Source organism: Bartonella doshiae NCTC 12862 = ATCC 700133 (assembly GCF_000278155.1).
In the GTDB taxonomy this organism is placed as follows: Bacteria; Pseudomonadota; Alphaproteobacteria; order Rhizobiales; family Rhizobiaceae; genus Bartonella; species Bartonella doshiae.
Window position 1 is genome coordinate 604984 of the sequence record NZ_JH725094.1, and the last position, 57671, is coordinate 662654.

General features: G+C 37.6%; 40 protein-coding genes, 3 tRNA genes, 1 other RNA gene and 2 pseudogenes (1 of these 46 running past the window's edge). 34 read left to right on the forward strand and 12 right to left on the reverse strand.

Annotated elements, in window-relative coordinates; translation table 11 throughout:
• A pseudogene (locus MCS_RS02660) lies at nt 1–2970 on the reverse strand (hypothetical protein); the annotation flags it as partial.
• Between the two features lie 1302 nt (nt 2971–4272).
• Here MCS_RS02660 and rimL point away from each other — a divergent pair.
• The 3 genes and pseudogenes from rimL to MCS_RS08620 all read left to right on the forward strand — a co-directional run.
• Nucleotides 4273–6036, forward strand: coding sequence for a 50S ribosomal protein L7/L12-serine acetyltransferase (gene rimL / locus MCS_RS02665; RefSeq protein WP_004855385.1), 1764 nt, complete (start codon nt 4273–4275; stop codon nt 6034–6036).
• Between the two features lie 239 nt (nt 6037–6275).
• A complete protein-coding gene (locus tag MCS_RS02670) occupies nt 6276–7052 on the forward strand; it encodes a class I SAM-dependent methyltransferase (protein WP_024864171.1) in 777 nt (258 codons plus the stop codon).
• Between the two features lie 140 nt (nt 7053–7192).
• Nucleotides 7193–7470: pseudogene (locus tag MCS_RS08620) on the forward strand (tyrosine-type recombinase/integrase); the annotation flags it as partial.
• A gap of 74 nt (nt 7471–7544) precedes the next feature.
• Here the strand turns inward: MCS_RS08620 and MCS_RS02675 are convergent.
• From MCS_RS02675 to rplU, 5 genes are all read right to left on the reverse strand, one after another.
• A complete protein-coding gene (locus MCS_RS02675; protein WP_004855391.1) occupies nt 7545–8351 on the reverse strand; it encodes a GNAT family N-acetyltransferase in 807 nt (268 codons plus the stop codon).
• Nucleotides 8352–9522: 1171 nt separating this feature from the next.
• Nucleotides 9523–9612, reverse strand: a tRNA-Ser gene (locus MCS_RS02680).
• A gap of 476 nt (nt 9613–10088) precedes the next feature.
• On the reverse strand, nt 10089–12620 hold the full coding sequence (gene ptsP / locus MCS_RS02685) for a phosphoenolpyruvate--protein phosphotransferase (protein WP_004855392.1): 2532 nt from the start codon (nt 12618–12620) through the stop codon (nt 10089–10091).
• 1366 nt (nt 12621–13986) lie between these two features.
• Nucleotides 13987–14256 carry a 50S ribosomal protein L27 gene (rpmA, locus tag MCS_RS02690; protein ID WP_004855393.1) on the reverse strand — a complete coding sequence of 90 codons (270 nt, stop codon included), beginning with the start codon at nt 14254–14256 and terminating at the stop codon, nt 13987–13989.
• Between the two features lie 14 nt (nt 14257–14270).
• On the reverse strand, nt 14271–14750 hold the full coding sequence (rplU, locus tag MCS_RS02695; RefSeq protein WP_004855397.1) for a 50S ribosomal protein L21: 480 nt from the start codon (nt 14748–14750) through the stop codon (nt 14271–14273).
• Between the two features lie 293 nt (nt 14751–15043).
• Between rplU and MCS_RS02700 the strand changes: the two genes are divergently transcribed.
• A tRNA-Ser gene (locus MCS_RS02700) sits at nt 15044–15133 on the forward strand.
• Nucleotides 15134–15167: 34 nt separating this feature from the next.
• Here MCS_RS02700 and pgi read toward each other — a convergent pair.
• From pgi to MCS_RS02715, 3 genes are all read right to left on the reverse strand, one after another.
• Nucleotides 15168–16832 (reverse strand): glucose-6-phosphate isomerase, encoded by a 1665-nt coding sequence (gene pgi, locus MCS_RS02705; RefSeq protein ID WP_004855398.1) that lies wholly within the window; start codon nt 16830–16832, stop codon nt 15168–15170.
• A gap of 194 nt (nt 16833–17026) precedes the next feature.
• Nucleotides 17027–20161, reverse strand: coding sequence for an efflux RND transporter permease subunit (locus tag MCS_RS02710; RefSeq protein ID WP_004855401.1), 3135 nt, complete (start codon nt 20159–20161; stop codon nt 17027–17029).
• On the reverse strand, nt 20161–21294 hold the full coding sequence (locus MCS_RS02715; protein ID WP_004855403.1) for an efflux RND transporter periplasmic adaptor subunit: 1134 nt from the start codon (nt 21292–21294) through the stop codon (nt 20161–20163). The genes MCS_RS02710 and MCS_RS02715 overlap by 1 nt, the downstream gene beginning before the upstream one ends.
• Before the next feature lie 333 nt (nt 21295–21627).
• On the opposite strand from MCS_RS02715, the gene MCS_RS02725 reads away from it, so the two are divergent.
• The 24 genes from MCS_RS02725 (at nt 21628) to truB (ending at nt 47075) form a co-directional block, all read left to right on the forward strand.
• Nucleotides 21628–21704, forward strand: a tRNA-Arg gene (locus MCS_RS02725).
• 490 nt (nt 21705–22194) lie between these two features.
• Entirely contained in the window at nt 22195–23868 is a 1674-nt protein-coding gene (locus tag MCS_RS02730; protein WP_004855406.1) for a formate--tetrahydrofolate ligase, read from the forward strand.
• Between the two features lie 197 nt (nt 23869–24065).
• Nucleotides 24066–24299 (forward strand): 30S ribosomal protein S21, encoded by a 234-nt coding sequence (gene rpsU, locus MCS_RS02735; RefSeq protein ID WP_004855408.1) that lies wholly within the window; start codon nt 24066–24068, stop codon nt 24297–24299.
• Nucleotides 24300–25946: 1647 nt separating this feature from the next.
• Nucleotides 25947–26044: signal recognition particle sRNA small type (ffs, locus tag MCS_RS08050), an RNA gene on the forward strand.
• A gap of 232 nt (nt 26045–26276) precedes the next feature.
• Entirely contained in the window at nt 26277–28199 is a 1923-nt protein-coding gene (locus tag MCS_RS02740; protein WP_004855411.1) for a DNA polymerase III subunit gamma/tau, read from the forward strand.
• Nucleotides 28200–28213: 14 nt separating this feature from the next.
• The gene (locus MCS_RS02745) at nt 28214–28537 is read left to right on the forward strand and encodes a YbaB/EbfC family nucleoid-associated protein (RefSeq protein ID WP_004855414.1); all 324 of its coding nucleotides are present in this window, start codon (nt 28214–28216) and stop codon (nt 28535–28537) included.
• 36 nt (nt 28538–28573) lie between these two features.
• Complete coding sequence (gene recR / locus MCS_RS02750; protein ID WP_004855417.1) at nt 28574–29179, forward strand: recombination mediator RecR; 606 nt, start codon at nt 28574–28576, stop codon at nt 29177–29179.
• Nucleotides 29180–29227: 48 nt separating this feature from the next.
• A complete protein-coding gene (locus MCS_RS02755) occupies nt 29228–30256 on the forward strand; it encodes a YeiH family protein (RefSeq protein WP_004855420.1) in 1029 nt (342 codons plus the stop codon).
• A gap of 89 nt (nt 30257–30345) precedes the next feature.
• Nucleotides 30346–31032 carry a tRNA (adenosine(37)-N6)-threonylcarbamoyltransferase complex dimerization subunit type 1 TsaB gene (tsaB, locus tag MCS_RS02760; RefSeq protein WP_004855424.1) on the forward strand — a complete coding sequence of 229 codons (687 nt, stop codon included), beginning with the start codon at nt 30346–30348 and terminating at the stop codon, nt 31030–31032.
• Nucleotides 31032–31523, forward strand: coding sequence for a ribosomal protein S18-alanine N-acetyltransferase (gene rimI / locus MCS_RS02765; RefSeq protein ID WP_004855426.1), 492 nt, complete (start codon nt 31032–31034; stop codon nt 31521–31523). The genes tsaB and rimI overlap by 1 nt, the downstream gene beginning before the upstream one ends.
• A gap of 34 nt (nt 31524–31557) precedes the next feature.
• Nucleotides 31558–32934 (forward strand): tRNA (N6-isopentenyl adenosine(37)-C2)-methylthiotransferase MiaB, encoded by a 1377-nt coding sequence (gene miaB / locus MCS_RS02770; RefSeq protein ID WP_024864173.1) that lies wholly within the window; start codon nt 31558–31560, stop codon nt 32932–32934.
• A gap of 158 nt (nt 32935–33092) precedes the next feature.
• On the forward strand, nt 33093–34178 hold the full coding sequence (locus MCS_RS02775; RefSeq protein WP_004855431.1) for a PhoH family protein: 1086 nt from the start codon (nt 33093–33095) through the stop codon (nt 34176–34178).
• A 20-nt stretch (nt 34179–34198) separates the two neighbouring features.
• Complete coding sequence (ybeY, locus tag MCS_RS02780) at nt 34199–34675, forward strand: rRNA maturation RNase YbeY (protein ID WP_004855433.1); 477 nt, start codon at nt 34199–34201, stop codon at nt 34673–34675.
• A 98-nt stretch (nt 34676–34773) separates the two neighbouring features.
• Nucleotides 34774–35793: a hemolysin family protein gene (locus tag MCS_RS02785; RefSeq protein WP_004855435.1), complete on the forward strand. Its 1020-nt coding sequence runs from the start codon at nt 34774–34776 to the stop codon at nt 35791–35793.
• The gene (gene lnt, locus MCS_RS02790) at nt 35756–37390 is read left to right on the forward strand and encodes an apolipoprotein N-acyltransferase (RefSeq protein ID WP_024864174.1); all 1635 of its coding nucleotides are present in this window, start codon (nt 35756–35758) and stop codon (nt 37388–37390) included. The genes MCS_RS02785 and lnt overlap by 38 nt, the downstream gene beginning before the upstream one ends.
• 144 nt (nt 37391–37534) lie before the next feature.
• Nucleotides 37535–37948: a helix-turn-helix domain-containing protein gene (locus MCS_RS02795; protein ID WP_004855439.1), complete on the forward strand. Its 414-nt coding sequence runs from the start codon at nt 37535–37537 to the stop codon at nt 37946–37948.
• A 122-nt stretch (nt 37949–38070) separates the two neighbouring features.
• Complete coding sequence (gene metK / locus MCS_RS02800; protein ID WP_004855441.1) at nt 38071–39339, forward strand: methionine adenosyltransferase; 1269 nt, start codon at nt 38071–38073, stop codon at nt 39337–39339.
• Entirely contained in the window at nt 39336–40037 is a 702-nt protein-coding gene (locus MCS_RS02805; protein ID WP_004855443.1) for a tRNA (guanine(46)-N(7))-methyltransferase TrmB, read from the forward strand. The genes metK and MCS_RS02805 overlap by 4 nt, the downstream gene beginning before the upstream one ends.
• A 129-nt stretch (nt 40038–40166) precedes the next feature.
• Complete coding sequence (gene rimP / locus MCS_RS02810; RefSeq protein ID WP_035451968.1) at nt 40167–40817, forward strand: ribosome maturation factor RimP; 651 nt, start codon at nt 40167–40169, stop codon at nt 40815–40817.
• Nucleotides 40818–40867: 50 nt separating this feature from the next.
• Nucleotides 40868–42481, forward strand: coding sequence for a transcription termination factor NusA (nusA, locus tag MCS_RS02815; RefSeq protein WP_004855447.1), 1614 nt, complete (start codon nt 40868–40870; stop codon nt 42479–42481).
• Entirely contained in the window at nt 42482–43117 is a 636-nt protein-coding gene (locus MCS_RS02820) for an RNA-binding protein (protein ID WP_004855449.1), read from the forward strand.
• Entirely contained in the window at nt 43114–45639 is a 2526-nt protein-coding gene (gene infB, locus MCS_RS02825; protein ID WP_004855452.1) for a translation initiation factor IF-2, read from the forward strand. The genes MCS_RS02820 and infB overlap by 4 nt, the downstream gene beginning before the upstream one ends.
• A 59-nt stretch (nt 45640–45698) precedes the next feature.
• Nucleotides 45699–46106, forward strand: coding sequence for a 30S ribosome-binding factor RbfA (rbfA, locus tag MCS_RS02830; protein ID WP_004855453.1), 408 nt, complete (start codon nt 45699–45701; stop codon nt 46104–46106).
• A gap of 3 nt (nt 46107–46109) precedes the next feature.
• Nucleotides 46110–47075 (forward strand): tRNA pseudouridine(55) synthase TruB, encoded by a 966-nt coding sequence (gene truB / locus MCS_RS02835; RefSeq protein WP_004855456.1) that lies wholly within the window; start codon nt 46110–46112, stop codon nt 47073–47075.
• A 31-nt stretch (nt 47076–47106) separates the two neighbouring features.
• Here the strand turns inward: truB and MCS_RS02840 are convergent, their stop codons facing one another.
• Nucleotides 47107–48735 (reverse strand): MFS transporter, encoded by a 1629-nt coding sequence (locus MCS_RS02840; protein WP_004855457.1) that lies wholly within the window; start codon nt 48733–48735, stop codon nt 47107–47109.
• Nucleotides 48736–49054: 319 nt separating this feature from the next.
• Here MCS_RS02840 and rpsO point away from each other — a divergent pair, with 319 nt between their 5' ends.
• The 3 genes from rpsO to MCS_RS02855 all read left to right on the forward strand — a co-directional run bounded on the left by rpsO (nt 49055) and on the right by MCS_RS02855 (nt 52865).
• The gene (rpsO, locus tag MCS_RS02845; RefSeq protein ID WP_004855461.1) at nt 49055–49324 is read left to right on the forward strand and encodes a 30S ribosomal protein S15; all 270 of its coding nucleotides are present in this window, start codon (nt 49055–49057) and stop codon (nt 49322–49324) included.
• Nucleotides 49325–49588: 264 nt separating this feature from the next.
• On the forward strand, nt 49589–51793 hold the full coding sequence (gene pnp / locus MCS_RS02850; RefSeq protein ID WP_004855463.1) for a polyribonucleotide nucleotidyltransferase: 2205 nt from the start codon (nt 49589–49591) through the stop codon (nt 51791–51793).
• Between the two features lie 73 nt (nt 51794–51866).
• Nucleotides 51867–52865 (forward strand): class I SAM-dependent methyltransferase, encoded by a 999-nt coding sequence (locus MCS_RS02855; RefSeq protein WP_004855464.1) that lies wholly within the window; start codon nt 51867–51869, stop codon nt 52863–52865.
• An 18-nt stretch (nt 52866–52883) separates the two neighbouring features.
• On the opposite strand, the gene hslU is transcribed toward MCS_RS02855, so the two are convergent.
• Both hslU and hslV read right to left on the reverse strand, forming a co-directional pair.
• A complete protein-coding gene (gene hslU / locus MCS_RS02860; RefSeq protein WP_004855465.1) occupies nt 52884–54194 on the reverse strand; it encodes an ATP-dependent protease ATPase subunit HslU in 1311 nt (436 codons plus the stop codon).
• On the reverse strand, nt 54195–54776 hold the full coding sequence (gene hslV, locus MCS_RS02865; RefSeq protein ID WP_004855466.1) for an ATP-dependent protease subunit HslV: 582 nt from the start codon (nt 54774–54776) through the stop codon (nt 54195–54197). It lies immediately after the preceding gene.
• A 203-nt stretch (nt 54777–54979) separates the two neighbouring features.
• Here hslV and MCS_RS02870 point away from each other — a divergent pair, with 203 nt between their 5' ends.
• The 3 genes from MCS_RS02870 to MCS_RS02880 form a co-directional block, all read left to right on the forward strand.
• Nucleotides 54980–55969 carry an asparaginase gene (locus tag MCS_RS02870; RefSeq protein WP_004855467.1) on the forward strand — a complete coding sequence of 330 codons (990 nt, stop codon included), beginning with the start codon at nt 54980–54982 and terminating at the stop codon, nt 55967–55969.
• Between the two features lie 109 nt (nt 55970–56078).
• Complete coding sequence (gene coaA / locus MCS_RS02875; RefSeq protein WP_004855469.1) at nt 56079–57077, forward strand: type I pantothenate kinase; 999 nt, start codon at nt 56079–56081, stop codon at nt 57075–57077.
• Between the two features lie 12 nt (nt 57078–57089).
• On the forward strand, nt 57090–57671 hold the 5' end (the start) of the coding sequence (locus MCS_RS02880; RefSeq protein ID WP_004855471.1) for a leucyl aminopeptidase family protein. 792 nt of this gene lie beyond the right edge of the window; only the first 582 of its 1374 coding nucleotides appear in the window; the start codon lies at nt 57090–57092; its stop codon lies off the right edge, out of view.

The following is a 57671-nucleotide window of genomic DNA, read 5'->3' on the forward strand; positions in this document are numbered from 1 at the left end:
TGCTACAGTGTCATTGAGTTGTTTTTTATTAACGGCTTCATCATCATTAACCGCTGCTTTTACACCTGCAATAGTTCGTACTCCATCACTGCCTGTAATATCAATTTTCGTACCACCTGTTTCCTTACCAACGGTGATAGGAGAATTCTCTCCTCCATCCTGCTTGACAAGACTATTTTTTGTAACATTAGTGATTTTATTGTAAATATCTGTGATAGAACTATCGACACCATCAAACGCTTCCGTAACATTATTATATGTTGCATTTTGAACAATAAAATTTGGTTTGACACCATCAATCACATCTGTATTACCACCAAAATATTGTGATACAGTATCAGCATAATCGAAAAGCTGGCTACCATTGATAGCGTCATGCGATTCTGCGGAAATATCTCCATCTTTGACATTACGCAGAGCGACTTGTCCGACAGTTTTTCCACCACCCAAAGTCACACTATTATAATTAACAGAATCGTCACTGTTTTTATCATAGAGAACTGCAAATTTATCCATTTGATTAATAACATTATTATTAATATCTGCTACAGTGTCATTGAGTTGTTTTTTATTAACGGCTTCATCATCATTAACCGCTGCTTTTACACCTGCAATAGTGCGTACTCCATCACTGCCTGTAATATCAATTTTCGTACCACCTGTTTCCTTACCAACGGTGATAGGAAAATTCTTTCCTCCATCCTGCTTAACAAGACTATTTCTTTCTATATTAATGATTTGATTGCTAATTATATCAAAAGTATCGTTTACACCTTCAAAAGCATCAGCAACATTATCATAGGGATTCTTAGTGGAACTACCATCATTGTTGATTTTATAAACGTGGAAAGTAGGACCGTTCCATTCTCCTTTCTCATTAAATCCAGCACCACCACCAAAATAACTAGCAAACACATTGCCCATAGCGTAAAGCTGGGAACCATTTACGGCATCATACGATTCTTCAGAAATATCTCCATCTTTGACATTACGCAGAACGACTTGTCCGTTAGTTTTCCCACCACCCAAAGTCACACTATTATAATTAACAGAATCGTCACCGTTTTTATCATAGAGAACTGCAAATTTATCCATTTGATTAATAACACTATTATTAATATTATTATTAATATCTGTTACAGCGTTATCGAGTTGTGCTTTATTAACCGCATCGGTGTTTGCAGTTCCTGCCATCACTCCTGTAATCTTTTTATTGCCAGCATCAATACCATTAACAGTTATGCTCGGCCCTCCATCAGTAAACATAAAACCATCATCACTCATAGAGGCGTTTCCTGCAGTAACACTCTTTACTGTAATATTATCAGCCAAAGCAAATGTTACATCGTGATCTTCATTTTTTCCGATTTTGATATTCTGTTTACCCTCATCACCAACTGCTTGAAAATTTACTGTATCGTTTGATTTAACAGCCGTAGCATTTCCTTTATTAACAGAAAGTTGCCAAACTTTTTTGCCTGCTTCTTGTACAGCTCTCAGCTGCGCCATATTCACTGCATCGGTATCATCTTCCCCTGCTTCCACTCCTGCAATCTTTTTATTGCCAGCATGAATACCATCCACAGTTATTGATGCCCCACCAGAGAACATAAAACCATCATCACTCATAGAGGCATTGCCTGTAGTGACACTAGACAACTTAAGATTATCACTCAAAGCAAATTTGACTTTTTGCTTATTATCTCCATTTGCCTTTTCAATCGTTAAGTTGTTATTTTTCACTGAAAAATCTACTGTATCACCTGAAGCAACATCTGTAGAATCTCCATCATTAACAGAAATTTTCCAGCCTCCTCCTGCTCCTGCTACGACATCTCTTAAAGCTTTCAGCTGTGCCACATTAACAGCATCGGTATCTTTACTTCCCGCTGCAACATTTGTAATTTGCCGTGTTAATTGTTGATTAGTATTACCAACACTAAAATCACCTGCAGTGCTTTTCCATGCAAGATCATTCTTTTTTGTGAAAGCATTTGTTACAGGATCATAACCAAAAGTATCTTTATCAATACGAGAGACAGATCCTCCACCCACAGCAACACCATCTGTAACACGTACCTGTGCATTTATACCAATTGCAACTGAATGAGCTGTTTCAGCATAAGTATGGGAACCTATAGCAATCGAATTTTTACCTTTCGCTATTACTTTTCTTTCTTGTCCATTATCTGCAGCTTCCCCACCACCTATTGCAATAGCGCCAAGAGCTAGAGCTTCAGCCTTCGAACCTATAGCAACCGTGTAATCCATAGTTGCTTTTGTCAAGGTCCCTAAAGCAACACTGTTTAGACCGGACGCAACTGCAACTCCCCCGATAGCAACTGCAGAGTTACCTGATGCCTCTGTTCCAACACCCATAGCAACACTTGCTCTTCCGCTTGCAAGTGCAGAAACACCAAAAGCTTGCGCCCCTCCAGCCTTTGCAGTCGCGCCTGCACCAAACACCGTTGAATAATTACCCGTCGCGGCAGATCCACAACCGGTAGCAAAAGAATAAACACCATAAGCCTCAGGCATAGCATCAACGATACCATTAGTCGGAGTTCCCATATAACCGCCATCACTGCTTGTTGCTCCATCACCAATCCAATTGACCTGACTAGTGGTAGTACCATAAGGATTGCGACCATAAAATTTTTTATCTTCTATAAATCTATTATATTGCTCTTCCGCAGTTATTCGATTGGTATCTGGTATTCCTTGCTGTTGCTTACCCCCACGTCCAACCACATTATCTACACCGCAGTAATTATCATCACCAGCAAAAACAATACTACCATGGCTACCAAATGGATATATTACATTTGTACCAGTCGTGCTCCTATTTAGATCTCCTGTTATAGAAAGATTCGAAGCATAAACAGGAGATACACTCGATAAGAGTGCAGCCACTGCAGCTCCCAAAGAAACAGCCTTAGCCAAATTTGTTGTTGAATATAATTTTCTCATAACAATCCCTCAAAAAATACTTACATGCAAAAAATAAAGCCCCCAGCTTCATCGCAGCGGACAATAGGAAACCCCTTCGCAAAATCGCCTTTGCGCATCGGAAAACTCAAAAAAAGATAAAAACGCCCATTGATGCTGAGATCTATTGCAGCATCACCATAAATTCTTCAAAAATATATTGGATTTCAAACTAAGATATAGTTCTGTTAATTCAACGAAGACAATAAAAATATATAAAAACTATTATATAATCCTCCCACTTATAAATAATATGATCTGTCTTTCATAAAAACGATATTTAATAAAAGAGTAATTTCTACTTGTTCAAATAAAGCGCATCAATAGAATGGCAATAGTGCAAAGAAATATTTTTTTATTGCGCGGCAAAAATTATTTCTCATAAATACTGAAATACACACTTAATGATGAGATATCCTAAACATACTTTTCTAAAAGATTGTCATTGACCGCTTGATAGCGAAAATGATATTTATTAATTTAGCTTTCATAAAGACATATCAAAAAATGTATTAATCATTCTAATATATCATTTTATTTTATGCTTATTTTTCATAAAAATTATATTTTTTATTACGAATAAGTGATTGTCTTTATATATTTTTTTAATTTAAATGATGATTAAAAATAAGAGAAGAAGGTATGAAAAATTAAGAAACTTTCCTAAAAAACACTATTAGTTACGACTATATATTCGTAATAAAATATTAAGAGATATGCATACGTCTTTTCTGAGACATCTTTGCTTTATATATATTTTCCTCTATTTTTTTGCTCCATGGCAATCAAATTTTACGCTGTTATCATTTATAGATTTATTTGTATTCTACCATTAAAAACTAAAGAGTTTACTTTCTAGATCTCCGAAAAACACAAACGCATTATATTTCCGATATTATAGCTTATAGAAGGATGAATATTTTCAATGATAATAGTTAAATGTTAGCTTCCTTTTGCTTCAATATGCTATTTTATAAATTCATAAGACATGCAAAATATATCGATCTTATCAAAGTAATGCGTATTTTGTTTTAGGAAAGGTAAAAATTTTTCCACGCAAGTGATGTATGCAAGTATCAAATGCCTATAATTGATATTTACACCAAATAATTTCACTTATTTTCAGATGATTTTATACGTGTTACACACGGAGAATATTTTATCACATAAAAAATGCCAATGCATTTATACATATCTTCAATTATATGTATTTTATGAACAATTCCAGATACTTTACAAACCATTCAAATACACCACACAACCATCAGAAATGAATATTTAACTATGATGAAAGATGAAAAAAAAGTTCCTGAATATATTATTCAAACTGCAAAAGAAATTAACAATCAACTAAGTTCTCTCGATTTTCCCTTTTTTCTTTTCGATGCTGACCACGTTCTCAAAAAAGTAAAAATGTTAATGCTGGCATGCAAAAAATCTTTTATCAATATCAATCTTACTGTTTCTCTTCAATCTTGCTTACTTGCAATTTTCTGCAAGCTCTTAGCAGAAGAAGGAGTAAACGCAAAAGTCCGCTCTGCTGATGAGTTTCGAATCGCCTCCGTTACAGGATTCCCCAATAATCGCATCATTTTAAGCGGTTGCTATAAAACTCTTGAAGATCTATCACTTGCAATGGAAAAAGATGCACTTATTCATGTGGGAAGCATTAACGAATTTCATAAACTGAAGATACTCGCCGCAAGTAAAAATAAGCCCTGTGGTGTAAGTATCAAACTCTCTTCTTATAATGAAAAAAAAGATTCCCGTTTTGGAATAACCAAAGAGGAATACATCAAAGATATTTTGCCTTTATTATCCAAATCTGAGACTCTTTATCTTAAAGGTTTTAGTCTCTATATCGATTTTCACTTAGAAAGTTTAGCAAAAACTACAGATGCTCTAAATGACTGGTTTCCCTTTCTTGTTGAACATATGCCACCTTCAGGATATCTTGATATAGATAGCAATTTTCCTATTGGTTCTTTTTTGTCTAATTCTAAACTTGAAATTTCTAATCCAGAAATCTTCTTTCGTACCATTCGTGATGTTTTGAATACCTATGCTCCAGAGATATCTGAAAAATGGAAGCTTACTTTCGAAATGGATATCTGCTTCAACACAGAAAATAGCTATGTCGTAGAAAGAACTTGTTGCAATGATGCGCAAAGTATACAGACTAATCTTAAAAACACTGGAGTTCCTTTCATACATAACAAAGAGCATTCCCTATTATGGTTAGGTAACCATGATACACATCCAAATAATAATGTACAGCTTCCTGCTGATTTGAACTGTTTTGAAAATAAATCCACACATCTACAAGAAAACCATGATTTAAAAGAAGAGAAAAGTTTTTTTATAAAAGACTGTCATCCCTCACAAATACAAGCTCTCCATGCATGGACACATAGAAAACCACCTGTGTACATCTGGCTAAAAGGAAGTCTGCACACCGCACGAATGCCCTCCTTCGTTCTATCCAATATCTCCAAAGACTTATTACTCCAAGAAGAAAGCCTCTACGTAGACGATAATATCCGATTAGAAGCACCATCAAGAAAATTTGCCCCTGCACTTTATGAAATTATTGACTTCAATAAAGAATATTTCAGTGCATTTATGGCATGGCCGCGCTTTGTGAAGCATGAAAATGATACTGTCAACTTTCTGGATTCTTGTTTTATCGCACATCAAAAAGACGAAGAAAAAACCTATGTCATTTTGTTCAATGAAAATCCCGTTGGTTTACTTTCTTTCAACAGTATCGACAGTGTAAATAAAATAGGATATATTGGATACTGGCTTGATAAGAGAGTACAAGGAAATGGTATTATTACACGCGCAATAAAAGCACTTGTTGTGTATTATTCTTCGCATTCTATCATTAATCGTTTTGTCATCAAATGCTCCACTGCTAACCAGAAAAGTAATGCTGTTGCAAAACGTTGTAGTTTTGTACTTGAAGGAACTCTTAGACAAGCTGAATATTTAAATGGAGCTTTTCACGACCAAAATATTTATAGCTGGATTCCATCTGATCACTAATACGCTATACTCTATAAATTACATATATCTGTCGTGCAAATTTTTTACCCCTAAAAATTGTTGCTATAAATCACTGCCATAAATATCAGTAAACATAAGAATTTTTCTGCAAAAGCTTGTGCTTATTTGATTTGTGTTCTTGGCATATCTTCTATAATTACTGTGAGAATGCCGTAATAACTTTATATTAAAGGATTTATTTTAATATGATGTTAGCAATTTTAAAAGGATAATACCCTATTATACAAAGCGTTCAAAAACAAATTGAAAAATTTGATGGATTGGCTGATGATTATGATTGCTATCGTCCGCGTTATCCCCTCACCTTATTTAAAACCATGCTGCTTCCTTTAAAGGACAAAAAGCATTTGTCCATCGTGGATGTGGGGGCTGGGACAGGCATTGCATTAGAAGGGATTGTCAAACTTCTTGGAAACGAACACCAATATCATGCTATCGATATATCAACAGACATGATTAAGCAGGGGCAAAGAAAGTTTCCTACTGTGCATTGGTATCAAGGCCAAGCCGAAAGCGTATTGCCCCAAATCGGCGAGGTTGATCTTGTCATTGCGGCGCAAGCGTTTCAGTGGATGGATCGCCCTAAGTTGCTTTGCGCTGTCTCATCCCAACTCCGAACCAATGGTGTAATGGCAGTCATTCAAAACAATCGCGATTTTAATCATAACAAATTTCTAGCCGCTTATGAAACATTGTTAGAGGAAATGAGCCCTAATTATTCACGTTATTACCGTAATTTCGATTTTTTACAGGAAATGAGTGATGGCTTGGGGGTAAATCCAGAAAAGGTTGCTTTACATACGCGCAATTGGACGATGACAATCCCATCCGAAGCCTTTATTGGAATGAGCCGCTCCTCAACTCAAGCCCAACGCGCCATTGCTATTCACCAAGAAGAATATTTTCAACAATTGATTGCATTGATAAGGCAATATGAAGTGCAGGGAAGTTTGGAGCTTTTATATCAAAGTGAACTCTACATGCATGCAAAATAATCTTATATCTATTGCTTCACCACTTTTCGAAGCACCAGAGCAGGAAATGTGCGGAAAATGCACGGCATTATTAAAATAATAAATTTATGTTCTTTTTTACACTAACTTACGAAATGTAGTGAGGTAGTTCGGATTTACTGAAAAACATTAAAGATAATATTATCCATATCAAAATAGATGTTTTTCTTTCCATTTTTCCTAAATTAGCAGAAATTCTTAAAACTACTCCTATTGAAGATGAAACATTCATTTGCGGAAAAAGTAGCAATCAGCTCATCAAAGAAAGTTTTGGCAATCTGTTTCATGAAGCATGTAATGCAGAGGATATTAAAAAATGGACACACAACTTAAGAAAATTAAGAGCAACACGTGCTGCTAATACGGGACTACGATTTTACAAATGAACGTACTTTTGGAATGAATAGAAGATAAAGTAGCATTATTTTATGAAATAACAATCGATAGAAAACGATTAGAAAAAAGAATTGATAGCTAAATTATCATGTGTTTATTGGAATAAACTTTGAATTCACCAAAGTTTATAAAACCCAATTCTTTATAAATACCAATTCCCTCGTTAGATGCTTGCATACCAATAACATGACATTTCTTTCTTTTTAAATGCTCAATAGCAATTTTTGTCATTAATGTCCCAACACCTCTTTTCTGAAAATCTGGATTGGTGACAATATCATACACTCCACCAACTCCATCTGCTTTAATACAAAAACATATTGCTACAGGATTATTATTCATATAACCAACAAGCATCTCTACATCAGAGTCTTTTTTATAACAACGGCCTATTGTTTCATAAAATATAACCGCTTCTTCATCAAAAGGCTCGAATACTGATGCCATAACATTTCCGTAATCTCTAAAATCTTGAAGAGATTCAACTTCCTTGATTTTGAAGTTATCCGGCACAGAAGTAACATGTGAGTCTATATTTTGTGCTAAAGCTGCCATTCCTACCTCTGTTTCAACATGCTCTAAACCCATAGATAAGAGAACTTCATCAACTTTATAATGAGACGAATGCGGTCCAACCCACCAAGCTAAAGGCAATTTTTGTGCATTAAAGGAATCGATTATAGATTTTGCTTGGTCTACAGGTATAGTTTCTTGTAAATTTTTAGCAGAGACAATATTGAATGTATCTGAAGCAAATGTTGAATTAACAGAAGCTCCATTTGGAAAATCAACAACCTTCATTTTAGGGCATAATTTCGGTAAAAAACGTACCTTTGAAAAAAAGTTATTCTCTAACGATAAGTCAATTTTTGATTTGTTTAACATTTGTTCTCTTTGTAATTGCTCATCATTTCTAATTGATCTTATTAATCCTCATAAGCCCTATCTCACCTATAGAAGATAGGTATGTACCACCACAAGGTACTGACAACATATCACTTATTTGCATACCACGAAGTTTCTTATTATCAAGGATACTAGGGTAGCTCAAAAATTGCTCTTCAAAACCTAACGCGTCGATCTCGAAAATTGTTGTTTTATCATTTTTTGCAACTTCTTCATTTATTGTATGCTGTAGAGCCTCAATATCTATTGCTTCGTCTTCTTAAAATTTAACATAAGCTTCACCAAAAAAGGAATGACCTTTAATTGCTTTTAGTTTTGAATTCAGTATTGCTACGATATTACTAAGCAAATGACCTGCAATATGGTAAAGAGCATTTATTAACCTCCTCTCTTTGTCAAGAATGCCGTACACTTTTTGAGCTGCTAGTGTTTTAGTTGTTATGGATTCTTAATGCTTGATTTCATCGCTATGCTCTGCAACGTAGATGACATTAACCTCAAAATGGTCGTTTTTATAACACCATAATCTGAAGACTAACCACCACCTTGCGAATAAAAGACTGTTTTATCAAGGATAATAAAGATGCCTTTATCATCTTTTCCTGCTTATTGAATCAAACCTTCAAAATGAAACTGGTATGTATCTTATAGGTATAATGTTTTAGTAGTCATATATTTACCATTAATTTGTTGTTACATATCAGTATTATCATTGCAAAACAAAGGACAGGTATAACTATAATCATAAAATAAGAATATCCAGACTTATTTATACTAATATTGTCCTGCTATTATCATAAAGTTAAATAGTTACCTAATTTCGAATCCCTATTGCTATTCCGGTTTTTGTTCTCTAAAAAATGAGGAGTCAAAAAAGCCTCGTCGCTCAAAACCCAGGTCAATTAAGAGTTTTAGGACATGCATACCTTCTTCAACCACAGTACTCGCATATATCGAAGAAGGAGAGGGTAAAAATGGAGATTTTAGAGGTAAAATGGTGCAATTGGAGAAAGTGAAGTACGAGTCTCGATCGTCACCACGACCTCTGAAAGAATATGGCAAATCAAGTATTTACTGAATTGCTCCGTCACCTGGGATTCCCCGCAATAACGGCTTCTGGTGACATTGAAAAAATTATCCTTAAAAAATGTGGCGGAGAGAGAGGGATTCGAACCCTCGATATGGTTTCCCATATACACGCGTTCCAGGCGTGCGCCTTCAACCACTCGGCCACCTCTCCAGTGGTTCGCACTATACCCAGAAAGAAATAACGTGCAAGCTTAAACTCTATATTCAAAATACAAAAAACAACTTCATTTACCAAAATAAGATAAGATATCTCTTGAATAACAAGCACATCCTCTTCCTTTAAGAAGTAATTTTTTCCGTGGATAGATACAAAATGAGATAACAGGTTTATTATAAATTAGAAATTTTAATATTTATTGACACTGCTCTTTGTATGCAAACACAATAATTTCCAAATTAATCTGCACACCATGCAGCTTCAAAAATAAAATGATTAATGCCACCGTCAATGTATTCTCAATAATTGCATTCTATAATGAGCAAACCACAAGATAACATTAATCTCGCTCCTCCATAAAACGTGTTTTACGAGAATGATAAATTTCATTCCAATAAAAATGATTTCAATGTAATTGCTCTAACCAAATTGCAGAATTAACACACGCCCTCCTTGCTTAAAATTACTCGTCATTTTATATCACCGCTCAAAGCCCGTACGGCTCGCGCTGTTTCACACTGTAATGCTTTTTCTGCCAAAATTTTCATATCTTCAAAACTATGGGATTGCAAACAAGCTTTTACTGAAGAAATATCACAAGGTATCACAGAAAGTTCATTAATCCCTAGTCCAGTCAAAATCATCGCCGCAAAAGGATCTCCAGCCATACCACCACAAACACTCACCCAACACTCATGTTTTGCTGCTCCCTTAATCGTTTGGGAAATCATACGTAATACAGCCGGATCAAGGTTATCTGCTTCAGACACAAGATAAGGATTTTTCCGATCAACCGCCATTGTATATTGCGTTAAATCATTGGTTCCAATGGAAAAGAAATCAACATACGCGCTCAAAACATCTGCCATAATCGCAGCCGCTGGAACTTCAATCATAATACCAAATTTTAATTTTGGTGCACCAATATCGTTACGAATTTCTTCTGCAATTTTCTTCATAGAAAAAATTTCTGAAACAGACATGATCATTGGAAACAATAGCCATAAATCTCCACCCTCTTTTGCAGCTCGATATAAAGCACGTAACTGAGGAACCAAAAGATCACGACGACGTAACAGAAGCCGCGTTCCCCTAACACCTAAAAAAGGATTATTCTCTTTAGACAAATGTAAGTGTGTAACCTGTTTATCACCACCGATATCAAGTGCACGAATAATTAGTGGCTTATCCCCCACGTCTGCAATCATAGCGCGATATATATCAAATTGCGCATTTTCATCTGGAACACGCGGACTATCTAAAAACAAAAATTCTGTACGCATAAGCCCAACACCTTCAGCTCCCAAATCAAGCGCAATGGGTATCTGGCTTGCGTAATTAACATTAGCCATAATGCGAATTTTTTGGCCATCTGTCGTTTGCACTGGTAATCTACTCACATATATCTCATTGCTACGCTTTTGCGCGACAATACTTATCTGTCTTTGAGCATCTTCAATATCTTCAGAACTAGGATCAAAATAAATGAACCCGTTATCGCCATCAATAATAGCCTGAATATTACCATCAACTGCTAAAATATCAGTACCCGCAGCAACAACCATTGGAATACCAAGAGTGCGCGCTAGAATAGCTGTATGAGACAGTGGTCCACCCCATGCTGTTACCAATCCTTGCACTTTTGTACAATCAAGCTGAGCTGCATCAGAAGGAGATAAATCATCTGTAACAAGAATAACACCACGTGGAATATCATCTAAAAAGAATGAACTATACGATGGATTGATTTCACTTAGAACACGGCGGCCAACATCAACCAAGTTCACAGCACGCGCAGCTAACAAAGGATTATCTATCTTAGACAACATATTAGTAAATTGTCGAACGGCACTGTCCCAAGACCATGCAACACCATGACCTTCTGCTATAAAACGACAGGCTTGAGCTATCAGATTTTCATCTTCAAGCAAAACCATTTGTGCAGAAAAAATTGCAGCAGCATCTGCCCCCATACGCTCTGTGATATCATCAATAACTAATGCCATTTTATGTTTTGTTTTTGTAAGAGCATTTTCAAGACATGCCACACCAACTGCAAAATCAATTGGCTGATCTATTATGGAAATAGCATTCTGCCTTAAAACAAAAACCCTACCAAGCCCTAACCCTGGACTTGCTCCAATACCAGAAATACTTTTTTGCCCTAAACGCGGATGCCAACTATGAAAAATCTTCGTTTGTGCTTCCATTTCTTTCATCACAAATTTTTCACTTATACTCACTTCCTTTGCTACAGAAATTGCATCCTTAAGCAGTTGCACACCTCCTACAGCATCTGTCGAAAAAATGAGAACATCCCCATTTTTGGCTCCTAGTTGCAATAAACCAACTAAATTTTTCATTTCAACGGTATACTGACCATGGCGAACTCTAATAGAATTTTGTGCTTTTTTTGCAAAGTCAACCCAAAGAGAAGCTGGCCGCGCATGAAGACCACTTGGATAATCTAAAGTCCATTCCTGACGTACTGAAAGATCACCTTTAAAACTTCTCTCTGTCTTCACATTCTGACCAAACAAAGTTGTAACAATTTGTTGTTTATCCGCAGTCGTAGAAAGTGCCTCAAGCCGTTCCTTATCAAATAAAAGACACGTCAGTTTTTTACAAATCTCTATGTAGCGATCTGGACGAGCTGCAATAGCTATAACCAAACGTGCTTTATTTCCATCACGCCACTCAACACCCGCAGGAATCTGTACTACAGCAACAGCATCTCTGATAATTAAATCACGATTTTCAACCATTCCATGAGGAATTGCTATACCATTCCCAAACCAAGTATTCGTTATCGCCTCACGTTTGAGCATGCTTGTTAGATAACATTTCTCAACAGCACCGACCTGTACAAGCAATTCAGCAGCAGCATGAATTGCATCATTCTTATGATCAAAAGCGGCTGCAAGTTGTACAGATCTTATAGACAAGATTTCTATGTCATTAGAATCTGCATTCATTGCTTCTGCCTCCTTACCTTTCATCATAAATTTAAACTGCCTCGCATTTGTACATAAATATCTCTGATAAATTTCGTTTCAAAGCCGCATTTCCTAGAATACAAAAATAAACAACTTCACAATGTGATCCATAAAACGATTGGATATCTTGCCCACAGAGTTACTCAAATCATCAAGGTAAATCTGACTCTCTACCATCTTCTCAATAGAAAAATGCCTAGTTTTTTTCGCCAAACCAATTTAAAAATTCTTTAAAAAACGCTTTCATTATCTCAAAATATTCACTCGTCATTATTCCTCAGATAGAAAGTAAAATATTCAAATACTCTGTAACTTAAGATGGATATTTTGAAACCTAGAGCTCCCAAGCAACAACTCGCTTTTATCCGTCTCTGATTCATTAAATGACTACAGACGTTACATGCTTCTTCCTTCCTTAAAATTCTATACAGCTAAAGGAGGTACAACACAAAATCTTAAAGACAATCCTTAATCACACTTGAAGAATTTCTTCTCCTAAATAAATATTGCAATCACACAATGCTCTTTAAGCTCTATGTCCACACGCTCTAAAATATGTATAGAAAAAACAATTCTTCAAATAGCTAAAAAAGCTCCATAAATGATCTTAATTTCCAGGTGTTTCTACGAGCAAGACAACTAAAGTTACAGAATGTAAAGACCTTGCTTTAAATCAACTTTTGCTCACACGTCGGTAAATTTTAACACTCAAAATAACTAATTTAGAAAAATACTTCTAAAGAAGCTGATTGCACACCGGTTATTTCAATATCTTAAAATCAATATCTTCAAACTAAGTCCCCTTCATAGCATAACTTCACTCTAGGTTTACTGAATAGCCCTTCAATGCATAGCACTCTTAAAGCGCATCTTATCAATACTTTTGCATCCCCATTTACACATCGCTTCTCTTTTCAAAAGTTATCTCAATTAATACACATTAGCAATAAAAGCATATACGACTGCTATGAATACCAAATATGCCTAGATATCCCCACTAAAACAACCGCAAAAACCCTTATTAAATTTTCTTATAATCTGCCGAAAACAAATTTGCTGGTTCCTTCTCGCGTATTAGAAGAGAACAACCTACCCTTGTTATTATACATTAAATTATCGGCACATTCCATCATTACATTACTCTCTTCAGCATACATAAAACATTACATCAATTTCTTAGTTATTTGAGGAATAACAATCCACCAACTAGCCTTTTTCCTTTTCCGCATAATCCCCTTACACTTAATCCACAATGTATAATACCACTTATGAAAAAAGGGAAAGATGGCATTCCATCTTTCCCTTTTAATACTAAGAATTTTATGATCAAAGCTCTATGAACTCAGATATCTTGGCATAAGAATATTAAAAATTACTTCACTGCCTCTACCATAGAAATAACTGAGACATATGAACGGTTACTTGCTTTCTTACAAAAAGAAACCTTCCCATCTGATAACGCAAAAAGAGTATGATCTTTCCCGATACCGACATTGTCGCCCGGGTGCCAACGCGTACCACGCTGGCGAACAATAATATTTCCAGCAATAACAGCTTCACCACCAAATTTCTTAACGCCAAGACGTTTTGATTCTGAATCGCGACCATTACGCGAGGAACCACCAGCTTTTTTATGTGCCATGGACGTTCTCTCCTTTAATCTTCTTTACTATTTGACGCTTCAGCCGCTTTCTTCTGTGATGTAGCCTTTTTTTCAGCAGTTTTTTTGGCCGTTTTCTGAACAGAAACAGCAGCTTTTGTTTCTTTTAATACAGCCACATCCTTTTCATTCGACTTTGTAGCTGCTTTTTTAGGTTTTAAACCACCCGTTAAAACTTCTAAAATGCGAAGTACTGTCACTTCTTGACGATGACCACGTGTGCGTTTTGAATTTTGACGACGGCGCTTCTTAAATGCGATAACCTTACGCGCACGTGCCTGCTCCACAATCTCAGCAGTAACCAAAGCACCAGCAACGACAGGCGTACCAACAATTGCATTTTCTTCTTGCCCAACCATCAATACGTCATTGAATTCAACAATATCACCAGCATTTCCAATAATTTTTTCAATTTTCACAACTTGGTTAGCAACAACGCGGTACTGCTTACCACCAGTTTTAATGACTGCGAACATTCTTTACCCTTTCGTTCAATCCAGCTCTTATTTAATCTCCATCTTACCAATAAGAGAAAATAGGCTGCTTTTTATCAGTCGTCACAAATTAAAAGAAGGATAGAAAACACCTTCTCAAACAAAAATATGCGCAGATTGCTCCACGCTTCTATTCTTAGCTTATATGACGGAATTTCCGTCCTCTGTCAATAAAATCTCAAAAAAAAGCAAAAAAGGGTTGTACTAAAAGTAATTGAAGATTATCTACCCGCTATATGCTCAAGTCATGCAAAAATTTTATGGTACTTTCATATGGAGAGATGGCTGAGTGGTTGAAAGCACCGCACTCGAAATGCGGCATAGGGGTAACTCTATCGGGGGTTCAAATCCCTCTCTCTCCGCCAAAGTATCAACTAAAGTGGATACTTCATAATATCTCTACTCCATGCGCCGTGCATCAATATGTGCTAAAAGCCCTAAGGTAGAACTATCACGATTACCCGTTTCGTTGTCTCCACGAATAATACATAGTAATTCATCTGCTAATTCTTTACCAAGTTCAACGCCCCATTGATCAAATGAATTAATATTCATCAAAGTACCTTCAACAAAAATACGATGCTCATAAAGTGCAATAAGACGACCGAGAGTAAAAGGAGTTAATAAATCCTGAACGAGTGTAATACTAGGACGATTTCCCCCAAAACTTTTATGAAGCGCTAAATGATCTACTTCACGCTCATCAATACCACTCTTCACAAGAATATGTCGAGCATCTTCAATACTACGTCCCTTCATAAGAGCTTTTGACTGTGCCAAACAATTTGCTACCAACATATCATACATAGAACGTAAATTTTGTTCATGCCCTTTTATAAATAAAATAAACTCTACTGGAATAACGTCTGTTCCTTGATGCAGAAGTTGAAAAAAAGCATGTTGACTATTTGTTCCTGAATCACCCCAAACAATCGGACCACTTGAAAAAGTTAATGGTTTTCCATTCAAAGAAACTTGCTTACCATTGGATTCCATATCAAGCTGTTGTAAATAAGCCGGAAAGCGCGCTAAACGTTGTGCATAAGGAATGATAGCGCGCGATGCATAACCACAAATAACACGATGCCAAAATCCTAAAAGGGCAAATCGAATAGGAATATTTTCATACAAAGGCGCAGTTTTAAAATGTTGGTCCATCTGCCGAGCACCATCAAGAAATTGGCGAAAATTTCGTCCCCCTATCGCCAACATAACAACAAGACCAATAGCTGACCAAATCGAATAGCGTCCTCCAACCCAATCCCAAAAGCGAAAAATTCTTGAAGAATCTATGCCAAATTCTGCTACTTTATCAAGCGCACTCGAAACAGCAACAAAATGCCTACAAACAGCCTTTTCCCCTAAATGCGCAAGAATCCATTGGCGTGCAATGTGCGCATTGGCCATTGTTTCAGCCGTTGTAAAAGTTTTAGAAGCAATGACAAAAAGTGTTGTTGCCGGACTCAAAACAGACAGAGTATCAGAAATATCTGCACTATCAGCATTAGAAACAAAATGACATTGTGGACCATCATGATAAGGCTTTAAAGCACTTGTAACCATTGCTGGTCCAAGATCAGAACCACCAATGCCAATATTCACAATATCGATAATTCTCTTACCACTGCTGCCCTTATAGCTACCATTGCGGACCATTTCAGAAAATCTTTCCATATCGTTAAGAACATCTTGAATATCCCTAACAAGATCATGATCACCCAACATGAAAACTTCGTCAGCAGCTAAACGTAATGCAATATGAAGAACTGAACGCTTTTCTGTTATATTAATGGCCTTACCCGAAAACATTGCCTCACGTCTGCCTAACACATCTGCTGCAACAGCTAAGTCATCTAGGAGTTGCAACGTTTTAAATGTTACGCCACATTTCGAAAAATCAAAAAGGAGATCATCAAGCCTTAAAGAAAAATGGGAAAAACGCTGCTTATCTTCTGCAAAATGCCGACGAATATCATAGACTCTATCCTTTGTGGCATGTCTCCTTAAAGCTTTCAAAGCTCCCTCAAAGGCTTTTTCGTTTCGAATGGACAAACTATCTACCATGATCTTTATCTCACACGGTTATTGACAATAAAATCTATGCAAAAAATAAAAAAACAGTGAGTTACTTCTTTATTCCAATCAATTTTTACCGAGCACATACAAAATGAAACACTGCAAAAGTTAAAAGGTAAAATTTGAAAACGACATTTTTAAAACAAAGGTCAAAAAACTGTAAAACTCCGCTACCAGATAGATCATCTGACTTGGCTTAATTCTTTTGCTAAACGTAAATTTTCTTCTGCTTTTGATGTTATAAAACGTCCAAGTAAAAGATAAACAACAGGTGTTACATAGAGAGTAACGAGTGTTGCCAACCCTAAACCGCCGACAATAACCCAACCTAAGGCTATACGGGCTTCTGCACCAGCACCTTTTGCTAAAACCAAAGGAAGTCCTCCTAAAATAGCACAAATCATCGTCATACAAACCGGACGAAGACGAATATTAGCCGCTTCTTCTATAGCTTCACGTATGCCTTTCCCTTGATCACGCAACTGATCAGCAAATTCAACAATAAGAATACCATTTTTAGCCATAATGCCAATTAATAGAATTAAACCAATTTGACTATAAATATTAAGGCTAACACCACTTAAAAGCATTGCAATTACCGCGCAACCAAGCCCTAAAGGGACAGTTGCCATGATAATAAAACCTGAAATAAAACTTTCAAATTGCGCTGCCAGAACTAACAGAATAACAATAAGGGCAATTCCAAAAACAACTATAAAATTGGAATTTGTTTCATTGAGCGTCGCAGCTTCTCCCAAAGGAACAATATAATTTCCTTCCGACAGGAGAGGAGACGCAACTTCTTGCACAATCTTATAAGCTTTTCCTAAAGTAAGATCTGGAGAAAAATTTGTGCTTAAAACAGCAGCATTCATGCGTTCTTCCCTTTTTAATTGAGGTGCAATCGCTTTTTCATGCAAATCTGCAATAACAGATAAAGGAACATATTTATTTTCTTTTGTTCTTAAAAAAATATTTTCCAAATCAGTGGGATTGTTGATAGCATCCTTACGCGATGTAAGCTTCACTTCATAAGAATGATCATCGACATGAATGAAACCTATTTTTTTTCCATCCAATACTGTTTGTAATACATCACTGACGTTCGTGATACTAATCCCTAAATCAGAGGCTTTTTCTCTATTAATTTTAATAAAAAATTGCGGTTGTGTAGCATCAACAGAAAGTCGTGGACGAATAAACCGTGAATCCGTTTGCAAAACATTAACAATCTTATCTGCAATTGACTGTAACTTTGTATAATTGTTTCCAAGAATTGCAAATTGTAATCCTTGTCCAGTTCCTGAAGTTCCTAAAGAATTACCTTGTGCAAGAAATACAAACACTGCCGGAAATGATTTAAGCTTTGCATTAATATCTTTTGCAATTTCTTGTTGGCTACGCGCGCGCTTATTCCAAGGAGAAAATAATAAAACCAAAAAAGCTGTATTAGGTGAACCACCAATTCCTGCAATAGAATAACTGTTAGCAACTTCACCAGAATCATAAAACGGTTTTAAGCTTGCTGTAATTTGCTCAACTTGTTCATTTAGATATTGTGTTGAAATTCCCTGTGGCCCATTAATCACCAAAAGAACAACCCCTCTATCTTCTTCTGGTGTTAGTTCTTGTTGCAATTTCATAAAGCCCCCAGTACAGAACGCAAAAAAAACAAGCGAAGCAAAAACAACAGTCCAAGGACGTTCTAAACATTTATGTAAATAATAAGCATAATTTTCACTGAAGAATGCTCCTAATTTATACAAAACAACAAAACGATGTCTCTCTTCTCTATTCCTTTCAATCCGTTCTTTTAAAAAACGAGAAGCAAGCATAGGACAAAGCGTTAAAGCAACAATGGCAGAAAGTAGGACAGAAATTGCTAAAACAAACCCAAATTCTCTAAAAAGCCCACCAACTTGTCCAGGAAGAAAAGAAATTGGCACAAAAACAGCTACCAATGTCAATGTCGTTGCTACAACAGCAAAAAACACTTCTCGCGTTCCTAAAACCGCCGCAGACCGTATACCTAATCCCATATTTCGCCAACGAACAATATTTTCAAGTACGACAATTGCATCATCCACGACAAGTCCCGTTGCTAAAACAAGCCCTAAAAACGTGAAAATATTCAATGAAAATCCTATAAGATAAATCGCCGCAATTGTTCCGATCAAAGCGATTGGAATAGACAAAATAGGAACAAACGTTACACGAATATCTTTCAAAAAAAGAAAAATAACAAGAATAACACTTAGTATAGCAATAAATAGTGCAACCTCAACTTCATGAAGAGCACTTTTAATAAAGATCGCATCATCATTAATAATCTGCACATTTACAGAAGAAGGAAGAACGGTTTTAAGATGATTCAGAACCTCTCTAACACCTGTAGAAATATTAAGACTGTTAGATTGTGCTTTGCGTACAATTCCTAACCCGATCCCTGTCTCTCCATTGATGCGAAGAATAACCTTTTCTATATCAGGCGAAAAGGAAACATTTGCCACATCACCAACGCGTACATGAGGCTTTATCCTCACTTGTTCAAAAGCTTCTGGTGTTGTCAAACGTGCAGTTGCACGTACAACTAAAGCCTGTTTGGAATTGCGTAATGATCCCACAGGTGCATCGGTAGTCATATCAGAAAGAACACGAGAAATATCTGCTACTGTTAATCCATAACTAGCGAGTTTTGCTTGATCAATATCAATTTGAAAAATCTTCGTACGCGCACTATCAACTTGCACATCACCAATACCATCAACAGAAGAAAGCGCATCAATAATTTGATCATCTACAATCGTTGTTAAATCATCGATATTCATCGTTGACGAAGTTACAACAATATACATCATCGCAGATGCATCTGCATCCGCTTTAATTATGAGAGGAGGATCAGCATCTTTAGGTAGAGAACGCGCAATACGAGAAAGAACTTCACGAATATCAGATGCAGCAACATTCAAATCAACACCAACATTGAACTTAATCTGTACACGAGAACGCCCAAAAGAAGACGTTGATGATATCGTTTTGACTCCTGCAATGCGTGATACCGCATCTTCTATAATTTTTGTAACTTCACGATCAATGGTTTCTGCCGATGCGCCAGAAAAAATCGTCGTAACTGTCGTTACTGGAATATCTACATTTGGCAATTCACGTACATCAACATTCATCCATGCTGCAAAACCTGCAATCACAATAAGAGCGTTCAAAACAAAGGTGAAAACTGGCCTCCTAATAAATAATGCAATTATACCACCTTGCTCCGGCTGTACCGTAAGCTGTTCCATCTTAAATTCTTGACTCATTATATATCCCGTCCATTTTCCCCTGGTAATTGCTGTAGTTGGGTATTTGAGCCATGAAAAATAACCCTACTTCCTGGATACAACATCTGTACTCCCTGGATAACGACTTGATCACCATCTTCCAGAGATGCTTTCACAAACACCTGATTTTCTTTATGCTTAATAATTGATACTGGAATATATTCTGCTTTACCCTTTCTTACACGCCAAACAAAGGATTCTCTATTATTCCATTGAATGGCTAGAGGATTAACAGCAGGGAAAGAGTTACCATAGAATTGAAATACGACAGAAAAAGACATACCAGACAAAAGCGTATCTTTTTCATTTTCGATTTCAACTTGAACATGAAGTGTCCGGCTTTCCGAATTTATAACATTATCAACCGCATAAATACGACCAACAAAAACTTTATCTGACTGTGCCGTTAATGTTACTGTTACTTCATCCCCTTTATGAATTCGCAACGCATATCGTTCAGGAACCCATGTATCAACCAAAATATGTTCTCTATTCTCAATACGACCAATTATAGTATTAGGGGTTACAGCATTACCCTCATTAATCGGTAAAATTCCCACAATCCCACTAATCTGTGCACGAATTGTTCGCCGATCAAGATCTAAATCTGCACTACGCAAAACTAAATTTGCATTATCCAATTCTAAGCGTGCAGTAATTTCTTGAACTTCTGTTGCTGTATTGCTGGCGCGCAATTTAAGAACACGTGAAAGTGTTAATGCACTGTTATCACGTTGTATTTTTGCTTTTGCAACCGCTATTTCTTCCTTTTTAGAATCAAGCGTTGCAATTACATCTCCCGCTTGCACTTTGGCACCCGCTGATACAAAAATCTTGTCAACAATACCTGAAGATAAAGGAGTTAACTCCACCGCAGCGAATGCCCGCCCACTCCCAAGAGCATTCAACTTATCATAAAAATCTTGTACTTTTACAAAATCAACAACAACATTCGTTGGTGGATGTTCTATTGGCGCCTTTGAAATATGATGCGATGCTGTCCTATTTACTATAGGAATTAATTGTTTTGAACTCTGTTTTCCGGCCCAATAAGCAATTATGACAACGACAATGAAAAACACCTGCCGAAAGATCTTTTTTGAAAACCCCATACATCTACCCTTACTATTAATTTATCTGAAACAGCTTTAACAGTAATATTCTGGTAGCGCACTTACCCCCACCGCAAAAACATATCTCACTGTTTTCTGACTATCTTTCGTGGATTAAAACGTCAAGTTAACTATCATCCATCTTGGTTTAGACCATTAAAACAAAAAAGAAATATGCAAAAATCCAACTGAAACTGGAAATATACTGTAACCTTTTTTAAAATGTACCACACATAAAGAGATAAATTTTGTATTTCCACTAAGTTTCACTTGCAATTCCTTGATGAAACGATTAGGAACCCCTTGTCGTATGACATAAAAATTAAAAGATGCGCACCCGTAGCTCAGCTGGATAGAGCACCAGACTACGAATCTGGGGGTCAGGAGTTCGAATCTCTTCGGGTGCGCCATCATAAAAATTCCGTTTTTTCAAGGAGTTTTAAAAGGGTAAGGTTTTTCTTGTGCTATATTCTGTAGTGGATTTTTCATGCTATCAGATAGTATATTTTTTTCTTCTTATTGCGAATCGGGACTTCTTTTGAAATCTTTTAGCAATACAAGGTAGTTAACGCGTTTTCATAACACTAAAGAAGCATTTTTGAATATCTCTTTTTCCTCATCACAAGCATTAAAATGCAAAACAAAGTATGCTGCAAATCTTCACCATTAACCCCTTCCCTCAGAGTCCATAACACTTTTCTTAGTCGCTATGTAAAAACCTCATCAATAAACCGTTGGGAAGAATAAAAAATGCAATATTCTTATCCCACTTTTTAGTATCTCCTCTTGCACAGGAAGTGATCGGTCTTTATGCTATCTTAACATATTTTTACATACTATAGATTCTTTTGCCTTATTACAGAATATATTTACAAAAGCTAAATTTAAAGAATTTTTCCTATGCCTAAAACAGATATTGAAATTGCTCGTTCTGCTCAAAAGCAACACATTACAGAAATTGCGCAAAAAATTGGTATTGCACATGAAAACCTCATTCCTTATGGGCATGATAAAGCAAAAATTTCCTCTGCATATATAAAATCGCTCAACAAAAACCCAGATGGGAAACTTATTCTTGTCACTGCTATCAATCCCACTCCTGCTGGAGAAGGAAAAACAACAACAACCATCGGGCTAAATGATGCACTTAATTTTATTGGAAAAAAGACTATAGCCGCCTTGAGGGAACCATCCTTAGGCCCCTGTTTTGGCATAAAAGGTGGTGCTGCTGGAGGCGGTTATTCTCAAGTTGTACCAATGGATGACCTTAATTTACATTTTACAGGCGATTTTCACGCCATTACGGCTGCTCATAATCTTCTTGCTGCCATGATAGATAACCATATCTACTGGGGAAACACTCTGAATATTGATCCACGCCGCATTATTTGGAAACGAGTCCTTGATATGAATGACCGTGCATTGCGTGATATCGTTATTTCATTAGGTGGAGTAACCAATGGTTTTCCACGTCAAACAGGCTTTGATATTACTGTTGCATCGGAAATCATGGCTATTTTTTGTCTCGCTGAAAACCTAGAAAACCTTACTCAAAGACTCAAAAAAATTATTGTTGCCTATCGTTATGATAAAACACCTGTTACAGTTGCTGATCTTAATGCAGAAGGTGCTATGGCTGTTCTTCTCAAAGACGCTATGCAACCTAATCTTGTACAAACAATCGAAAATAACCCTGTTCTTGTTCATGGAGGACCTTTTGCCAACATTGCTCATGGCTGTAATTCAGTTATAGCAACAAAAACTGCTTTAAAGCTTGCCAATTATGTTGTTACAGAAGCAGGATTTGGAGCCGATCTTGGAGCAGAAAAATTCTTCGATATTAAATGTCGACAAGCAGGTATTGTACCAGATGCTACAGTAATTGTCGCAACAATTCGCGCATTAAAAATGAATGGTGGCATAGACAAAAATAATCTGACAATTGAAAATGTCGCCGCTTTACAAAAGGGTGCAGAAAATCTTTTACGACACATTAAAAATATGGAACTCTACGGTATTCCTTGTGTTGTTGCTATCAATCATTTTGATAGCGATAGTGAAGCTGAAATAAGTACATTACAAAAAATAGTTGGAACAACTGGGCACAAAGCTATTCTCTGTAAACATTGGAAACAAGGCGGAAAAGGTGCCATAGAACTTGCACAAGAACTTGTTACTTTGACTGAAAAAAAAGGTACGCATTTTCAATTTTTGTACCAAGACAATCTTTCACTCATTCAAAAAATTAATTGTATTATAACAAACATTTATGGTGGACGCGGTGCTATCATTGCAGATCATATTCTCAAACAGCTTGAACGCTGGGAAAAGGAGGGTTATGGTGCATACCCTATTTGTATGGCAAAAACACCCTACTCTTTTTCTTCTGATCCTACTCAATATGGAGCTCCTGTTGATTTTGAAATTCCTGTACGAGAAGTTCGCCTCTTAACAGGAGCAAGATTTATTGTCGCCATTTGCGGAGACGTCATGACTATGCCCGGCCTACCGCACCATCCTATTGCCGAGAAAATTCATCTTGATAAGAATAATGATATTCAAGGTCTTTCATAAACTTATACCTATCAACGCGTCATAATAATAGAAGGTTATTTATAACAAAAAGAATAGAATTTTTAAAAAGCAATATAGACAAACATGTTATTTATATGATATGGATTCTCTAGTATATGTCTCTTTTAGGCTATACGTCTAAATGGGATTTTGTTTTTTCCTATCATTTATGACACTGAAAAAAAGCAGGATAAATAGTGCAAGTACTCGTTCGTGATAATAATGTTGATCAAGCGCTGCGCGCGCTGAAGAAAAAGATGCAGCGTGAAGGCATCTTCCGTGAAATGAAAATGCGTGGCTATTATGAAAAGCCATCGGAGAAACGTGCGCGCGAGAAAGCTGAAGCTGTCCGTCGTACACGTAAACTTGCTCGTAAGCGCGCGCAAAGAGAAGGTCTTATTAGTAACAGTCGAACTAGTGTTGTAAAGTAGTTCGATCTTACTAAAAAAGCGTGCTTCCATTGGTATGTTATAAGATCTTGTCGGCAATTTAGCAGACAGAATACCTCTAATAGCGGGAGTATATGTATTCTTGTTTTTGTGTAATCTTGTACGTTATGCTTTTTCTTCATGTTGATTGTTTATCGTATTTCTTGTATTGGCGTGGGAATGTGCCCTTTCCTGATAAGAAGAGATAATTTTATTGTGCTCTTAGTACAAAGCTGCAAAAATAATGAATTAGTTATTACCCTCTTAAAAGCATGCGTTGCAATGATGAACGTTAAGCATAAGATATTTTGCTATTGTTTCTCAATGCAATTGTTCTTTTGTTCTTTGCGCGTAACATGTGATAATTTTTATCTGGTGTAAAACATGCTATTTTCCAAAACGACTAATCACATCAAATAGTAAAATGCAAATTACTGTTGCATTTTACTAATACCTTCTATCAAAAACGCACAGCTTTTCCTCTAACTGTTTAAAACAAGCTGTAAAACTCTATGATTTTTTATGTTTCATAATAATTTCAATACTAATACATGCTCATCTCATGAAGCTTATTCTGCCCTTTTAGCGTATTGTAATTCCTCCAATAAGAGTTATTACTTTTTATAACCAAATAGATAAAGATTATAATGCACCTTGGCTCTAAAAACCGCAACTTAGATCTGTGAATACTATACTCACACCACTATACGCCCATTTTAATGGTCTCATCGTATCATTGTGCTGCTTATTTACAATTTTTCCTCAAAAGAATATCTTGACTCACTCCCAATACCATTTCTTGAAAAGACCTATACATCTATCATGTAAGATTCCCAAAAATAATTCTTCACACTTATAAAGTAATAAACTCACCTACAACCTTTATTGCTCCATCCCCAATATTGTATATGCTTTTGCATTTACCGCATTCATAATGTGTTCATCTTTTCCAAAGCTGATTTTCCATACATACGCTGATGCTTTATGAAATCCTATCATTAAACAGTTTTGCATTTTATATTAATAAACAAAAGTATTTTCACAATAAAACAATATTTTTCTTGCCAAATACTCCATCTCTCACGCAAAGAGAACAAAATTACACAAATAACAAATATATTCTAGAAATGCTGCAACAACTATCAGCATTTTTCTTCCTAATTTTATTCTAGTTATATTGATACTTATCTCTTAACTAAATTTCAAATCTCTTTCCTTCTAGCGCTCAAAAAGAGACTAATTGCATTTTATCTCTAACTGTTAAAAATTTATCACTCATTTAAAATAGGAGAGTATGAAATACCTAGTGGTTTTCAGAATTTCTCTATTTTCTACAATTTCCTAATTTTAAATTGCTGATCGCTTGTCCTATCAAATCACCTAAGACGTATAATCAGGAAAAATTACGTCTTTCAATAATTCTTTTCTAATCAACATTTTTTAAATCCAATTATTACATTAAACAAAGCAAACACTTTGTATCTAGAAAATTAATATGAAAGAAATATTATTTCAATGAAACTGTTGCATCCCTATTGTATTCATGAAAAGAAGCATAAAATTAAGTTCAAAAGGAAAATTTCGATCATTCTTTTCATATTTCTCGTTTCTTGGCTTGATTTTTCATTCTAAATAGACAATATGACCCTGGGAGGTTGGTGATGGACGAACTGCTTGCCAACTGGGTCAGGTCTGGAAAGAAGCAGCCCTAACGAGTTCTGGTACGGGTCATTGTACCAGCCTCCTATTTTGCTGTATAAAACATATTTTTGTCGTTTTTTAGCATCACACTTTCAGTTTTTTAGTAAGATTTTGCATATTATTAAGTAAAGGGATTGTTATTGTTTTTAAGAAAATGATTTTATTTCTTAAAGAAATAAATTGATTGAGAAAAAATCCTTTTATATTAGAGTATGATGTTGGTCTGTACTTCTGTATTACTAAGATCGACGCAAAAGAGTTTCAAAGTTGGAATTATTAATGAAAAGTATGCCGAGAGAAACGGCCTATCGTGTTCTTGCTCGTAAATATCGGCCTCAAAATTTTTCTGACCTCATTGGTCAAGAAGCTATGGTGCGCACTCTCACGAATGCCTTTGAAACAGGACGTATTGCACAAGCATGGATGCTCACGGGAATTCGGGGAGTAGGAAAGACAACAACAGCACGTATTCTTGCACGCGCCCTCAACTATAAAACAAAAGATATTGATAAGCCAACAACTGTATTGGATACAATTGGTGAACATTGCACGGAAATCATTGAAGGACGTCATATCGATGTTATAGAAATGGATGCTGCTTCGCACACAGGGATTGATGATATCCGTGAAATTATTGAGCAAATACGTTACCGCCCCGTTTCTGCACGCTATAAAATATACATTATTGATGAAGTGCATATGCTCTCAACACAAGCATTTAATGGCTTATTAAAAACACTAGAGGAGCCACCACCACACGTAAAATTCATCTTTGCTACAACAGAAATTCGCAAAGTTCCTATTACAATCCTATCACGTTGCCAGCGTTTTGACTTACGGCGTATCGAATCAACGACTTTGAGCACGCATTTACGAAAAATCGCACAACATGAAAAGGTAGAAGTAGAAGATCAAGCACTTTCTATGATCGCCCGCGCCGCAGAAGGTTCTGTACGTGATGCACTCTCTATTTTTGATCAAGCAATTGCCCATAGTAATGGCAATGTCAGTGCCGTTACAGTACGCGCAATGCTAGGATTAGCAGATCAAGCACGTATTATTGATCTTTTTGAATTTATCATGAAAGGAAATATTATAGATGCATTGGATGAATTTCGAAGTCAATATGAGGCTGGAGCTGATCCTCTTACTATATTGACAGAATTAGCTGATTTCAATCATCTGGTCACACGTTTACGTTTTACACCAAAGATAGCGGAAGATCTCTCACTTACCGAAGATGAACGATTAAGAAGTTTAGATTTTTCACAAAAACTCTCCATCCCCGTCTTATCGCGAAATTGGCAAATGTTACTCAAAGGTCTACAGGAGGTGAATCAAACCACACGTCCACTTCAAGCGGCCGAAATGTTGCTCATTCGCCTTACACACGCTTCTGATCTACCAACTCTTGATGAGGCTTTAAAAAAGCTTACGCAAGAAAAAGCACCTCTCACAATTGTTCAAAATTCTTCTCATCAAGAATCCAAGCACGAAAATAATACAGTAGAAGAAGCTGAGACATATGCTCATTCTTCCTCACACGTTTCAAACAGGTCACCAAACCAATCTGACATCAAAACATCCTTTGAAAATCAATTAGATCACTCCTTACAATCAGAAGGCTTACTTAAAGCTCAAACTCCTGAAAGTATTAGCGCCTCTAGCACAACAGAAGTTCTTGAAGCCCCTTACTCTTCTACTCTTTCCGAAAAAAATACAAATTTATCACACTCTCCTATGCAAACAGCAAAAGAAATCACCGAGCAAAAAAACATCGTTATTAATTCTTTGCACGATATTATTAAACTCGCTGAACAGCATAATGAAATCTCTTTTAAACTGCTTGTGAAGGAATTTGTTCATCCTGTTGCCTTTGAACCAGGACATATTACTCTGAGACTTGCTGAAAATGCTCCGCGTTCACTTGCTCGGACTATAGAAAAAACGCTCTCTCAATGGACCGGGAAACGTTGGACTATCAACTTTGTCAAAGAAGGAGGAGGACCAACTCTGCAAGAAGAAAGTGTCACTGTCCAAAAGACCCTTTTTTCTCATGCACAAGAAGATCCCGATATTGTAAAAATTCTCAATCATTTTCCAGAAGCAAAAATTGTCGATATTCGTTTAAATAAACAAGAAAATGATCTTGATTTACTCCCCAATACCATTAAAGATGAGGGTAGTATCAATGATGAATGAGGATCCCCTTTCCTATGCGCGATATGATGAATATGATGAAAAAAGCCAAAGAAATGCAAGCAAAAATGCAGAAAATTCAAGAAGAAATGGCTAATTTGCAAGAGATTGGTATTGCTGGTGGTGGGCTCGTTAGCATTACATTAAACGGCCAAAATATCATAACGGCAATTAAAATTGATCCTTCACTTCTTAAACCTGAAGAAGCTGAAATCCTTGAAGATCTTATTATGGCAGCCTACAATGAAGCCAAAACAAAAATTGAAATGGCTATGACAGCAAAAACCCAAAACATGACAGCAGGATTACCGCTCCCTCCGGGTTTTAAACTCCCGTTTTAATGAACCAAATTTTACTTAATCCCTCGGAATAAGAGTATGTCTAAACATGTTTCAGGACCTGAGATCGAACGTCTCATTCAGCTTTTAGCACGAATCCCAGGTCTCGGCCCACGTTCGGCTCGCCGTGCAGCTCTACACCTTATTAAAAAAAAAGAAGCATTACTGGAACCCTTAGGAGCAGCAATACAAACAGCCGTAGACAAAGTCTGCATTTGTTCTACCTGTGGAAATGTCGATACAACTGATCCTTGTTCAATTTGTACAGATCCTCGCCGCGATGATACAACAATAATTGTTGTTGAAGATATTGCTGATCTCTGGGCTCTTGAACGGGCAAGAACTTTAGCAGCACGTTATCATGTTTTAGGTGGACGGCTTTCACCATTAGATGGGATGGGACCTGATGAACTTAACATTGCCTCTTTAATACAGCGCGTTGTACAAAATCCAATTACAGAAATTATTCTCGCTGTTAATGCCACCGTGGAAGGGCAAACAACAGCTCACTATATCACTGATCAGCTTTCTAATTTTTCCGTTAAAATTACTCGACTTGCCCACGGAGTTCCTATAGGAGGCGAACTTGATTATCTTGATGATGGAACTTTAGCAGCGGCCTTACAAGCAAGAACAAACCTTTAAAGCTTTCTTTTTTTGCTTATAATATCTTTTATGCAGGGGAAATTTAAAATGATCAAAAAAAGTCTTTCGCTTCTAAATGATTTTCTTCCTGGTATCCTAGTATGTTTGCTTATATCAGCCTTAGCCTATGGCTTAGAAGTCGTAGAAAGACAGCTTTTTGTAGAAGCATGGCTTGAAAGTCTTGTTTTGGCAATTCTCTTAGGGTCTATTACCCGTAGTTGTTTTGCTTTGCCAACATATTTTCAAAAAGGCATAACCTTTTGTGCAAAAACACTTCTTGAAGTTGCTATTGTTCTTCTAGGAGCAAGTATTAGCATTCACGCAGTTCTTTCAACCGGCTGGAGTTTACTTTTTAGCATCATATTCGTTATATTTATAACTATTATCCTTAGTTTTATTATTGGCCGACTTTTCGGACTTACTTCGCATTTAGCAATGCTAGTTGCCTGTGGAAATGCTATTTGTGGCAATTCAGCTATTGTCGCCGTCGCACCTGCTATCAAAGCAAAACATGAAGAGGTAGCCGCATCAATCGCTTTTACTGCTCTTTTGGGGATTCTTATTATTTTATTCCTACCTTTTTTACATCCGATTCTAAGCTTGTCATTTAGTCAATATGGAGTACTCGCTGGCATGGTTGTCTATGCTGTTCCTCAAGTTTTGGCGGCAACTGCATCCGTATCTTTTATGAGTGTCCAAATTGCAACAGTTGTCAAATTGGTTCGGGTTTTAATGTTAGGTCCCCTTATATTTGCTCTGTCCATTATCTATCATCGTTCAGCCCAAACACGCTTGCGTTGGCATACTCTTGTACCATGGTTTATCATAGGTTTTATTATAATGATGCTTGTCCGTTCAAGCGAGCTTATTCCTGAAACAGCTATATACCCAATCAAGCTGATTGCCCAGGTATTAACTATTATTTCAATGGCAGCATTAGGATTAGGCGTTGATATCCGTTCACTAAAAAAAGCAGGATGGCGCGTTATTTCAGCTTCAACCTGCTCCATACTTATCCTGGGAGCTTGCAGTCTTATCATGATACAATTAAATGATTTAAATCATATAACATTTTAAAAAATGTACTCTAAAAATATCAATGAACCAATAAAATACAAAATCCATTAAGACTTTTGTTTGTTACATTATTTAACTAGAATATTCCTATGCTTATACTTGCTATAGACACTGCTTCAATCTATTGTGCTGTTGCACTCGTTCATAATCGATCTGTTCTTGCACGCGTTAGCGAACGCATGAACAAAGGACACGCTGAAAAACTCATCGGATACATTGCACAAGTCACTGATCAAGCCAACATTACTCTTAATCAAGTACATCGTATTGCTGTCAACATTGGGCCTGGATCATTTACTGGTGTACGTGTTGGTGTTTCAACAGCAAGAGCTTTAGCACTCGCGCTAGAAATACCAGCTGTTGGTATAAGCGCGCTTGAAGCATTAGCAGCGCAAGCAACTGATGAAAATACAGCATCAGCAATCACTGTTGTCATTGAAGCCGGTAAAGGTATGTTCTACCATCAAAACTTCAACAAAGATCTTTCACCTTTAAGTGCACCTCGCTTAAAGACAATTGAAAATATTATTGAAGATTTACCGCAACAAACGAAACTAACCGGTCCAGCAGCTAATATCATTGCTCTGCATATTGAAAATAATAATAAGATAAACAAAAAAATCATCCTAGATCCAATCTTATGCGAAGCTGCTGATATTGTAAGCTATGCTTACCTTTCTGCCAGCAAACAAACACACGACCACCCTAGTCCACTCTATTTACGTAATGCTGACGCAAAACAACAAACCGGTTTTGCCTTACCACGAAAAAAATAATGGCCAAACTTTCCTTGACAAAAGAAAACTTTCGGATTGCTCCGCTACAAGCTGATGATAGTATTCTACTTCATAAAATTCATAAACTTTGTTTTGTTCATGCTTGGAAAAAACAAGTTTTTGATAATTTTTTAACAGATCACTCTATTTTCGGATATAAAGCCTCTCCCATTGTTCAACCTGATAAAATTCTAGGCTTTTGTCTATGCCGTCTCATTCTTGATGAAGCAGAAATTATTACAATTGCTGTCCACCCTCATTACCATCGACAAGGAGTTGGTACCTTGCTTATCGATAATATACTTCTCCATCTTCAGCATCAACGCGCTATAAAATTATTCCTAGAAGTAGAAGAAACAAATCTTTCTGCCTTAAGCCTTTATCAACGTTTTGAATTTCAAAAAATTGCTAAACGCTTAGCCTACTATCCATCGAAAAACAGCCGCACAGATGCAATCGTTATGCAAAAAACTTTTAAGCAAATAGATTGAGATTTACGCAAAAAACATTTAGACATGCGCTATGATGAATAAAGCAAACCCTAAAAACACCTCTCCTGTTGTACCTAAAAAGGTTTTTATCAAAACCTACGGCTGTCAAATGAATGTTTATGACAGCCAACGCATGACTGACAGTCTAAATTCACAAGGTTATGTTACAACACAAACACCAAATGATGCTGACCTTATTCTTGTTAATACCTGCCATATTCGTGAAAAAGCAGCAGAAAAACTCTATTCTGATCTTGGTCGTTTGCGCGTGATGCGTCAAGAACGAGCACCTGACAAGCCCCTGATGATTGGTGTAACCGGTTGTGTTGCACAGGCCGAGGGAAATGAAATCTTACGCCGTGCTCCAACAGTGGATCTCGTCATTGGTCCACAAATGTATCATCGTTTGCCGGACTTGTTAGAACAAGCCAAGCAGGGGAAAAAAATCGTCGAAACAGACTATGCTGTTGAAGATAAATTTGCTCATTTGCCGGCTCTCAATAAACGTGCCGTAAGAAATAGGGGTGTTAGCGCATTTTTAACAGTACAAGAAGGCTGCGATAAGTTTTGCACTTTTTGTGTTGTTCCATACACACGGGGTGCCGAAATATCGCGTTCTGTCGAGCAAATCACCGAAGAAGCGCGCCAACTTATAGAAGCTGGAGTCAAAGAAATTACGCTCCTTGGACAAAATGTAAATGCTTGGCACGGGCAAAATGCTCATGGTAAAACTTGGCGTCTTGGTGATCTTCTCCATCATCTTGCCAAACTGGATGGTTTAAAGCGCTTGCGTTACACAACTAGCCATCCACGTGATATGGATGATAGTCTTATTGCTGCACATCGAGATCTCGATATATTGATGCCTTACTTACATCTTCCTGTCCAGTCGGGTTCGGACAGAATCTTAAAAGCAATGAACCGTCAACACAAAAGTATTCATTATCTTCATCTCATTGAAAAAATTCGTACCGCACGGCCTGATATTGCTTTTTCAGGCGATTTTATTGTAGGTTTTCCAGGAGAAACAGACGAAGATTTTAAAGACACTATCAAACTTATTCAACAGGTAAAGTACAGTTCAGCCTATTCCTTCAAATATTCACCTCGACCAGGAACTGTTGGGGCAACAATGAAAAATCATGTTGACGAAGCGGTAAAAGATGCCCGTCTTCAACATTTACAAATTCTTCTCCTTGAACAGCAACAAGCGTTTTTACGCTCTAAAGTTGGTGAAACAACCGATATTCTGATTGAAAAAGCTGGACGTTACGCGGGGCAAATGATAGGGCGCTCGCCTTGGCTTTTACCCGTTGTTGTGGATACAAAAGCCTCTACAGGCACCGTGATGACAATTCACATTAAAAATGTAAGCTCAAATAGTTTTGTTGGCGAAACAGCAAATATATAACCGCCCTCATCGCTTATTCAAAATACAAAATTTATAGAACTCTTTTATTTTTGAAGAAAGTCATTACATTTAAGGTTCATGCTTTTATAAAAAATAGATTGTTTTTATGAAGTTTATTCGAAAAAATATTCAGCATTTAGTGGATAGAGGAGAATAGGTTGAAAGCTTCAACCGCAAAATTAAAACGTATTAAAGAAAAAATAAGTTCTTGCCCTGAATACACAGATGTCTCAGGAAAAGCAAGTGTAGCAGATGTTCACCATGTTGTTTTAATTTTTGAAAACAATCGATATGCACAAACAGTTTTTGGTAAATTTAATGAAAATCTTGCTTATATTGAACAAAAACTTGGCATTAACATTCATCCACTTGGGAATGAAGTTTCTATTCATGGAAACGCTGCTGCTACAAAACGCACGCAATATGTATTGCAACAACTTTATGAACAAGCCAAAACACATCAAGAGCTAACATTATCAGATACAGAAGACGCAATTGCCATGGCAACTTTTCCACAAGAACAGCAAGAAACCCTAACAACAAAACACATACCAGCGCGATTGAAGACTCATAAAAAAACAATCCATGCCAGAACTCCAACACAAAATGTCTACATACGTGCAATGGAATCTACAGAACTTGTTTTTGCTATAGGGCCAGCAGGAACAGGAAAAACATATCTCGCTGTTGCTCATGCTGCAATGCTCTTAGAGCGTGGTATCATTGAACGAATTATCCTCTCACGTCCTGCCGTTGAAGCTGGGGAACATCTTGGCTTTCTTCCTGGTGATCTTAAAGAAAAGGTCGATCCCTATTTACGTCCACTTTATGACGCTCTCTATGATATGATGCCTGTCGAAAAAGTAGAGCGCATTTTAGCTTCTGGCGTCATTGAAATTGCTCCTCTTGCTTTCATGCGTGGGAGAACACTTCCCCATGCTGCTATCATTCTTGATGAAGCGCAAAACACCACACCTATGCAAATGAAAATGTTCCTCACACGTCTTGGAGAAGGAGCACGTATGATCGTCACTGGTGATGTAAGCCAAATTGATTTGCCTGCCGGACAAAAATCGGGTTTAATCGAAGCAATCCGTATTCTTTCAAACATAGAAAATATTGCAATTATTCATTTTGATGAAAAAGATGTTATACGCCATCCTCTTGTTGCCGAGATTGTTCGTGCTTATGATTATGATTCTAGTGTACAAAATAAAAAAATACCTCCCTCTCGCGACGCATAAAAGAATGAATTCTATTTGTCATGATTACTATTGATATAACTCTGGAAAGCACTGGGTGGAATGATGAAAAAATGCTCTATACTCTCACCGAAAAAGCATTAACAACTACAATGCATCATGTTTCATTGGGAAATGTTGTAAGTGAAGTCAGCTTGCTTTTTACAGATGATCAACATATGGCACAGATCAATGCGCAATGGCGTAATAAAAATAAACCCACCAATGTATTATCTTTTCCTGCTTTTCCTATTAAAGCTGGGGATCCTCCTGGACCTATGCTTGGTGATATCATCATTGCACGAGAAACTGTTGCACTTGAAGCAAAGCAAGAGGGAAAATTATTTCAAGATCATTTGACGCATATGATTGTCCATGGCGCTCTCCACCTTCTTGGTTATAACCATGAAACAGATGATGAAGCATACCAAATGGAAGAGCTTGAAAGAGAAATCCTTCAAAAGCTTTCCATAAAAGATCCCTATACTGAATTATCTTAAAATGATAAAATAATTTTTAAAAATCACTATCACAAATATCCAATTTAAAGCGTTTTATGTCTCCGTTATAAAAAGAAGGTTTAAAAGATTTTAGAATCATGGCAAACAAAGCGAATGCACAAAATAACAATCAAGCATCTTCTGATATTGAAGAACATCCCCCACAGCGAACAAATCATCCAGAAAAATACTCCCTGATAAATCATCTGTTTTCATTTTTACGGGGACGCAATTCTACGTCACTGCGCGACGACCTTACTGTTGCACTCATCGCTGATAATGAAAAAGATACTGCTCTTTTTTCACCTGAAGAACGTACTATGCTGCACAATATCTTACGCTTGCGCGAAGCGCGTGTTGATGATGTCATGATTCCACGTTCTGAGATAGCAGCGTTGGAAATAAACACTCCTCTAGGGGAGGCTCTTAAATATTTTGCGAAAATTGGTCATTCGCGTATACCTGTTTATGTTGAAACCTTAGATGATCCAAGAGGAATGGTTCATATCCGTGATATCCTTAATTATATAACACGCTTTATTACACAGTCAGTGCAAAACGTGCAAACATCCGATTTGCTGCAGTTAAGTCATACAGATTTACATACCCCAATCGGTAACTTAGACTTGGTTCGGTCAGTCCTCTTTGTTCCTAGTTCCATGCTGGCAAGTAAATTGCTAACACGAATGCAAACGACACGAACACAAATGGCTTTGGTAATTGATGAACATGGTGGCACAGACGGTTTAGTTTCTATGGAAGATATTGTTGAATTAGTTGTTGGTGACATCGAAGATGAACATGATAATGTTGACAATGCTATCGTGCGTGAGCCTAATAATAGATGGCTCGTTGATGCACGAACCGAACTAGAAGATGTGGAAAAAGCTCTTGGTCCTCATTTTGTCGTAGGAGAATATGGTGATGAAGTTGATACTATTGGTGGTTTAATTGTTTCCATTCTTGATCGTATTCCTGCAAAAGGTGAAATCGTTGAGGCCATACCTGGCTATCGATTCCGTATTTTAGAAGCTGATAAACGTCGAATTAAGCGATTGCGCATTTTTCGTATCCCAGAAAATGAGAATTTTGAGAAAAATGCCATCCCTAAAGAATAATCGAGCGTTTTTAAATAACTTCATACTTTTTTTATTTTCTGTTACCGGTTGGAAACGGCAAGCGTGGGTATTTCTATGTGGAGCATTAACATCGTTTGCACTTCCACCGTTTTATTTGACTCCTCTCTGCTTTTTTACTTTCCCTGTCTTCACTGTTTTACTTGATGCAATAAAAACCATAGAAAACAAGAAAAAACGTCTTCTCACTTATGCTCTAAGCTGTGGAACCTTCGGTTTTAGTTATTTTATTTGCAGCCTTTGGTGGTTAAGCAATGCCTTATTAACAGACCCTGCTACTTTTGGTTGGGCGGTACCATTTGCTATTTTGTGTCCTCCTATCTATCTCTCCCTTTATTGGTTTTTTGCTGGTTTTATTATTGGTTTGTTATGGACACAAGGAATAGCACGCTTCTTTGTACTAGCTTTTGGGCTAGGATTAGCAGAATGGTTGCGGGCACTTTTATTCACAGGTTTTCCTTGGAATGCTCTTGGTTATACAGCTATGCCAACTCCAATATTCATGCAATCAGATGTAATTGTAGGACTTTACGGAATGAATATTCTAGTTGTTTTAGCCTACAGTTTGCCTACCGTTTTATTAACAAAAGAAAAAAAGAAACCTGCACTTTTTCTTTGCGCATCCCTTATATTGGTCCACAGCGGTTTTGGATTTTATCGCCTCAATACTGCACCCAATATAGCTGATTATCAAAAAAACAGTCATTGGGTACGCATTGTACAACCTTCTATTCAGCAAAACGTAAAATTAGACAATACAACACGAGAAGCTCTCTTTACGATGCACATGAATCTCAGTCTAATACCAAAAGCAGAAACTATTCCAGAACCTGACTTTATCATATGGCCCGAAGCATCCATTCCCTACCTCCTTTTTGATAACTCTAACATCACAATGCGCATTGCTTCTCTATTAAAACCCAATCAATGGGCTATTATTGGTGCTATGCGAGCTAGCAAAGATGCCTCTGACCTACAAACAAAATATTTTAATACAATTGCAGTCATTAACGCCAAAGGTCATATTCTAAACACTTCTGACAAACTGCACCTAGTGCCTTTTGGAGAATATCTTCCTTATCAGGATTTATTTAAAAAAATTGGATTACATGCCCTTGCTGATAATATTGGTGGGTATAGTGCTGCTACTGCACGCAAAACTGTCGTGATGCCAAATGGATTTTCTTATCTTCCTCTTATCTGTTATGAAGCAATATTCCCCAATGAAATGTCTTTTCAAGGTTCTCCTCCTCAAGCAATTATTAATGTGACAAATGATGCATGGTTTGGAGTAACACCTGGCCCGTATCAACATCTTCAACAAGCACAACTCCGCGCTGTGGAATTAGGAATCCCGCTCATACGAGCAGCGAATAATGGAATATCAGCTGTCATTGATTCTTATGGACGAATCATTGTAGCTCTCCAACAAAATGCTGTTGGTATTATTGATTCACCGATTCCATCATCAGTCAGCCCTTTATGGGGCAATGAATACAGGATATTCTCTACTTTTATCTTGTTTATTCTTATGCTACTGTGTCGTTTCGGTTTTGGTTATACAAAACAGCTTAAATGATTGAATGCCCATGTATGTATCATGTTGTGCATATCAGTAACATTGGGAAAAGTGTTACATATTATCTTAATTGTATGGTAAACTGACTTCACGTAAATTTGATGTTGGTTTAGAAGTAAAGTGCTGGAAATAAAGAGTTATATTATGACCGAAACTAGAAAAAAACCAGATCCCATAGATATTTATGTTGGAACCCGTATTCGTTTACGTCGTAACATTTTAGGACTTACTCAGGAAAAGCTAGGTGAAAAACTAGGTATTACTTTTCAACAAATCCAAAAATATGAAAAAGGTACAAATCGTATTGGTGCAAGTCGCCTTCAAGCGATGGCGGAAATTATGGATGTCCCTGTATCTTATTTTTTTGATAAAGGCATTAATACGCAACATGAAGAAGGGTTTGCTGAAAACGATAGTAATTTTATGGATTTTTGCTCCAGTAGTGAGGGAATTCAACTCATGCGTGCTTTCACAAATATATCTGATGCCAAAGTGCGTCGAAAAATTATTGATTTAGCAAAAGCTCTTTCTGAGGAAGATTTGACAAACAAACTATAAAAATACCCTTTCTTTTATTCATTCATAAATCAGCATTGTCGATTTGCTGTAAAATTGGCAAATAGAAGCAATTTTAAGAGACGATCAATAAAAGTATTAGTTTTCTTTTTGAAGGAGTTCCTATGCCGCATCAAGATTATCTTTTTACAAGTGAGTCGGTATCAGAAGGACATCCTGATAAAATTTGTGACCGTATTTCTGATGAAATCGTTGACATGATCTATAGGGAAGCGCAAAAAACTGGCACTAACCCTTGGTTGATACGAATTGCTTGTGAAACTTTAGTCAGTGTGAACCGCGTTATTATTGCTGGTGAAGTACGTGTTCCTGATACACTCTTAAAAAGAAATAAAAATAAAGAGTTTATCTACGATGAAAGAGGATTTCCATGCATTAATCCTTCTCCTTTTCGTGCAGTAGCACGCCGTGCTATTCGTGAAATTGGCTATAAACAAGTAGGATTCCATTGGAAAACTGTTAAAATTGATGTTCTTTTGCGTCCTCAATCAGCAGATATTGCACGAGGAGTTGATTGCGCTATAGATAGGCACGGTGAAGAAGGGGCTGGAGATCAAGGTATCATGTTTGGGTATGCTTGCCGTGAAACATCAGATCTCATGCCTGCGCCGATTTATTATGCCCATAAAATTTTAAAACTTCTTGCCGAAGCGCGCCATAAAGAAGAAGGAGAAACGGGAAAATTAGGACCAGATGCAAAAAGTCAAATAACAATACGGTATAAAAATGGAAAACCTATAGAGGTTACATCTATTGTTCTTTCGACACAGCATTTAGATGAAAGTTGGGATTCAAATAAAGTACGCAAAGTGGTTGAGCCTTATATTCGTCAAGCTTTGCATGATATTCCTATTTCTGATCAATGCAGTTGGTACATTAATCCAACAGGAAAATTTGTTATTGGTGGTCCTCAATGTGATGCAGGACTTACAGGACGCAAAATCATTGTTGATACTTATGGAGGTGCAGCCCCCCATGGTGGAGGGGCTTTTTCAGGTAAAGATACAACAAAAGTCGATCGTTCTGCCGCTTATGCCGCTCGCTATCTGGCTAAAAACATAGTAGCAGCTGATTTAGCAGACCGATGCACCATTCAACTCTCTTATGCCATTGGTGTTGCACAACCCTTATCCATTTATCTTAATCTCCATGGAACAGGAAAAGTCGATGAAAATATTCTCGAAGCTGCAATTCGCAAAATAATGGATCTTTCACCATCAGGTATTCGAAAACATCTTGATCTCAACAAACCTATTTACACCAAAACAGCTGCTTATGGACATTTTGGACGTAAACCTAAAGATGATGGTTCGTTTTCATGGGAAAAAACCGATCTCGTTAAAAAGCTTCAAACGATGATTAAAGCATCATGATTGACCATAACACACGGATGAGTAAAGCTTTTTTCGGTCGTCGACAAGGAAAACGTCTCAGTAACAGTCAGCTTACACGTATAAAAATGTTTCTCCCAATTCTGAACATTAATCTAAATAGTCCTGCACCTTTAGATCTTACCTCCTTGTTTTCCAGAAAAGTAAAAGACGTCCGTCTTGAAATTGGCTTTGGTGGAGGTGAGCATTTGCTTTATGAAATGAAACATTTTCCACAAACTGGGTTTATTGGTGTAGAACCCTTTATCAATGGTATGGCAAAAATGTTGATGTCTTTTGAACAGCACAAAGAACACCAAAATCATCTCCGCCTTTACAATGATGATGCCACACGCCTCCTTGATTGGTTACCTAATGCATCCCTTGATGGAATAGATCTCTTTTATCCTGATCCGTGGCCTAAAAAAAAGCATTGGAAAAGGCGCTTCATAAATGTAAAAAATCTTAACCGTTTTGCTCGCGTTCTTAAAACAGGTAAAAAATTACGCTTTGCCAGCGATATAGACAGCTATATAAATTGGACTTTATACCATTGTATACAGCATGACAATTTTGAATGGAAAGCTGAAAATCCTGCAGATTGGAAAAATCCTTATCCACTATGGACAAGCACCCGTTATGAAACAAAAGCTTTACGTGAAGGGCGAGAACCTGTTTATCTTACTTTTATAAAAAAATAAAATGATGCAATGCTTTTCTTATAAACAACTTGAAAAATTTTAATTTTAAGAGTATCACTAGCTAAATTCTTGGTCTTATGATGAGGAGTGGGCTGTATGGACCCGCTCCTTTTTAGTGTCGTAATATTGATGAAAGCAGCTTGGATAAGGTGTATGAGCGAAACTGAAAAAATAAATGATCTTGATGAACCACGTCTGTTTGAAGAAAATGGCGTTGAAGCACAGGTTGCTGCACATATCATACCTTTACTTAAACCTTTAGGTTTTCGCTTGGTGCGCATAAAGCTTCTTGGTTTAAATGGTTTAACACTTCAGATTATGGTTGAACGCGCTGATGGCTCCATGACAATAGAAGATTGTGAAATTGTTAGTCGAACTATTTCTCCTCTTCTTGATGTCCAAAATGTTATTGAACGTAAATATCATTTGGAAGTCTCATCTCCTGGAATTGATCGCCCCTTAGTAAGAAAATCTGATTTTTTTTATTGGCAAGGGCATATTGCAAAAATTGAAACCAACGTAATAATTGATGGGCGTAGAAAATTTCGTGGGACACTTGCAAATATCACACAAGATGGCTTTACTTTAAATACTGATAAGGCTGCCTATGGAGAAAATGTGTATATTCCTATTCTCTTTGAGAATATCGTCGATGCGCACTTGGTGCTTACCGATGAACTTATTCGTGATACGTTTAAAAAAAATAAAGATTTAAATCAACAATCAATTCCTGAAGATATTCCTAACGTCTCAAAAGAGGCACTTAATTACAAAAAATAAATATCACTAGGATCAACGCCCATCGTGTGGCACAAAGAAGGAGAGAAGCGATGGCTACAAGCGCTAACAGGCTTGAAATTCTGCAAATTGCAGATGCTGTTGCACGTGAAAAATCAATTGACCGTGAAATTGTCATTTCTGCGATGGCCGATGCTATTCAAAAGGCAGCACGTTCTCGTTATGGTCAAGAAACCAATATCCGTGCTGAAATTAATACTAAAACAGGTGAAATTAAGTTACAGCGTCTACTGAAAATTGTTGATGTTGTTGAAGATTATACAACTGAAATCACTTTATCCGATGCACTTAAGCGCCAAGCGGACGCAAAAATTGGTGAATTCTTCTACGATCTTTTGCCTCCCATGGATTTTGGACGCATAGCAGCACAATCTGCTAAACAGGTTATTGTACAAAAAGTACGTGATGCAGAACGTGACCAACAATACGAAGAATTTAAAAATAAAATTGGAGAAATTATTTCTGGCACAGTAAAACGCGTAGAATATGGCAATGTTATCGTTGATCTCGGACGCGGTGAAGCTATTGTGCGCCGTGATGAATTAATTCCTCGTGAATCCTTTCGTTATGGAGATCGTATTCGCGCCTTTGTCAATGATGTGCACCGTGAACAACGAGGTCCACAAATTTTTCTTTCACGCACACATCCCCAATTTATGGTAAAACTTTTTACTATGGAAGTGCCAGAAATCTATGACGGTATTATAGAAATTAAATCTGTTGCCCGCGATCCAGGCTCACGTGCTAAAATTGCTGTTGTTTCGCGTGATGGTTCCATTGATCCTGTTGGCGCATGTGTTGGGATGCGAGGGAGTCGTGTTCAAGCTGTCGTTGCAGAATTGCAAGGAGAAAAAATTGATATTATTCCTTGGTCACCTGATGCTGCAACATTTATTGTCAATGCGCTACAACCTGCTGAAGTTTCCAAAGTCGTTCTCGATGAAGATGCAGAACGTATCGAGGTTGTTGTTCCTGATGACCAGCTCAGCCTTGCTATTGGACGACGTGGACAAAATGTCCGTTTAGCTTCGCAATTAACAGGATGGAACATTGATATCTTAACGGAGCAGGAAGAATCTGAAAATCGTCAAAAAGAATTTGCCGAACGCAGTAAATTGTTTATGGAATGCTTAGATGTTGACGAAATGATTGGGCAAGTTATGGCATCAGAAGGGTTTTCTTCTATTGAAGAAATTGCCTATATTGCTCTCGAAGAAATTGCTTCCATTGATGGTTTTGATCATGAAACTGCAGCGGAGATCCAAAGTCGTGCGCGCGAATATCTAGAAAACAAAGAAAAAGAACTTGATGAAACACGTAAAAAACTCGGTGTTTCTGATGAATTGCGTGCACTTCCTGGAATGACAAATGCTATGCTGGTTGCTATTGGTGAAGATGGCGTGAAAACAATGGAGGATTTTGCGGGCTATGCAATTGACGATTTAGCTGGCTGGAAAGAGCGTAAAGACGGGCAAGTACAGAACTTTTCTGGTATTCTAACCCCTTTTGATATCACACGTGCTGATGCAGAAGCTATGGTTTTAGCTGCACGTGTACAAGCAGGTTGGATAAACCAAGCTGATCTTATTACAGAAAATTCTGTAGACGATAAAACAACAGATGATTTGAATGTGGATACACTTTAAATGAATGAACGGACCTGCATTGTGACAAGAAAAAATGTTTCAGCAAACACGCTGATCCGTTTTGTTATTGGTCCCAATAATCAAATTGTTCCTGATCTTAAATCCAATTTGCCTGGACGTGGCGTATGGGTTTCCGCTCATCGCTCTGCCATTGAAAAAGCAATCAAACAAAAAGCTTTTCATAAAAGTTTTAAAACAGATGTTGAGGTCGCACCAGATCTAGCGCATATTGTAGATACACTCCTGCTGAAAGCTGCTCTTGGAAGTCTTTCCATGGCGCGGAAAGCAGGTGCCGTTGTCACGGGAGCAACCAAAGTTGATACTGCTATCCGCTCTGGTCAAGCCATTCTCGTACTTCACGCTAAAGGAGCTACAGAAGATGGGAAACGAAAAATTGCACAAGCAATCTATACAGTACAACAACAAACAAAGCAGGATATAAAAACCATATCTTTATTTACAAGTAATGAAATGAGTATGGCTTTTGGATCTAACCTTGTAGTGCATGCCGCCTTATTAAATGCAAAAGCTACAAAAGGATTTCTCAAAACGATACATAAACTGATTGCCTATCGTGACGACAAGCACAGTAAGCCTGGTGAGATGACGGTACAAGCCGTGAAGGAAATACAATGAGTGAAAATAATAACGATAAGATAACAGTTAAAAGGACATTGACTTTAAAGCGGTCTGTTCTGGAAACAAGTACGGTCAAACAAAATTTTAGCCATGGCCGTACAAAAGCTGTAGTCGTCGAAACCAAGCGACGTAAAATTGCGCGTCCTGATGAAAAAGCTGAAATACAACAGCCGATTACAAAACCACATGTCGCTTCTCAACGCTCTAAACCGCGATTTGAGGAAACAAAGCCAAATGAACCTGTCGCTAAAAATAATCTCTCATCTGCTGAAATGGAAGCGAGACTTCGCGCTTTAGAGGAAGCGCATATACAAGAAAAAATAATGCGTGAACAAGCTGAAGAACAAGTAAGACGTGATAAAGAGCGTGAAGAAAGTTTACGGCAAGAAATTCAAAAAACAGAGGTACATCAAGAGGAAGAAGAAAGTCCACCTGTACAAGATATTTCTCTGCCCTCTGCTCATCCCCTTATAGAACCGATAGATATCCCTATCACACCTAAAAATTCACCTGTAATTGAAAAACGAAAAGCAGATGAAAATAAAGAAGATGAAAGACATAGTAGACGATCTGGCTCTGTTAAATCAGAAGTTCGTGCACCTAAAATTGTGAAAGGTTCTGATGAACGGCGTCGTGGAAAACTTACCCTTCATAGTGCTCTAGACGAAGAAGGTAGCGCACGTGGACGCTCAATGGCTGCAATGCGTCGCAGACAGGAAAAATTTAAACGTGCACAAAACCAAGAACCAAGAGAAAAAATTTCTCGCGAAGTTATTCTTCCTGAAACCATCACCATTCAAGAACTCGCACAGCGTATGACTGAACGCTCTGTTGATGTGATTAAATTTCTGATGAAACAAGGACAAATGATGAAGCCTGGCGATATTATCGATGCAGATGTTGCCGAACTTATCGCCGTTGAATTTGGTCACACCGTTAAACGCGTACTAGAATCTGATGTAGAAGAAGGCATTTTTAATATCAGTGATAATCCTCAAGAAATGCAATCACGTCCACCAGTGGTAACAATTATGGGCCATGTCGACCACGGAAAAACTTCTCTGCTCGATGCTATTCGAAAAGCAAATGTTGTTTCTGGTGAAGCAGGTGGTATTACACAACATATTGGGGCCTACCAAGTAGAGCAAAATGGTCAAAAAATCACTTTTATTGATACACCAGGACATGCTGCCTTCACCGCTATGCGCGCTCGTGGAGCACGTGTCACGGATATCGCCGTTCTAGTTGTAGCTGCTGATGATAGTGTCATGCCACAAACAATTGAATCAATCAATCATGCCAAAGCAGCTGGTGTACCTATTATTGTTGCAATCAATAAAATTGATAAACCAGCTGCTGATGCGCAAAAAGTACGTACAGAACTTCTGCAACATGAAGTATTTGTTGAAACCATGGGAGGAGAAACCCTGGAAGTCGAAGTTTCTGCTAAAACCGGTCATAATCTTGATAAACTTCTAGAGGCCATTCTCCTTCAAGCTGAAATTCTTGATCTGAAAGCAGATCCAAAACGAACCGCAGAAGGTGTTGTCATTGAAGCTAAACTGGACCGAGGACGTGGATCTGTTGCAACAGTACTTGTTCAAAAGGGAACGTTGTATCCTTCTGATATTATCGTTGCCGGCAATGAATGGGGGCGCGTGCGCGCCTTAATTGACGACCATGGTCGTCATATTAAAGAAGCAGTTCCCTCCACACCTATTGAGATTTTGGGGATGCAAGGAACACCACAAGCTGGTGATCGTTTTGCTGTTGTCACACATGAAGCAAAGGCACGAGAAATTTCTGAATATCGTCAGCGATTAGCACGCGATAAAGCTGTAGCACGGCAAACTGGTGCTCGCGGTTCTCTTGAACAAATGATGACCAAACTACAAACCACTGGTGTGAAAGAATTTCCTCTTATTATTAAAGGAGATGTTCAGGGATCAATTGAAGCAATTGCTTCAGCATTAGAAAAACTAGGGAATGAAGAAGTACGTGCACGCATTGTGCATTCTGGTGCTGGAGGTATCACTGAAAGTGATATTTCTCTTGCTGAAGCTTCTAACTCTGCTGTAATTGGCTTTAATGTTCGCGCCAATAAACAAGCGCGTGATTCCGCCAAAACACAAGGAATTGAAATTCGCTATTATAACATCATTTACGATCTTGTTGACGATATAAAAGCTGCCATGTCAGGTTTACTTTCACCAGAACAACGTGAAACTTTCCTTGGTAATGCTGAAATTCTGGAAGTCTTTAACATTACAAAAATCGGAAAAGTTGCCGGATGTCGCGTTACGGAAGGTAAAATAGAACGCGGAGCTGGTGTTCGCCTTATCCGTGACAATATTGTTATTCACGAAGGAAAACTTAAAACACTTAAGCGCTTTAAGGATGAAGTCAACGAAGTTCAAAGTGGTCAAGAATGTGGAATAGCATTCGAAAACTATGAAGACATGCGCGCAGGAGACGTCATTGAAACCTTCCGCATTGAGCATATTAATCGCACATTATAAAATAATCCAATAACTTTATTCTCTGAAAAATGAGAAATTGTGACAAGGGTGAAATTTCGATGAAAAATGCAGGTCCATCACAACGGCAACTCAGAGTAGGAGAACAAGTTCGCCATGCAGTAGCTCATATACTACAGCGTGGTATTTTACTTGATGATCTCTTGAAAAATATAGTGATTTCTGTCTCTGAAGTGCGCATGTCGCCAGATTTGAAAATTGCCACCTGCTTTGTTTCTCCGCTCAATACTCTTCCTGATGCTTCTCGTATTAATGTTGTAAATGTTCTCAATAAACATAGCCGTTTTATTCGTGGAGAAATAAGTCGCGCGTTGCGACAAATGAAATATATGCCTGAACTGCGCTTTCGACTTGATAGCAGTTTTGATAATTTTTCAAAAATTGATGCTTTGCTTCGCTCACCTGAAGTCGCGCGCGATCTTCACCCTAATGATGAACTTGAGGAATAAAGCATGGCACTGCAACGCAAAAAAAAAGGCCGTTCTGTTTCTGGCTGGGTGATATTTGATAAACCAAAGGGAATGAGATCAACAGAAGCTGTCTCGCAAATAAAATGGCTCTTTAATGCGCAAAAAGCAGGTCATGCTGGTACACTTGATCCTCTTGCATCTGGATTACTGCCAATTGCATTAGGTGAAGCAACCAAAACTGTTCCCTATGTTATGAGCGGTACAAAAACTTACCGTTTTCATATAGCTTGGGGAGAAGAGCGCTCAACAGATGATCTAGAAGGTGAAATAACTCAAACATCTTCTAAACGACCCACACAAGAAGAAATACTTGCCCTTCTCCCTCAATATACAGGTGTTATTTCGCAAATGCCTCCACAATTTTCGGCAATTAAAATTGCCGGTAACCGCGCCTATGATCTAGCGCGTGAAGGTGAAGTCATTAAGATTCCGCCACGCCAAGTAAAAATAGAAACTTTCAAATTAATAGAAACTCCTACCAAAGAGTGTGCTGTCTTTGAAATAACATGTGGAAAAGGAACCTATGTACGCTCCTTAGCACGTGATATGGGGCGTGATCTTGGTTGTTATGGGCATATTGCTGATTTAAGACGTACTGCAGTAGAACCTTTTTGTGAAGACGATCTTATTACATGGGATGCGCTAAAAGCAGTCATGCCACCAAAAAACACAACAAATGAAAATGAAATTTCTTTTAAAAGAAATTTCACAGCACTTGATGAAGTCTTAATTGAAACGAGTACCGCAGTAAAATATCTCTCTCGTTATATTCTTAATGAATCCCAGGCCCAGCGAGTCATGATGGGGAATTCAGTACTCTTACATAATCACAATGCCCCTCTTCTTCTTGATGAAGAAGAGATTTGTACCATCTATAAAAATAAACTTCTTGCTATAGGAACTCTTGACAAAAACCTTTTCAAACCAAAGCGGATTTTTACAACTTAATTCATCTTTGCTTAAAGCGAATCTGTCACCTTTAAGGCAACTGATCAGCAGGAGGCTTTAAATGCATCTCCTTGGCATGCGGTATTGTCTGCCGCTCAATCATGCGATGTACTCTTATCCCGTTTGGCATGCGATTTAAGTTACGCAGAAGTTTATTTACCTCTGCATCTGCTTTTGTACGACGATGATTATGACGTAAATAATCTACCCATGTTGGCATATGATACGCTTCTGTCCAATATTCAGGCCTTTCAAGATCACGTAAAAGAACCCATTGACGAGCGCCATCACGTAAACGAATATGGCGACGACGCGTCATCACTTTGAGAAATTCTTCGAGATCGTTTTCATGAATTTGATAATCAATCATAATCATGATTGGACCACTTTGTGCTTTTAAGTCCAGTAAAAGCTCCGGTTCTCTAAAATGATCAAGCGGATCCAAGTCTATCTGAGGAATTTCCTGAATTTTAAACTTTATCCCTGCAAGAGCTCCAAAAATCAAAAATAGAGAGCAAATACTTAAAGCAACCGTTGGAGAATAACCATCAGCAAACGCTCCCCAGATTGCACTTCCAATAGCCATTCCTCCGTAAGATGCTGTTTGATAAAGTGCTAAAGCACGTGCAACAACCCAACGTGGTGTAGAAAGTTGTACAGATGTATTAAACAATGATAACGCTAAAACCCAACATAAACCCGCTGGAAATAAGGCAAGATGGCTAATAATCAACGAACGACTCATTGCCAAAAAAAAGCAAGAAAAGGCAAAACCAACAAATGCACTTACAATAATAGTCTCTGAACGAAAGTAACACCGTATAGATGAATTAATCATACCAGCTATCATCGCTCCTAGACCAAAACAACCGAGCAATGTACCATAAAGAAATGCACTGCCCCCAAGAACTTTGTGTACAACAATTGGCAAAAGTGCTAAAATTGAAATTGCTCCAATACCAAAAAGGAACGCTCTAACCATAATACTGAGAAGATTAGGCGACATAGCAACATAACGCAAACCATCAGAGACTGCGCCTAAAAGCTTCTCTCGTGGCAGTGTATTGCTTTTATAGTCAGATTTCCATAGAAATAATGCACCAATTAAAGGAATATAACTGATCGCATTAAACAAAAAAGCTGTAGCTACACCTAAAGTAGCAATGATGGCACCACCAATAGCCGGACCAATACTTCTCATCAAATTAAAGCCAACGCTATTCAGACTAACAGCAGCAGGAATATTTTCCCTGCGGACAATATCGCCTATTGTTGCTTGCCAAGAAGGATTATAAAAGGCGGTTCCGCACCCAATCAAAAATGTAAAGCATAATAAAAGCCAAGGTGTAAGAAACCCCATATAGGATAGGATAGCCAAACTCATTGATATAACCATCATTATAATCTGCGCATACAACATAATTTGACGCCGATTAAAATTGTCAGCCAATGCTCCTGCCATGAGAGAAAACATAACCAGTGGTAATGTTGTAGCACTTTGGACAAGCCCAACCATGGAATGCGATGAACTGATCAATGCCATTAACCAGCCTGCTCCTACAGCTTGTATAAGCCCACCTAAATTGGAAATGAGAGTGGTCGACCATAAATTTCGAAATACCGAATTACGAAAAAGTCCTAATGTTGAAACGGTCTGCATCTTTTGCCTCCAAATCGGCATTCTATCGCTTCTATTATCATACACACACTATGCGAAACGGAAATTTTTGTATCAAAAAGATGCATAATTCTTTAAAAATTTTTCATAAAATATTATTAACATCAATATTTCGGAATAAAACTCTCTTTTGAGAATATATGCAATATGTTTTCAAGGGCTAGCATTTTAACCTTCTTTCCTATATAAGTGCTGAAGCAAATAGAGTCTCCGTCTCTTCTTGTTTTTTCGCAGACCCTTGCTGAACGACATCTCGGCTATGGGTGACTTTTGTTTCTTCATTTTTTGAAAGGATAATACGATGTCGATTACAGCTGAACGTAAAAAAGCTCTTGTTGCAGAATACGCAAATAAAGCCGGTGATACGGGATCACCAGAAGTACAAGTTGCTGTGCTTTCTGAACGTATTTCTAATTTGACCAATCATTTTAAATTTCACAAAAAGGATAACCATTCCCGCCGTGGTCTTTTGAAGATGGTGTCTCAACGTCGCCGCCTTCTTGATTACCTTAAAGGAATTGACCAAGATCGTTATCAAACACTTATTAAGAAATTAGGTTTGCGTCGCTAACTAAAAGGAAAATAAGTGGATGATCTTCCTAAAAAATTCATCCACCTATTTCAGCTTGCTGTTTTTAGTTAAAACTTTACAAATGGATACGTAACTATCATGAGGCAAAATTGCTATGTGCTTTGCGTTTAAATTGCGATTTATTTTTCTCTTCTCGCACAAAAGCTGAAGTGTCTTGTTGTTCTGTCCATAGCTTTAAAATATGCTACATAAAATCGGAATGTAATCACTTGAGATGTGAACACTGGCTATTAAGGATGAAAAATGTTCAAAACGCATAAGATAGAAATTGAATGGGCTGGTCGGCCACTCACCATCGAGACAGGAAAGATAGCACGGCAAGCTGATGGTGCAGTTATTGCTACCTACGGTGAAACCATTGTTTTAGCAACCGTTGTATCGGCAAAAAGCCCAAAACCAGACCAGGATTTTTTTCCACTTACCGTTAATTATCAAGAAAAATCTTATGCTGTTGGTAAAATACCCGGTGGCTACTTTAAACGTGAAAACCGACCAACCGAAAGTGAAACACTGATTTCACGTTTGATTGATCGTCCAATTCGTCCCCTCTTTGCTGATGGTTATAAAAATGATACCCAAGTAATTGTTTCCGTTATACAGCATGATCTTGAAAATAATCCTGATATCCTTGCGATGATTGCATCTTCTGCCGCATTAACTCTTTCGGGGATTCCTTTCATGGGCCCGATTGCTGGCGCCCGTGTCGGCTACTGTAACGGACAATACATTCTCAATCCTAACATCGATGAAATGCCTGAGTCAAAACTAGATCTTGTTGTTGCTGGAACAGAAAGCGCCGTGTTGATGGTTGAATCAGAAGCTCATGAATTACCTGAAGATATCATGTTAGGTGCAGTTATGTTTGGACATAAAGGTCTTCAACCAGTTATTGATGCCATCATCAAGCTTGCTGAAGTCGCTGCAAAAGATCCACGAGATTTTGTACCGGAAGATCTTTCGGATCTCGAAAAATCTATGTTGGAAATGGCTGAACAGAACATACGAAAAGCCTATACAATTACTGATAAACAAGAACGTTATGCCGCAATTGATGCTCTTAAAACAGAAATTATCAATAAATTTATGCCGGAAACGGAAGAGGACTGCAAATTTACTGCAGATCAAATTGCAACTGTTTTCAAAAAGTTACAAGCAAAAATTGTTCGCTGGAATATTCTTGATACGGGAAAACGTATTGATGGACGCGACCTTTCAACAGTACGTCCAATCCAATCAGAAGTTGGTATTTTACCACGAACACACGGATCTGCGCTCTTTACCCGTGGAGAAACACAGGCAATTGTTGTGGCAACACTTGGAACCGGTGAAGATGAGCAATATATAGACTCCTTAACAGGTATGTATAAGGAAACATTCCTCCTCCATTACAATTTTCCTCCGTTTTCCGTAGGAGAAACAGGGCGCCTCGGTTCTCCTGGTCGTCGCGAAATTGGGCATGGAAAACTGGCATGGCGTGCTCTTCATCCTATGTTACCAACTAAAGAAGCTTTTCCTTATACCATTCGTGCTGTTTCAGAAATCACAGAATCCAATGGTTCTTCTTCAATGGCAACAGTTTGTGGAACTTCACTTGCTCTGATGGATGCTGGTGTTCCTCTCGCACGTCCCGTCGCAGGTATTGCCATGGGCTTGATTAAAGAAAGTGAACGCTTTGCTATTTTATCCGATATTTTAGGTGATGAAGATCATCTTGGAGATATGGATTTTAAAGTAGCAGGAACAGAGAATGGTATTACTGCTCTGCAAATGGATATCAAAATTGATGGTATTACCGAAGAGATTATGAAGATCGCACTTGAGCAAGCCAAAGGTGGTCGAATCCATATTCTCAATCAAATGGCCAAAGCTTTAACCAGTGCACGTACTGAACTCAGCGAATTTTCTCCACGCATTGAAGTTATGAACATTTCTGTTGATAAAATTCGCGATGTTATCGGCTCTGGTGGAAAAGTAATTCGAGAAATCGTTGAACAAACTGGAGCAAAAATCAATATTGAAGATGATGGTACAATTAAAATTGCTTCTGCTGATGCTAAAACCATTGAGGCAGCAAAACGCTGGATTCATTCGATTGTTGATGAACCTGAAGTGGGTGTTATTTATCAAGGAACAGTTGTAAAAACTGCAGAATTCGGTGCATTTGTAAACTTCTTTGGCTCACGCGATGGGCTTGTTCATATCTCTCAACTCGCATCAGAACGCGTCACCAAAACAACAGATGTTGTTAAAGAAGGTGATAAAGTTTGGGTGAAATTAATGGGCTTTGATGAGCGTGGCAAAGTTCGGTTATCGATGAAAATTGTAAATCAACAAACAGGTAAAGAAATTATATGCGATGAGCCAATAAAAACAGAAAAAGAAAAGTGCGCTGATGAAAGAAATAAATCTGAAAATAAGCGCCATCATCGTAAGAAAAGAGAAGAGTAACTTTTCCTGCTTATATCATGAATAAAATGCCGTCCCAATATTGGAATGGCATTTTTCTTTAAAAGAGCGAGATGTGTTATTATTTTTACCTTTTGAAAGTCACAAACTTCCATATCCAAATCCGAACCAATATTGGCTAGGTTTTGGTTTGACGGAAATTCCCGCTCCCAAATGGATACAAAACTTAGAAGTTATAACACCTTGGCGACAAGATTTTTTAAAATTTGCCAAAGCTCAATTGCGTTGCTCTCCTCAAATAAGTCGTACTTTCACCTATGATGGTGCGCTTTTACACTTAAGCAAATACCGCGGTTTCAACCAAAATTGTTTTCTTGATTTATTAGAACGTGTTAAACCTGGTGGATGGATTGTTATTGCTGGAGAAAAAACTGCTGGTGCTGCTTCAATGATGAAATGGGTCAAAACAATTGTTCCCATTACCGATAAGCTGTCCAAAAATCATGGACTTGTATTCTGGCTTCAAGCTCCACAACATATAGATAAACAGAATATTGCGCATTTACGCTCACCACCACTCAGTTTTGAAAATGAATTTCAAACAACTTCTGGTATGTTTTCACATGGTCGTATTGATCCAGGGTCTGCTGCGCTTGCACTGCATATGTGCAAAGTTATTACTGGAAAAACCGCTGATTTTGGTGCTGGATGGGGCTTTCTTTCTTACGTTGCACTTAAAAAAAGTGAAGAACTCACCGCTCTTGATCTCTATGAAGCGGACTACAACGCTTTAGAAGCAGCAAAACAACACCTCAAACACATTACTACTTCTTTTCCGATTCATTTTTATTGGCATGACCTTGTAAATGAACCTATCACAAATTTGTATGACACAATCATTTCAAATCCACCATTTCACACGCAACAAATCACAGATGTCTCATTAGGACAGCAGTTTATTATAAATGCTGCTAAATCTCTAAGGCCAAGCGGCAAACTGCTTCTTGTTGCTAACCGCCACTTGCCCTATGAGACATTGTTAAAAAATATTTTCCGCACGATCTTGATACATGAAGAAACCCGTGGCTTCAAGGTTATCGAAGCACGCCGTTAAATGAAAACATATAAACCCTTAAAGAATGAAACGTGAAAGATCGACATCAGCAGCAAGATCACCTATAGATTTTCTGACATAGGCAGCATCAACCTTAAATGATGTTCCAGCTTTATCAGGCGCAGTAAAAGAAATTTCATCCAAAACACGTTCCATCACTGTTTGCAAACGACGTGCTCCTATGTTTTCAATCCTTGCGTTTAAATCCACGGCAATATCTGCTAAAGCGTCAATTGCATCATCTGTAATTTCTAAATGAACCTCTTCCGTTGCCATTAAAGCAATATATTGCTTAATCAAACTGGCTTCAGGTTCAGTTAGAATGCGTCGTAGATCTTCCCGTGTTAAAGCATTGAGCTCTACACGGATTGGCAAACGACCTTGAAGCTCTGGCAATAAATCAGAAGGCTTGGAAACATGAAATGCACCTGAAGCAATAAAAAGGATATGATCTGTTTTGATTTGCCCATATTTTGTGGCAATTGTCGTTCCTTCAACCAAAGGCAAAAGATCCCTTTGAACGCCCTCACGTGAAATAGCAGCACCTGCTCCACCATCTCGGGTTGCAATTTTATCAATCTCATCGATAAAAACAATTCCATCATTTTCCGTAACACGAAGCGCTTCTTGAACAATTTGATCCTGATCGAGAAGTTTTTCAGATTCATCATCAATGAGTGGCTTAAAAGCATCCTTTACTGTAGTTTTGCGGATCTTCGTACGATTTCCCATTTTGCCAAAAATATCTGACAAATTCATAATACCCATTTGCGCACCAGGCATACCAGGAATATCAAAAGTTGAAGCACCATTGCTGTTATTATCGGCAACTTCAATTTCTATTTCTTTTTCATCCAATTCACCTTCACGCAATTTTTTACGAAAACTATCACGGGTCGCAGGACTTGCTGTCTTACCAACAAGGGCATCTAAAATGCGCTCTTCAGCATTCATATGTGCCTTTACTTTCACCTCATCCCGTTTTTTTTCACGTACAAGAGAAATAGCAATCTCAACAAGATCACGAATAATTTGTTCAACATCACGCCCCACATAACCAACTTCAGTAAATTTGGTCGCTTCCACTTTAACAAAAGGTGCTCCAGCAAGTTTTGCCAATCGGCGCGCTATACCCGTTTTACCAACACCTGTTGGTCCTATCATCAAAATATTTTTTGGCATAACTTCTTCACGCATTGGTCCATCAAGCTGTTGCCTACGCCACCGATTACGCAGTGCAATAGCCACAGAACGTTTGGCATCATTTTGGCCAATAATAAAACGATCGAGTTCAGAAACAGTCTCACGAGGGGAAAATACAACACACATTCAAATAGCTTTCTCTAAAGAAGATAATTCTGCATCCAATGTTTCAATTATGAAATGATCATTGGTGTAAACACAAATTTTAGCGGCAATCTCCATAGCTTTACGGGCAATGATTTCTGCATTCAAATCCATATCCATGAGTGCCCGCGCAGCTGAAAGAGCAAAATTGCCTCCAGATCCAATTGCCATGACTCCGTCTTCTGGTTCTAAGACATCGCCAAGCCCTGTTAAAGCTAAAGTAATTTTCTTATCAGCCACGAGCATCATTGCTTCAAGACGGCGTAAATAGCGATCTGTTCGCCAGTCTTTTGCAAGTTCTACACAAGCACGCATGAGCTGATCAGGATATTGCTCAAGCTTCGTTTCTAATCTTTCCAGCAATGTGAAAGCATCTGCTGTTGCACCTGCAAAACCAGCAATAACTGCTCCGTTCTTTCCAAGACGACGCACTTTTCGTGCATTGCCTTTCATAATCGTCTGTCCAAGTGAGACTTGACCATCACCTGCCATCACGACTTTGCCATCTTTTCGCACAGTAATAATAGTCGTACCATACATTATGTCTGGCTTATGTTCTGCCATAAGGAGACTCCTTAAATGTTAATTCTTTTCATTAAACATAAAATCTAATTACTATTGTCTTATTTAAGAACATATACAGAAAAACACAATGATTAAGCACAATGCAATTTGGTTGAAATCAAAAAAAATGCTATGCATTTTTGGCAACGCAAATTATTGCTAAATAGTTTTTCAAATAGTTTGCGTTTTTTAAAGGAAAAATTATGAAAAAAATAGCAATAGGAACATTAGGAGGAACCATTGCAATGGCTGCTGACAATTTTGGTCAAATGCAGCCGATATTAACCTCAGATTTCCTCATCCAAAGTGTTCCTGACTTAAATAACGTTGCGGATATTCATGCGCAAACACTAACGCAATTACCAAGTGGATCTATATCTTTTAAAATTCTTTTTGAAATCATAGAATGGGCAACACAACAAGTAAAGGCTGGTGCAGAAGGTATTGTTTTAACCCAAGGTACTGATACACTGGAAGAAACAGCTTTTTTTCTTTCCCTTTATTGGGATAAAGCAGAACCACTCATTATAACTGGTGCTATGCGAATACCCTGTGAAGCAGGCGCTGATGGACCGGCTAATGTTTTGGCAGCAACCCGTGTTGCTGCGCATCCACAAAGTCGAAACAGAGGCGTTTTAGTTGTAATGAATGATACTATTCACTCACCGTATTGGGTTCAGAAGAGCCACACTGTCAAAATTGAGACATTTCAGTCAGGTCCAGCGGGTGTTTTAGGCACTCTTTTGGAAGGAAAACCGATTTATTTTAATAATCGAAATTTTTTCCCTACAAAGTTTGATCTTCCCAAAAACTATGATCACCAAGTTGCACTCCTATACTCCTCTTTATCTTCTGATACACAGTTAATGAAATTCTGCCTTGAAAGCGGGCATTATGCTGGACTAGTTATTTCTGGTTTTGGATCAGGACACTGCAGTTTTGAAGAAGCAGATATCGTGCGACAATATACACAAAAAATGCCAATCATTATCGCTAGCCGCGCTTGCACTGGTTCCACAACCCGCACTACTTATGGATATAAAGGTTCAGAAGTCGATATGATTGCTTCTGGTGTCCTCATGTCTGGTTATTTATCAGCAATCAAAGCGCGTTTACTTTTATGGGCTTTTTTGGCACAAGAGTTATCATTGGAACAAATAAAAGCACACTGGAATGACTGGACTCTCAGCTAACCTATAATAATTATTCATTATCTTAATCTTAAAGAAGAGAACATGCAAAACAACCCGCCCTTTCATCCCTCATCATTGCTTATAGCAAAGAAACTTTTGACCAATAAAAATGATTGATACAGCTCTCTCACAAATTGATCAAAAAGATAACCTGATCAAGCCTCATTCTGATCGATATTCACCTTATAGTGTCTTTACTGCGCAAGAATGGTCTCAATTTCGTGCAAATACACCGCTTACTTTGACCTTCGATGAAATAAAACGTCTACGATCAATTGATGATCCTATTGATCTTGAAGAAGTACAACGCATCTATCTGTCCTTAGCACGTCTGTTATCATACCATGTTGATGCCGTACAGGAACTCTTTCAAAAACGTCAACAGTTTTTACAACGAAAAGAAACAAAAAAAACTCCCTTTATTATTGGAATTGCAGGCTCTGTTGCTGTAGGGAAATCAACAACAGCTCGTATTCTTAAGGAACTTTTGAAACGTTGGACATCAAGTTTTAAAGTTGATCTAATCACAACCGATGGCTTTCTTTATCCTAATGCGATATTGCAGAAAAAAAATCGTATGAATCGTAAAGGATTTCCCGATTCCTACGATATTAAAAAATTACTGAATTTTCTTTCCGCTATCAAAGCTGGTATTGGTAATGTGCATGCCCCACTTTATTCTCATATGACCTATGATGTACTGAAGAATCAAACAGTTACCATTGACCGCCCAGATATTTTAATTGTTGAAGGTATTAATGTTTTGCAAGTCAGTGATCTACCTAAAGATGGAAAGATTATCCCTTTTGTGTCAGACTTTTTTGATTTTTCAATCTATGTAGATGCTGAAACAGAAGTGATCCGTCATTGGTATTTGGAACGTTTTAACCGTTTGCGTAAAACAGCCTTTCAAAATCCTGAATCCTATTTTCATCGTTATGCACAACTCAATGAAAAGGAAGCTTCAGAAATAGCTGAAAAGCTTTGGCAAACGATTAATTTAAAAAATTTACAAGAAAATATATTGCCAACACGACCACGATCTAATCTCATTCTACGAAAAGGAAAAAACCATTTGGTAGAATATGTAGCTCTTCGACGACTATAAGGATCTCATAATATGCCCCTTAATCATATTCATTTCACTCCTACTCGCGTTGATAATAGTTGTCCCATCTTTTTGGTAAGTCCTAAAAATTTAGTTGATTTATCATTTGATACAACAACAGCAGCATGGATGAAAGTCAATGACTTTACCGGAAAAGCGGGGCAAATACTCTTTGTTCCACACGAAACAGGGCACTTGAAAAAAGTTTTATTTGGACTTGGAAATGGTGAGGAGCCATTTATCACAGGACTTCTCGCTAAAAAACTTCTCACTGGACACTGGCATTTAGAAGGTGATGCCTCCCATGAAATAAATACCTATCTTGGATTAGCATTCGGAAGCTATCAATTCAACCGCTATCGCCAAAGTTCCTCCTCAAAAGCACTCTCGATTCATGTCAAAGACACGATTAATCTGGATGAACTTCAGCGCCTTTATGAAACTGTCTTTTTTGTCCGTGATCTCATTAATATTCCAACTAATGATATGAATCCTGACACCATCGAAAAAGAAGCACGTCAATTAGGAGAAGCCTACAATGCTCATGTCGAAAGCATTTGTGGAGATGCCCTCTTAACACATAATTTGCCAATG

Excerpts from the sequence above, each read along its gene's own strand:
- rimL (WP_004855385.1), top strand. The coding sequence starts at position 4,273 with ATGATGAAAGATGAAAAAAAAGTTCCTGAATATATTATTCAAACTGCA.
- MCS_RS02675 (WP_004855391.1), bottom strand. The coding sequence starts at position 8,351 with ATGTTAAACAAATCAAAAATTGACTTATCGTTAGAGAATAACTTTTTT.
- ptsP (WP_004855392.1), bottom strand. The coding sequence starts at position 12,620 with ATGATGAAAGGTAAGGAGGCAGAAGCAATGAATGCAGATTCTAATGAC.
- rpmA (WP_004855393.1), bottom strand. The coding sequence starts at position 14,256 with ATGGCACATAAAAAAGCTGGTGGTTCCTCGCGTAATGGTCGCGATTCA.
- rplU (WP_004855397.1), bottom strand. The coding sequence starts at position 14,750 with ATGTTCGCAGTCATTAAAACTGGTGGTAAGCAGTACCGCGTTGTTGCT.
- pgi (WP_004855398.1), bottom strand. The coding sequence starts at position 16,832 with ATGGTAGATAGTTTGTCCATTCGAAACGAAAAAGCCTTTGAGGGAGCT.
- MCS_RS02710 (WP_004855401.1), bottom strand. The coding sequence starts at position 20,161 with ATGAGTCAAGAATTTAAGATGGAACAGCTTACGGTACAGCCGGAGCAA.
- MCS_RS02715 (WP_004855403.1), bottom strand. The coding sequence starts at position 21,294 with ATGGGGTTTTCAAAAAAGATCTTTCGGCAGGTGTTTTTCATTGTCGTT.
- MCS_RS02730 (WP_004855406.1), top strand. The coding sequence starts at position 22,195 with ATGCCTAAAACAGATATTGAAATTGCTCGTTCTGCTCAAAAGCAACAC.
- MCS_RS02740 (WP_004855411.1), top strand. The coding sequence starts at position 26,277 with ATGAAAAGTATGCCGAGAGAAACGGCCTATCGTGTTCTTGCTCGTAAA.
- MCS_RS02745 (WP_004855414.1), top strand. The coding sequence starts at position 28,214 with ATGCGCGATATGATGAATATGATGAAAAAAGCCAAAGAAATGCAAGCA.
- recR (WP_004855417.1), top strand. The coding sequence starts at position 28,574 with ATGTCTAAACATGTTTCAGGACCTGAGATCGAACGTCTCATTCAGCTT.
- MCS_RS02755 (WP_004855420.1), top strand. The coding sequence starts at position 29,228 with ATGATCAAAAAAAGTCTTTCGCTTCTAAATGATTTTCTTCCTGGTATC.
- tsaB (WP_004855424.1), top strand. The coding sequence starts at position 30,346 with ATGCTTATACTTGCTATAGACACTGCTTCAATCTATTGTGCTGTTGCA.
- rimI (WP_004855426.1), top strand. The coding sequence starts at position 31,032 with ATGGCCAAACTTTCCTTGACAAAAGAAAACTTTCGGATTGCTCCGCTA.
- miaB (WP_024864173.1), top strand. The coding sequence starts at position 31,558 with ATGAATAAAGCAAACCCTAAAAACACCTCTCCTGTTGTACCTAAAAAG.
- ybeY (WP_004855433.1), top strand. The coding sequence starts at position 34,199 with ATGATTACTATTGATATAACTCTGGAAAGCACTGGGTGGAATGATGAA.
- MCS_RS02785 (WP_004855435.1), top strand. The coding sequence starts at position 34,774 with ATGGCAAACAAAGCGAATGCACAAAATAACAATCAAGCATCTTCTGAT.
- lnt (WP_024864174.1), top strand. The coding sequence starts at position 35,756 with ATGAGAATTTTGAGAAAAATGCCATCCCTAAAGAATAATCGAGCGTTT.
- MCS_RS02795 (WP_004855439.1), top strand. The coding sequence starts at position 37,535 with ATGACCGAAACTAGAAAAAAACCAGATCCCATAGATATTTATGTTGGA.
- metK (WP_004855441.1), top strand. The coding sequence starts at position 38,071 with ATGCCGCATCAAGATTATCTTTTTACAAGTGAGTCGGTATCAGAAGGA.
- MCS_RS02805 (WP_004855443.1), top strand. The coding sequence starts at position 39,336 with ATGATTGACCATAACACACGGATGAGTAAAGCTTTTTTCGGTCGTCGA.
- rimP (WP_035451968.1), top strand. The coding sequence starts at position 40,167 with ATGAAAGCAGCTTGGATAAGGTGTATGAGCGAAACTGAAAAAATAAAT.
- nusA (WP_004855447.1), top strand. The coding sequence starts at position 40,868 with ATGGCTACAAGCGCTAACAGGCTTGAAATTCTGCAAATTGCAGATGCT.
- MCS_RS02820 (WP_004855449.1), top strand. The coding sequence starts at position 42,482 with ATGAATGAACGGACCTGCATTGTGACAAGAAAAAATGTTTCAGCAAAC.
- infB (WP_004855452.1), top strand. The coding sequence starts at position 43,114 with ATGAGTGAAAATAATAACGATAAGATAACAGTTAAAAGGACATTGACT.
- rbfA (WP_004855453.1), top strand. The coding sequence starts at position 45,699 with ATGAAAAATGCAGGTCCATCACAACGGCAACTCAGAGTAGGAGAACAA.
- truB (WP_004855456.1), top strand. The coding sequence starts at position 46,110 with ATGGCACTGCAACGCAAAAAAAAAGGCCGTTCTGTTTCTGGCTGGGTG.
- MCS_RS02840 (WP_004855457.1), bottom strand. The coding sequence starts at position 48,735 with ATGCAGACCGTTTCAACATTAGGACTTTTTCGTAATTCGGTATTTCGA.
- rpsO (WP_004855461.1), top strand. The coding sequence starts at position 49,055 with ATGTCGATTACAGCTGAACGTAAAAAAGCTCTTGTTGCAGAATACGCA.
- pnp (WP_004855463.1), top strand. The coding sequence starts at position 49,589 with ATGTTCAAAACGCATAAGATAGAAATTGAATGGGCTGGTCGGCCACTC.
- hslU (WP_004855465.1), bottom strand. The coding sequence starts at position 54,194 with ATGTGTGTTGTATTTTCCCCTCGTGAGACTGTTTCTGAACTCGATCGT.
- hslV (WP_004855466.1), bottom strand. The coding sequence starts at position 54,776 with ATGGCAGAACATAAGCCAGACATAATGTATGGTACGACTATTATTACT.
- MCS_RS02870 (WP_004855467.1), top strand. The coding sequence starts at position 54,980 with ATGAAAAAAATAGCAATAGGAACATTAGGAGGAACCATTGCAATGGCT.
- coaA (WP_004855469.1), top strand. The coding sequence starts at position 56,079 with ATGATTGATACAGCTCTCTCACAAATTGATCAAAAAGATAACCTGATC.